Genomic DNA, 56,823 nt, shown 5'->3' with positions numbered 1-56,823 from the left:
GCCCACCGGCACCCACATGGCACTGCGCAGCCCGGTGAGCACCCCGTCCTGGAGGGTGAGCAGCGACCAGGCGACCACGGCCACGATGAAGCCCAGGCCGTTGAGCGTGCCGTGCAGGAAGCGGTAGGACGGGCCCCAGAAATCCAGGGTCAGCAGGAAGACGACGGCGGCCAGCGCGACCACCACCGAACTGCCCGCGTACGTACGCAGCACCAGCCGGCCCGTCCGCCGCCCGGCGACCGGGATGAAGCGGGCCAGTGCGCCGGTCAGCGTCACCGCGGTCAGCCCCGCCAGCAGCTTCATCGCGGCGATCGCCGCCGAGCCCTGGCCGACCGCCGACTCGGTGTAGTAGCGCGCCGCGACCAGCCAGAACCCGAGGCCCAGCAGCCCGGAGATGCCCGTGTTGAGCATCAGCGCGTAGGCGTTGCGGAAGAGCGGCGTGCCCTCACCACGCCCGGGGAACCGCAGCTTGCGCCCGCCCGGTGCCCGCTCGCCCTGCGTACGTTCCTCGGTCCGGGTGGTCGTGTCAGACACTGGCTCGGGTTCCCTTTCCTGAGGCCCGGCACTGTGCCACCGGGCCCCACTGACGGCCTTTCATCGGCGCTGCGCGCGCGGGGTCAGTCCCCCGGAGCGCAGCGCCTGATCACCTGGCGCGATCTGCGGAGCAGGGCGTACCCCTTGGTGAGCGCGCGGTCCTTGGCGAACGTCCGGCCCAGGGCCTCGCCGGCGACGATCCGCCGGAACTCCGCCAGTTCCGTGCTGCGCCGTACGGTCAGCCGGCGCAGCGCGTACGGGCCCTGCCGGTAGCCCGCCAGGCCGTTGCCGACGGCCAGCGACTGCCGGAAGCCCGCGGCGCGCACCGTCCGCCGCACCCGCCGGCTGGAGTAGCCGTAGGGGTAGGCGAAGGACACCGGGGCCGCGCCCAGCTGCTCGGCGACGATGCCCTTGCAGCGCAGCACCTCGGCCCAGAGCGTGTCGTCGGGGAGCTGGTCCAGCTGGGGATGGGTGTGGCTGTGGCCGCCGATCTCCACCCCGGCGGCGGCCAGTTCCCGTACCTGGTCCCAGCCGAGCATGGTGTCCAGCGCGCCGCCGGTGTCGTACGGTCCGGGCAGCCAGCCGGTGGACACGAAGAGCGTGGCCGGGAAGCCGTACTTGGCCAGGACGGGCAGGGCGTAGCGGTGCACGCCTTCGTAGCCGTCGTCGAAGGTGAGCAGTACCGGGCGGTCGGGCAGCGGGGTGCCGTTCCGCCACGCGGCCGCGAGCTCCGCCGTGGTCAGCGGGTGGTACCCCGTGTCGTGCAGGACCGCCATCTGCTCGGCGAACGCGCCGGGCGCGACGGACAGGCCGTACGTCGCGGGGGCCGGTTTGTGGGCCACCGCGTGGTACATGAGGATCGGCACGGGCGCCGGCGGGAAAGCGGCGCTCAGCGGGGCGGTCACGCGACCGCCCCCTCGCCGCCGCGCAGGACGTCCTCGCCGGGCAGGCCGCCGTCGCCGCGCAGCGGCTTCTCGGCCCGCACGGCCAGGCGTACGGGCTCCACCGGAGGACGCTCGGCCACGGTCACGGGCTCGACCGCCATGGGCTCGACCGCCACGGGCTCGACCGCCATGGGCCTCACCGGAGGGCGGCCCGTCGCGTCGGCGTCCGGCCCGTGCGACGGCGCACCGGCCGGGCCCGGTACCGCGGCGATCACGAAGGAGCCGCCCGAGCGGCGGGTGCGTGCCGTGCCGACCAGGTAGCCGCCGGCCGCCGCCGCCACGCCCGCCACGATCGCGCCCGCCCGGGCGGCCCCGCCGGGCCTGCGCAGCAGCGCGTCCCGCATGCCGCGCGCCACCCCGGCGGGCAGTACGCGGGTGGTGTAGCGGCGCTCCGTGGCCAGTCCCTCCTGGGCGCCGACGCTGCGCGCCACCAGGGCCTTGGACAGTCCCTCGGCGTAGGCGCGGGTACGGAAGTACGCGAAGCGCTCGCGTCCGGCGGGCACCCGGTGGTGGATCACCGAACGGTCGTCGATGAGCAGGACGGCGTCCGGGCAGGCGCGGGTGAGCCGGATGCACATCTCGGTCTCCTCGCAGCCCAGCGGCCGCTTGTCGCCGTCCCGGCCGATGCCGGTGGCGAATCCGCCGGCGATCTCGAAGGCCTCCCGGCGGAAGGAGGCGTTGCCGCCGAGGACGTTGCGCACCCGCGTCCGGCCCGGCGGCAGGCCGAGGTAGGTGCAGCCGACGACCCAGTCGAACTCCCGGGGGAACCAGTCGGGGCGGCGGCCGGAGGCCCAGACCGGTTCGGTGCGGCCGCCGATGGCCATCACCTTCGGGTCGGCGTAGCCCTCGGCGAAGTGCAGCAGCCATTCCCGCTCGGCGACCGCGTCGTCGTCGAGGAAGGCGATGACCTCGCCGGTGGACTCCGCGACGCCGGTGTTGCGGCCCGCCGAGAGGCCTCTCGGTCCGGCGTTCGGCAGCACGCTGATGTCGGTGGCCCCGGCGAACTGCGTACGCAGCCGGGTGAGCAGGGCCGGGTTGTGATCGACGACGAGCAGGATCTCGTGTGCCGGGTGGAGCTGGTCACGCACCGAGGCCGCCGCGGCGAGAATGTCGCCCCAGCGGTCCTCGGTGTACACGCAGATCACCACGGAGATGCGGATGCTCAAGACACCTCTCCCGTGATCATCGCGGGGCGCACCGCACGCTTACGGGTGCCGCGTTCGCGCAGGATGACCTTCAGGACGCGGATGCCGTCGCGGACCGCGCGCAGGTTGCTGACGCCGTGGATGCGGTTGTACTCGTGGCTGGGTATCTCCTGGACGCGTAACCCGGCCTTGACGACGCGGATGTTCATCAGCGTCTCGACCTCGAAGCCCGCGCAGTCCAGCGCGATCTCGTCCAGGCAGTGCCGCCAGAAGGCGTTGTAGCCGTAGCACAGGTCGGTGTAGCGGGCGCCGAACTTGGCGTTGACCAGGGTGGTCAGCACGCGGTTGCCGAGCTTGCGGATCGGGGTCATGTCGTCGGTGCCGCCGCCGTTGGCGAAGCGGGAGCCCTTGGCGAAGTCGGCGCCGCCGACCAGCGCCGAGACGTAGGAGACGATCTCGCCGCCGTCGGCCGAGCCGTCCGCGTCGATCATGACGATGATCTCGCCGGTGCACGCCGCGAAGCCGCTGATGAGGGCATCCCCCTTGCCCTTGCCGCGCTGCTTCACGACCGTGACGTCCGGCCGCAGTTCCCGTGCCACCTGCACGGTGTCATCGGTGGAATTCCCGTCCACCAGAACCACTTCATGGATCCAGTCCGGAAGTGTCTTGAAGACGTACGGGAGATTTTCCGCCTCGTTCATCGCCGGTATCACGACGCTGACCGGCGGAGCAATCGCCAGGTGCGAGGAAACGGGTCGGTACTCCGCTTGCGCGGGTATCCGCGCGACGGCTTTCGGATTCGTTTCCGCAGGGCGAAGGAATGAACTCATGAGTCTGTTTTCCCTCTCGTCCGGTGGACCGCCCACCCCCGGGCGGCCCGGATGTGTATCCGGTTCGAAAAGGGGGTTCACACCCTGTTCGGGACGGCAAGGGACACCGGATGAACAGAGCGAGCTGGCATGCGTGTTTCCGCGACTCGTGCCCCGACGCCGGCATACGGGTCGGGCACGGCACCCCCTACCGCGCCCCGCCCCGGGCCTCGTCGCGGCTACCGAGCCCTCCCCTGAAGCCGCTGGCTGACGATCCGGTGCGAGTGGATTGTTCGACGGTATTGATGAATGACATCCTATGGCAAGAGCTGCACCTACCAATCCCCTTTTGTCTTTTCGTTCGAAATCGAGCGGGTCGCTCCATGATTTCCGGTACGGATCCGGCCCATCTGTTTGAGCAGCCGGTCGGCCGGTTCGAACAATTCCGGCCGAGCCAGCACGGTGTTCCGCAACGCTTTCACCGGGGCCCGCCGCGCGAGATGTCCCAGTGCCACCGGATGGCGCCGGGTCACCCATCCCTCGGACACCTGGATCTCCCGTGTCCGGAAGGAATCCTTGTACTCCTTCTCGCCACGGCCGAGGTCCAGATAGCCCATGGAATCCGCGGCGGCCCCCTCGGCCATCCGCAGATGCAGGACCAGCCCCGGCGAGAACTTCGCGAACGCCGGGTCGTAGGCGGGGAACCAGCACGCCAGCACCCGCTCCGAGCGCAGTCCGAAGTGCGCGGCGACCGGCCGCTCGCCGGCGTACAGGACCGACAGCACGCCCGCGAAGGAGTCGGTGCGGGTGTGGAACAACTGCTCCACCAGGTGCGTGATCCACGGCCGGGCGAAGCGGTCGCTGCGTCCCGTTCTTCGGTACTGCGCGGACTTCCAGTCGATGAGCGTCTGCAGGACGGCTGGATTCCGCTCATCGTGGACGTACCGCACCTCGCCCACGTCCCGTCCGAGCTTCCGCTCCTTCGCCAGGGTCGTGCGGGTGAACTTCGGCGACTGCTTCCGCAGCCGGGCCAGATAGGCCTCGAACCCCTGGTCCACATCGATCACCGGGGACGGGAACGACTGCAACGGGTGCTTCTCGAACGGCTTCTGGCCCTCCACCAGATGGTCGAACTCCAGCACCGCGAGCCCGCAGGCGTGCAGCAGCTCACGCGGCTCCCACTGGAAGCCGGGCCGGTGCACCAGACCCTGGGCGTCCGACACCCCCAGGCCGATCGCGCGCCCGACGCCCAGCGCGGTCCGCTGGAAGGGCAGGAACGCGGCCGGCTCGCCGTCCTCCCTGATCACCGCGATCCGTACGCCGCGGCGGCAACGGCCCACCGCGAGCGCGAACTCCGGTGCCAGGAAGGGATTGGCCAGCTGCGGCGTGCCCAGGAGATGTGCCTGGGACTGCACGGCCGTCCATGCCGCCCGGTCGGCGCCGCTCAGCTCGCCGGGGCGGTACACGCTGATGTCCACGTTCAGTCCGTCCGTGCATCTGGCGCGGACGCCCCGCGGCGCCGCACGCTCGCCAGCAGGAAGATGGTGCCGCTGATCGCCGCGACGGCCACGACCCCGCCGCGCGCCGACCAGATGTGCAGCGACAGCATGGTCTGGGCGACCAGCAGGTCGACGGCGCAGGCCCCGGCGCCCGCGACCACCGTGCGGCTGAGCGGGTCCAGGCGTCCCAGGGCGGCGGCGATGGCGGCCGCGGGCGCGGCGAGCAGGAAGAAGAGCACGAAGGGCGCGCGCAGCGGCGAGTCGAGGCCGGCGAGCGCCAGTACGGCGCCCACGCCGCCCACCGCGACGGCGGCGCCCGCGAGCAGGGGCGTCGATTCCGCCCGTGCCGGTCTGCTGCCGGTGGATCTGTTGCTGTTGATGGTCTTGGTCTGCATTGGCAGCTTTGCCCCCCATAAAGCGGCCTGATGCTCATAAGCACCTGATGCCGGGCTTCAATGTGGCGTGCCTGCCGGGTGCGCGTCAAGCGGCAGAGATGGCGTGAACGAGCCACGTCCGACGCACAGTTCGCGGTGGACGCGGCTCGTTCACGACCTGCGGTACCTAAGCTCGGAACGAATCCTTCCGGTCGTGTGCGGTATGTGGATGCGGTGGCGCCGGTACGCCCCGGCGCTCCGGGGTCACAGGGTTACGGAACGATCTTCAGGAGCTTGTTCGGCGAGCCGCTGCCCGGGCTGGTCACGACGCCGGACGTGGCGCCGCTGACGAGGGCGCTCGACACGGCGGCCGGGGAGGCGGACGGGTGTCCGGCGAGGTAGACGGCGGCGGCGCCGGCCACGTGCGGGGTGGCCATCGAGGTGCCGGAGATGGTGTTGGTGGCGGTGTCGGAGGTCCGCCAGGCGCTGGTGATGCTGCTGCCAGGCGCGAACAGGTCCAGCCGGGAACCGTAGTTGGAGTAGCTGGCGCGGGCGTCGGTGCTGGTCGTGGCCCCGACGGTGATCGCCTCGGGGACGCGGGCGGGCGAGGAGGTGCCGGCGTCCAGGTTGCTGTTGCCGGCCGCGACGGCGTACGTCACGCCGCTCGCGATGGAGTTCTTCACGGCGTTGTCCAGTGCCGTGCTCGCGCCGCCGCCCAGCGACATGTTCGCCACCGAGGGGCCGCTGTGGTTCCTGGTGACCCAGTCGATGCCGGCGATGACCCCGGCGGTGGTGCCGGAACCGGAGTTGTTGAGCACCCGTACGGCGACGACCTTGGCCTTCTTGGCGACGCCGTAGCTGGTGCCGGCCGCGGTGGCCGCCACGTGGGTGCCGTGGCCGTTGCCGTCCTGGGCGACGTTGTCGTTGTCGACGGCGTCGTAGCCGTTCACCGCGCGGCCGCCGAAGTCCTGGTGGCTGACGCGGACACCGGTGTCGATGACGTAGACGGTGGTACCGCTGCCGGCGCTGTCGGGGTACGTGTAGCGCTTGTCAAGGGGGAGGTTCGTCTGGTCGATGCGGTCCAGCCCCCACGACGGCGGATTGGACTGGGTGGCGGTGGCGTGCACCGTGGTGTCCTGGAACACCTGGTCCACGGCCGGGTCGGCGGCGAGGCGTCTCGCCTCCGCCGCGGACAGGTGCGCCGCGTAGCCGTTGAGCGCGGCGGTGTACGTGTGCGCCACGGTGCCGCCGTGGGCGGATATCAGGCGTCTGCCGTCGGCGGACGCGGCCTTGACGCCCGCGCTCTTCTTGAGCGTGACGATGTAGCTGCCCTTGACGGCGTTCTCCGCGCCGGCGCCGACGACCGTGCCCTCGGCGGGCGCGGCATGGGCCGGGAGCGCGACGGCGCCGAGGGTGACGGCGGCCGAAGCGGCGGTGACCGCGGTGGCGATCCGGAGCCTGGCCGGGATCCGGCCGAAAATCCCTGTGGTGGTACGCATCACTGCCATACGAGGGGGTCCTCCTCATCAGGTGCGCGTGGTGCGTGCGCATGGGGGGTGGCGCACGGATTCGTGCGCTGCGGGTGGCTCCTGAGGGTGCGTTGGACCACCCGGACGAAAGATTCCCCGAGAGGTACTCAAGGATTCAAGAGGACGTGGCTTGATGTCATATGCACGACATAGTGCGGCAATCCGCCGGAAGGCATGGCCAGTAATGCTCTACGCGAGTAGCAAAGTTGGCATGAACACTTCCGCCTACGCGTCGGTACTGCTACCACAGTTGCGGCAGAGATCCTGCTATTGGAGGTTCCATGAGAGTTTCCAGACGAGCGGGCGTGGTGTCCGCTTTCGTTGCCGCAGCGTCCCTCGCGCTCCTCGGTGCCGCTCCCGCTTCCTCCGCCCAACTCGCCGCCGACACCCACTACGTGGCGCTCGGTGACTCCTACTCCTCCGGCCTCGGAGCCGGCAGCTACGACAGTGGCAGCGGCTCCTGCAAGCGCAGCAGCAAGGCGTACCCCGCTCTCTGGGCCGCCGCGAACTCACCCGCTTCGTTCACTTTCGCGGCCTGCTCGGGGGCCCGTACGGGTGATGTTCTCAACAATCAGCTGACCGCTCTGAACTCCGCCACGAGCCTGGTGTCGATCACCATCGGCGGTAACGACGCCGGCTTCGCCGACACCATGACGACCTGTGTGCTCCAGTCCGAGAGCACCTGCCTGTCCCGGGTCCAGCAGGCCCGGACGTACATCAACAACACCCTGCCCGGACAGCTGGACCAGGTCTACGGCGCCATCTCCGGCAAGGCCTCCGCCGCCAAGGTGGTCGTCCTGGGCTACCCCCGCTTCTACAAGCTGAACGGCAGCTGCATCGCCGGCCTCTCGGAGAAGGAGCGGGCCGCCATAAACGCCGCCGCCGACGACATCAACGGCGTCACCGCCAAGCGGGCCGCCGACCACGGCTTCGCCTTCGGCGACGCCAACACCACCTTCGCCGGCCACGAGATCTGCTCGGGCAGCTCCTGGCTGCACAGCGTCACCGTCCCCGTCGAGAACTCCTACCACCCGACCGCCACCGGCCAGTCCAGCGGCTACCTGCCGGTCTTCCGCTCCGCCGCGTAACGCCCGCCCGACGCACCGGACCCCCCGCCGTGCGGTGGCGCACTCCCGCTCCACGACGGAGACTCCGCGCCGTACGAGGAGGAGCTCTCGTCGGGAGAGGGAGAGCTCTCGCTGTACGTAGGGGAGGGCCCGGTGCCCGACGGGGTCGGCTCCCGGCCCGTGTCCGTGGGGTCCGGCTCCTCGTCCGGGGGCTGGAGGGAGGTCCCGCCGCCCGGGGCCTCCCCTTCGCACGTCACGGAGAAGGCGGCGCGGTTCGAGGCGACCGCCTTCGGGCTCCGTATTTCGAGGCCGACCCGGCCCGCCCGTGTGCCGTACGGGTCGTGCGCCGTCTCCGTGTGTCCGACCGTCACCCGCTGCGCCCCGCTCCCGGGGAGGCGGACCGTCCGCCACGGCCGCTCGGAGCCGCCGCCGTCGGTGCGCCAGCGGTAGCTGACCTCGGCCGGGCCGCGGCTGACCGTGATGACCCCGGAGAACGCCGGTGCCGCGGCGGCCGGCGGCGGGCAGCTGCCCACGTAGCTGCCGCGCACGGTCGAGACGACGGCCGTGACGGTGACCGCGGGCGGGGACCTGCGCGCCCCGTCGCCCTCCCGCTCGTCGGAGCCCGCCGTGCCCCGGTCCCCGCCCCCGGCGTCCCGGCCGGTGTCCCGCTCGGCCCCGTGCTCGTCCGAAGGCCCCGGCCGCACACTGCCCGACGCCGTGGGAGCGGCCGGGCCCGGGCCGCCGTTCCCGCTCAGCAGCGCCCACGCGGCCCCGCCGGCCGCCAGCGCGACGGCCAGGGCGGTCGCGGCCAGGGCGAGAGGCGAGCGCCGCCGGGGGCGTGAGTGACGTGTGGGGTGCGGGCCGTAGGTGCCCGAAGGAGGGGGCGGAGCGGGGCTCCCGCTCCCGGTCCCGCCCGTGGCGTCGTCCCGGGTGGCGCCGGCCGTGGCGATTGTCGGGGAGTACGGGGGAGCCGGCGGTGCGGCCGTCACCGTCGTCGGCAGGCCGCCGCCCGCGACCGACGCCAGCAGTTCCCCGGCCCCGGCCGCCGACAGCCGTTCGTCCGGGTCCTTGCGCAGCAGCCCCGCCAGTACGGGGGCCAGCGGTCCCGCCAGGCGCGGCGGCGGCAGTTCCTCGTCGACCACCGAGCGCAGCGTGCTCAGCGGGGTGTCCCGGTGGAACGGTGAGCGGCCCTCCACCGCGGCGTACAGCGTCACGCCCAGGGACCACAGGTCCGACTCCGGGCCCGGCGTCCGTCCGAGCGCCCGCTCGGGCGCGGTGAATTCGGGCGACCCGATCAGCTCGCCGGTGAGGGTCAGCGCGGCGGTCCCCTCGACCGTCGCGATCCCGAAGTCGGTGAGCACCACCCGGCCGTCGTCGGCGAGCAGGACGTTGCCCGGCTTGACGTCGCGGTGCAGCACGCCCGCCGCGTGCGCCACCCGCAGCGCGGCCAGCACCTCGGCGCCGATCGCGGCGGCCCGCCGGGGCGGCAGCGGCCCGGCGGCCTCCAGGGTCTCGGCGAGCGAGAGGCCGCGGACCAGCTCCATCACGATCCACGGGCGGCCGCCCTCGGTGACCACGTCGAAGACGGTCACGACGTTGCGGTGCGCGATCCGGGCGGCGGCCCGGGCCTCCCGCTCCAGCCGGGCGTACAGCAACCGCTCCTCGCGTGCGGGCAGTTCGCGGGGCGCCCGTACCTCCTTGACCGCCACCTCGCGGTCCAGCAGTTCGTCCCGGGCCCGCCAGACCGCGCCCATGCCGCCCCGGCCCAGTTCGGCCAGCAGGCGGTAGCGGTCCGCCAGCATCCGTCCGTCTCCCGTACCTGCGTCCATGGCACGAGCCCCCTCGACTCCGCAAATGGAGCGATGTGGGGAAAACGTACCTCTCTCCCGGGGCCGTCGCGCCCCCTCGGCGGTAATCCGCGGGCGGCCGGGGCGAGTCGGCACGGCAAGGGCGGTGACGTTCCGTCATGGGGGGCGCACGCTCGGGGCCGGGACGTGCTCCTGTACGCCCGCCGTCCCGGGCTGAAGTAGGTGCGGTGCGCCGACGTTCCGTATGGTGTTCGTCAACGCCCTTGCGGGGCAGGTGAATACTGATACCGGGCTGCGCGAAGGTCGTGCGGGAGAGATAGGGTTACCCTGCCCGGGCCGGGTGCCCTCGTACGGGTGGGGAGTGTCATGGAACAGATTGCAGTACGCAGCAGGCCGCGAGTGCCTGCCATCACATGCGGCGGCGCGTCCAGCGCCCGCCTGGACCGCCATCTCGCGGTGCTCGGCGGGCCGGCGATACCGCAGCGTGAGACCGAAGGTGCGACCTCGCTGATGCAGGAGATCACCAAGCGTGACCACGCGCGGACGCGGAAGAGCCGCGGCGCGCGGGTGTCGCTGTTCGCCCCGCTGCGCCGGCTGCGCCGGTCGCTCTTCGGCGGTCACAGCTGAGCCGAGCCGTGCCGAGCGGTGCTCCGGTGCGCCTCCTGCGCGCCCCGTCAGCTCCCCGCCGCTGATCCGGCCCCGTCCGCGGGCCGCCGCACGGCCCGGCCACCGCAGCACGGCGTCCCACGCGTACGCGTCCGCCCCGTTCCCGGCGAGTCCGGTGAGCGGGGCGGGCGCGTTCCGCGTTCCCGGCGGGCCGGAAGCGGTGCGGGGTACCGGCGGCGCCGCTTCACTCGTAACGGTGATGTCACACCGTGCTGTTGACGTGACGATCATTCCGCGCCAGGGTGCAGTCGCTTGTCCCGTACAACCATCCTGCCGCGGGAGGCGCCGGTGTGTGATCTGCACGACGACCACGAGCACAAGCACGAGACGGGGGCGGCGGCCCCCGGCGGACTCAGCAGACGCAGGATCGTCCAGCTGCTGGGCGCGGCGGGGGTGAGCACCGCCGCCATGAGCGCGGCGGCCGACCCCGCGATGGCCGCGGCGTCCGACGCCACGGCGGCCGACCCGGACGGTTACCGGGCGCCGAAGGGGCTGGCGAAGGACACCCCGGCCAAGGCCGCCGCGCTGGCCTGGATCGACCGGCAGCGCGAGAAGATCACCGGGCTGGACGACGAGATCTGGGAGAACGCCGAGCTGTCGCTGCGCGAGTGGAAGTCCTCGCTCGCCGAGGCGGACTTCCTCAAGGCTGCGGGATTCGACGTGGAGTTCGGCACGGCCGGCTTCCCGACCGCCTTCACCGCCACCTCCCGGCATGGCAAGGGCGGCCCGGTGATCGGGTTCAGCGGCGAGTACGACGCGCTGCCGGGCCTGTCGCAGAAGCGGGGCGTGGGCCACCACGACCCGCTGGAGTACGTGCACGATCCCTTCGCGCCCGGCTACGGCCCCGGGCACGGCTGCGGCCACTGCGCCCTCGGTACCGCGGCAGCGGCCGCCGCTGCGGCCGTCGCCAAGGCCGCCGAGGCGCACGGCCTCGACGTGACGGTGAAGTTCTTCGGCTCCACCGCCGAGGAGCAGCTGATCGGCAAGACGTACGCGGTGAGCAAGGGCGTGTACGACGGGCTGGACGCCTTCCTGGACTGGCACCCGTCCACGTCCAACGCGACCGGCTGGGGCTCGTCCACCGCGATGACCGCGGTCACCTTCACCTTCCTCGGCGTCGCGGGCCACGGCGGCACCCCGCTGGGCAACAAGAGCGCGCTGGACGCCGCGGTGATGATGGCGACGATGTCGGAGTTCCTGCGGGAGGAGAACCTCGCGCCGTCCGGCCGGCTGCACTGGGTGATCAACAACGGCGGGGACATCCCGAACGTCACCCCGGAGATCGCCGAGATCTCGTACTACGTGCGCGAGGGCAGCCCGGAGCGGGTGCGGGTGCTGCTCGACAAGGTGATCGAGGTGTCCGAGGCGGCGGCCAAGGCCAGCCGGACCACCGTCCAGCACAAGATCACGTCGGCCTGCTGGAACCAGCTGCCGTCCCGGGCCTTCGCCGAGCTGATGCACGACAACATGCGGAAGATCGGCCCGCCCGAGTTCAGCGACGAGGCCCAGCGGCTCGCCAAGGACCTGCAGAAGTCGCTCGGCCTGCCGGAGAAGGGGCTGCACGACAAGATCGGCGAACTGACCCCGCCCAACCCGGTCTTCATGGGCGGCGGCTCCACCGACGTCGCCGACATCAGCTGGAACATGCCCACCGTCTCCATGGGCGCGGCCCTCGCGCCCATCGGCACGAAGATGCACACCTGGTCGACGGCCGCCTGCGCCGCCGCGGCGCCCGGCCACGCGGCCCTGCTCGCGGCCGCGAAGTACCTGGCCGCGACTGCGGTGGACCTGATCACCCAGCCCGCGCGGCTGAAGGCGGTCAAGGACGAGTTCGCCGAGCGGACCAAGGGGGTGCGCTGGAGGACCGCCCTGCCGGACGGCTACGAACCGCCCATGTACGAACCGCCCGCCTGGTTCCTGGAGCGGACCGGCCAGTCCTGGCCGCCGCCGAACATCACCTGGCCGCCCCAGCGCGTGGTCAGCCAGGAGAAGTTCAGCTCGCTGGGGCCGGAGCTGGCGCCGCAGAAGTGACCCTGCGGCCCGCGGGCCACGTCAGAGCAGCGCGAACTGGCCGTCCGGGCCCTCCTCCTGGTGGTCCAGGACGGAGGCCGGGCGGCGGGCCGCGGCGGGGACCGGGAGGACCCCCGCCGCGGTCAGCTCCCCGGCGCCGATCAGCGGGGCCGCGCCGAGCGCCGCCGTCAGCCGTTGCTGTTCGGGCCGGAGGCCGCCGGCCAGGGCCAGTACGGTGATCAGCTCCAGCAGGTCGGTGGTCCACTCCTGGGGCCAGGCGGCGGGGCGTACCGCCTCCAGCGTGCCCGGCTCGACGGCTCCGGTGCGCCGCTCGTACCACGCCTCCAGTACGCGGACGCCGCCCGCGTGCGCTTCCCAGGCCGCGGCAGGTACGGGCGAGACGCGTCCCTCGCCGATCAGCAGCGCCTCCTCCTCCGCGTCGTACGTGATCTCCGTGGGCAGCCCCCGGGCGGGCAGCGCGGCCCGGACGTACGGGCGGCGGCCGCCGGGCAGCCGGGGACGCTCACCGGTGCCCGCGCCCCGGGTGTGCAGCCGTATCAGCTCGTGCCCCAGCGCCACCGCACGTGCCCACAGGTCCGGGTCGGCAGTGAGGGGGACGGCGAGGCCGCCGGCGTCGTGCCGCGCGGTGGCGGCCAGGTAGGCGAAGACGTCCTCGGCGGTGACGGGCCGGCCGAGGCGGTCGCCGAGGTGGCCGAGGAGGCCGGGCGAGAGGTTCGGTTCGGTGCCGGCGGGGCGGCGGTAGAGGGGACGGACGCGGCCCTGGCGGCCGACGGGCAGCACGGCCGAGACGGCGAGCGCGGGGCCGGGGTCCTGCGGGACGCGGGGCTGCTCGACGGCGAAGAGCTGGTGCGCGTCGGCGACCCGCCACAGTTCAGGACGGGCCGCGTCGATCAGCCGGTGGTCGGGCAGCAGCCACTGCTGGTCGTACGCGCCGTGCCGGACCCGCACCGGCTCCGGGCAGGGAGCGTCGCCGCGGGTCAGCCGGGCCAGCCGGCCGGTGGCCGTGGCCTGGCCGGGCAGCTGGCCGACCGCGGTGTGCAGGGTGCGGGCCCTGGACGGGCGGAAGAGCCGTTCGCGGTCCGCGGTGCCGTCGGCCCGCAGCAGCGCGTCCCAGCGCGCCCGCAGCGACCCGGTGTCCGGCGCCATGATCCAGGCCCGGCCGAGCCGCGGCGCGGCGACGGACCACGGCATCAGGTCGGACAGCAGGGGCACGTCCTGCTTCGCCGTCACGCGGCAACCCTCCCGGACGGTTCGGATGACCCGGGCATCGTAACCACGTGCCCGGCACCACGCGCCGGGCCGCCCGGAGCGGCCCTCAGTCCGCGTCCAGCGTGACCGTGAACGAGAAGCGGTCGCCCCGGTAGTGGATGCGCGCGACGTCCATCACCCTGCCCGCCTCGTCGTAGGTGATGCCCGTGTAGTGCAGGATCGGGCTGAGCAGCGGGACGTCCAGCAGCCGCGCCGTCTCCGGATCGGCGAGCCGCGCCTCGACGGTGTCGGTGATCCGGCTGATCGTCACGCCCACCGAGTCCCGGAGCACCTTCGTCATCGGGTGGCGCTCCAGCTCGGCCGGGTCGATGCGGGCCGCGAGGTCGGGGCGTACGTGGTTGACGGCATGGTTGGTGGGCTCGCCGGTCCGCTCGTCGCTGCGCAGCCGCCGGTAGACGGCGGCCCGGGCCAGGCCGGGGAAGTGCTCGGCGAGCTCCGGCGGCACCGGGCCCGTGCCGTGCTCCAGCACCTTCGTGACCATGCCCGACTGCTGCGCCACGATCGCGTCGACCGAGCCCAGCAGCCGGACCGGGGCGCCGCGCCGGGCGTCCGGCTCGATGAACGTGCCGCGCCGCCGGTGCCGGCTGATCAGTCCTTCGGCCTCCAGCTCCTTGAGGGCCTGCCGCATGGTCAGCACGCTCACCCCGTAATGCGCGGCGAGCGCGTCCTCGGTGGGCAGCCGCAGCGGCGCGTCGGGGTGGCGGCCCAGTATGGAGGCCCGCAACGACTGCGAGACCTGGTACCACAGCGGCAGCTTGCGGTTCAGGGCGAGCGAGTCGGGCGCGAAGGTCGTCACGGCGTTTTCCCCACAGCGGCTATGAAGAGAAGTGGCGTTCCAGACCCTGCCACACGCCGTCGTACCCGGTCTGCAGGTGGTCGGCGGTCCGGGCCTGCTCCGTGAGCAGCACCGGCCAGCGCGTCTCGAACATGAACGCCAGCCCGTCGTCGACCTTCTGGGGCGTCAGCTCGGCGCTGCTCGCCTTGTCGAACGTCGCGCGGTCCGGGCCGTGCGCGGACATCATGTTGTGCAGCGAGCCGCCGCCGGGAACGAAGCCCTCGGCTTTCGCGTCGTACGCTCCCTCGATGAGGCCCATGTACTCGCTCATCACGTTGCGGTGGAAGTAGGGCGGCCGGAAGGTGTCCTCGCCCACGAGCCAGCGCGGCGCGAAGACGACGAAGTCCACACCCGCGAGGCCCGGGGTGTCGCTCGGCGAGGTCAGGACCGTGAAGATCGACGGGTCCGGGTGGTCGTACGAGATCGACCCGATGACGTTGAAGCGGCGCAGGTCGTAGACGTACGGGACGTGGTTGCCGTGCCAGGCGACGACGTCGAGCGGGGAGTGGTCGTAGGTCGCGGACCAGAGGTTGCCGCAGTACTTGTTGATCACCTCGCAGGGCTCGTCGCTGTCCTCGTACGCGGCGACGGGCGCGCGGAAGTCCCGCGGGTTGGCCAGCCCGTTGGCGCCGATCGGGCCGAGGTCGGGGAGCTGGAAGGGGCGGCCGTAGTTCTCGCAGACGTAGCCGCGGGCCGTGGCATCCAGCGGCTCGACGCGGAAGCGCACGCCCCGCGGAATGAGCGCGATGTGCCCCGGTTCGGCGGCGAGCAGGCCGAACTCCGTGCGCAGCAGCAGGCCGCCGTGCTCCGGGACGATCAGCAGCTCGCCGTCGGCGCTGCTGAACACCTTCCGCTCCATGGGGGCGTTGGCGTGGTACAGGTGCACCGCCATGCCGGTGCGCTGCGCCGCGTCGCCGTTGCCGCCGAGCGTCCAGAGTCCGGCGACGAAGTCGGTGCCCGGCGGGGGCTCGGGGAGGGGGTTCCAGCGGAGCCGGTTGGGGTCGGGCTCGGTGGCGGTGAACGGGGCGCCCCGTACGCCGCCGTTGTCCGTCCGCACGAAGGGCGGATGGGCGGCCGAGGGGCGGATGCGGTAGAGCCAGGAGCGGCGGTTGTGGGCGCGCGGCTCGGTGAACGCGCTGCCGCTCAGCTGCTCGGCGTACAGGCCGAGCGGGGCGCGCTGGGGGGAGTTGCGGCCGACGGGCAGTGCGCCGGGCACGGCCTCGGAGGAGTGCTCGTTGCCGAAGCCGGGGGAGTGGTCCAGCCCCTGCGCCGTCTTCCTCGCCTGCTCGCCGCCCGTGCCTGTCATCGCGTGCTCCCGCCGCTCAGCAAATCCCGGAGAACCTCAGCAATCCTGTGCAAGACCTTAGGATTGGCGGCCGGGGCCGTCAACGGGACGCCCGGGGACGCGCCGTGCGGTCCCGGGAATCCGGCCGGAGGGCAGGATGGGTACGTGGACACCCCGTCACTCCGCCGCGCCCCGGTCCAGCGCCGCAGCGCCGAGCGCCTGACCCGCATCCTCGACGCCTGCGCCGAAGTCCTCGACGAGCAGGGGTACGAGGACCTGAGCACCCGCGCGGTGGCGGCCCGCGCCGAGGTGCCCATCGGCTCGGTCTACCGCTTCTTCCCCAACAAGCGCGCGATGGCCGAGGCGCTGGCGCTGCGCAACCTCGACGGGTACGCGGACCGGGTCACCGCCGGGCTCACGGCGGCCGGTGACCGGCTGGACTGGCGGTACGCCATGGACGTGGTGGTCGACGAGTACCTCGCCATGAAGCGGTCGGTGCCCGGCTTCGCGCTGGTGGAGTTCACCGTGCCCGCGCCGCGCGCCACCCGGGAGGCGAACCACCTCGTGGCGGACCGGCTGCTGGCGCTGCTGGCCGTACCGCTCGGCCTGGACCCGGCGGACGCGCGGCTGCGGACCGCGTTCCTGGTGGGCGTGGAGGCGGCGGACGCGCTGGTGCAGCTGGCGTTCCGGGTCGCCCCCGAGGGGGACCGGGAGATCGTCGCGGAGACCAAGGAACTGCTGCGGGCGTATCTGGGCCGGGTGCTGGACTGAGTGCGCATCCCGGAGCGATCCGGACGCGCCCCTTATTGACCTGGGGTTTTGCTCGTATTGCTCGCGCGTCAAGACCTTGTTAACAAAAGTTGGCCGCCCCTAACGTCGCCTCGACCGCCACCCCCTGGCAGGTGTTCAAGGGCGAACGTGAGGTACCCCCAATGCTGACCATCCTCGGATTTGTCATGATTGCCACCTTCTTGGTGTTGATCATGATGAAGAAGATGTCGCCGATGGCGGCGCTCGTGCTCATCCCGGCGCTGTTCTGCGTCCTGGTCGGGCAGGGCGCGAACCTCGGTGACTACGTCATCGACGGCATCGGCGATCTGGCGCCGACCGCCGCGATGCTGATGTTCGCGATCATCTACTTCGGAGTGATGATCGACGTCGGCCTCTTCGACCCGATCGTCCGCGGCATCCTCAAGTTCTGCAAGGCCGACCCGGTCCGCATCGTCGTCGGTACGGCCCTGCTCGCCGCGATCGTCTCGCTCGACGGCGACGGCTCCACCACCTTCATGATCACCGTCTCGGCGCTGTACCCCCTCTACAAGCGCCTGAAGATGAGCCTCGTGGTGATGACCGGCGTCGCCGCCACCGCCAACGGCGTGATGAACACCCTGCCCTGGGGCGGCCCCACCGCCCGCGCCGCCACCGCGCTCAAGCTCGACGCCGGCGACATCTTCATCCCCATGATCCCCGCGCTGGCCACCGGCCTGCTCGCCGTCTTCGCCCTCGCCTACGTCCTGGGCCGCCGCGAGCGCAAGCGGCTGGGCACCCTCACCCTCGGCGAGCCCGGCAGCGCCAAGGCCGTGGCGGCGGACGCCGAGGCCACCGAGCGGGAGACCGAGCAGGTCCTGGTCGGCGCGGGCGCCGGCGTCAAGGGCGGCACCACCGCCGGCCGCACGCAGGGCACCGGAGGCGGCGCCGGGACCGCCGGCACCGGCCACGGCCCGGCGCCCGAGGAGGAGTTCCAGGCCCTGGACCCGCACCGGGCCACCCTGCGCCCCAAGCTCTACTGGTTCAACGCCGCCCTCACCATCGCGCTGCTCACCCTGCTGATCATGCAGACGCTGCCCATCCCGGTGCTGTTCCTGCTCGGCGCGGCCATCGCGCTCACCGTGAACTTCCCGCACATGAAGGACCAGAAGGCGCGCATCGCCGCACACGCCGAGAACGTCCTGAACGTCTCCGGCATGGTCTTCGCCGCCGCCGTCTTCACCGGCGTGCTCACCGGCACCGGCATGGTCGAGCACATGGCCCGCTGGCTGGTCGGCAACGTCCCCGACGCGATGGGCCCGCACATGGGCCTGGTCACCGGCGTCCTCAGCATCCCGCTGACGTACTTCATGTCCAACGACGGCTTCTACTTCGGCATCGTCCCGATCCTCGCCGAGGCCGGCGCGGCGCACGGTGTGGGCGCCCTGGAGATCGCCCGCGCCTCCCTCGTCGGCCAGGCGCTGCACATGTCCAGTCCGCTCGTGCCCGCCGTCTACGTCCTGGTCGGCATGGCCAAGGTCGAGTTCGCCGACCACACCAAGTTCACCGTGAAATGGGCCGCGCTCACCTCCCTGGTGGTGCTCGGCGCCGGACTGCTGTACGGAATCATCTGACCCATGAAGACCGTGACGCCCGGCAGGGGCTGGCTGCTGCGCCTCATCCTCACGTTCTCCTTCGCACAGGCGGCGGTGAGCATGGCACGGCCCGCCGTCTCCTACCGGGCGCTCGCGCTGGGCGCCGACGAGACCGCCGTCGGCGTCATCACCGGCGTGTACGCGCTGCTGCCGCTGCTCGTCGCCGTACCGCTCGGCCGCCGTACCGACCACGGCCGCTGCACGCCCCTGCTGGTGGTCGGCGTCGCGCTGATCACCGGCGGCTGCGCGCTGAGCGGCGTGGCCGGCTCGCTGCCCGCGATGGCCGCCTGGAGCGGTGTCATGGGCCTCGGCCACCTCTGCTTCGTGATCGGCGCCCAGTCCATCGTCGCCCGGCGCAGCGCTCCGGACGAACGGGACCGCAACTTCGGACACTTCACCATCGGCGCCTCGCTCGGCCAGCTCCTCGGGCCGATCGGCGCGGGGCTCCTCATCTCCGAGCACGACGGGGCGATGGCCCGTACCAGCGCCACCGCGCTGCTGGTCTCCGCGGCCGCCGCGGCCTGCGCCTGTACTGCCCTGTGGCGCCTGGAGCGGCAGGAACGGCGGGACGGTGCACCCGCGGGCGGGGCGCCGCGCGCCGAGGCCCGCCGCGTACCGGTCCTCGGCATCCTGCGTACCCGAGGCGTCACCGCCGGCATCTTCATCAGCCTCTCGGTGCTCTCCGCCACCGACATCCTCACCGCCTACCTCCCGGTCGTCGGCGAGGCCCACCACATCGCGCCCGCCACCATCGGCCTGCTGCTCAGCCTGCGCGCGGCGGCGACCATCGCCTGCCGCCTGGTGATGACCCCGATGCTGCGGCTGCTCGGCCGTACCACGCTGCTGACCACGACCTGCGCGGCGGCCGCCGTCCTGTGCGCGGCCATCGCCGTGCCGCTGCCGGTCTGGGCGCTGGCCCTCGTACTGGCCGCGCTGGGCTTCTGCCTCGGCGTCGGCCAGCCGCTGTCCATGACCACCGTCGTCCAGGCGGCGCCCGACGACGCGCGGTCCACCGCCCTCGCGCTGCGCCTCACCGGTAACCGTCTCGGCCAGGTCGCGGCACCGGCGGGCGCGGGACTCGCCGCCGGGGTCGCGGGCGCCGCCGCGCCGTTCGTGCTGCTCGGCGTGCTCCTGCTGGGCTCGGCGGCGGTCGCCCTGCGGTCGCCGCGCGAGGCGGGCGGGGTACGGCGCGGGGCCGGCGTGCCCGGCAGGAAACCCGCCAGGACCGCGGAGGCGGGGGCGGGCTGTCGTGAAGAGCGGCGATCCGGGCGCGGGAGCTGAAACCGAGCGTCCCTTCCGTCGGCTGTCACCCGTCCGAGAGGCGGGAGTGGGATACTGCGCCGCCCGTCACCCGTGTCTGCCGAGATGGGATGCCCGACAGGGTGGCGCCCCGCAAACTAGCGGCGATAGTTTGTACGCGCGGCGTATGAGCGCCCGCTTAGCGCACCTGACGACCACCCTCGGGAGGACGCCGAGATGAAGGCACACGACGGCATGTACATCGACGGAGCCTGGCGGGCCGCGGTCGGGGGCGACACCATCGAGGTGCGCAACCCCGCCGACGAGCAGGTGATCGCCACCGTTCCGGCCGGTACCGCGGCCGACATCGACGCCGCCGTACGGGCGGCGCGCGCCGCCCTTCCCGGCTGGCGCGCCACCGCGCCCACCGAGCGCGCCGCCAAGCTCACCGCACTGGTCGAGCAGCTCAAGGCGCGCGCCGGCGAGATCGCCGAGACCATCACCGCCGAGCTGGGCTCGCCGAAGGCCTTCGCCGCCAACGTGCAGACCGGCATGCCGATCGCGGTCACCGCCTCGTACGCCGAACTCGCCGCCGAGTACTCCTTCGAGGAGCGGATCGGCACCTCCACCGTGCTGCACGAGCCGGTCGGCGTGGTCGGCGCCATCACTCCGTGGAACTACCCGCTGCACCAGATCACCAACAAGGTCGCCCCGGCGCTCGCCGCGGGCTGCACCGTCGTCCTCAAGCCCGCCGAGGACACCCCGCTCACCGCCCAGCTCTTCGCCGAGTGCGTGGCCGCGGCGGGCCTCCCGGCCGGCGTCTTCAACCTCGTCACCGGGCTCGGCACGGTCGCCGGTCAGGCGCTCGCCGAGCACGAGGGCGTGGACCTGGTCTCCTTCACCGGTTCCACCGCGGTCGGCAGGAAGATCGGTGCGATCGCCGGCGGCGCCGTCAAGCGGGTCGCCCTGGAGCTGGGCGGCAAGTCCGCCAACGTCATCCTGCCCGGCGCCGACCTCGCCAAGGCCGTGAAGGTCAACGTCGCCGACGTCATCCGCAACTCCGGCCAGTCCTGCAACGCGCTCACCCGCATGCTCGTCCACGAGGACCAGTACGAGGAGGCCGTCCGGCTCGCCGCCGAGATCGTCGCCAAGTACGTGCCGGGCGACCCCGACGACGAGGCCAGCCGCCTCGGCCCGGTCGTCAACGCCAAGCAGCGCGACCGGGTACGCGGCTTCATCACCAAGGGCCAGGAAGAGGGCGCGCGGCTGGTCACCGGCGGCGCCGAGGCCCCCGAGGGCCTGGAGAAGGGCTACTACGTCCGGCCCACCGTCTTCGCCGACGTCACCCCCGGCATGACCATCGCCCAGGAGGAGATCTTCGGCCCGGTCCTCTCGATCCTGAAGTACCGCGACGAGGACGAGGCCGTGGAGATCGCCAACGGCACGGTCTACGGTCTCGCGGGCGCCGTCTGGGCGAAGGACCAGGAGACCGCCGTGGCCTTCGCGCGGAAGCTGGACACCGGCCAGGTCGACATCAACGGCGGCCGCTTCAACCTCCTCGCGCCCTTCGGCGGGTACAAGCAGTCCGGCGTCGGCCGCGAGCTGGGCCCGCACGGCCTGACCGAGTACCTCCAGACCAAGTCGCTCCAGCTCTGAGCGGCCCGGGCGCCGGCCAGGGCCGGCGCCCGCCCCCGCAGTTCCCGCCCGTACTCCGCACTCCCCACCGAGGAGACCGCACCGTGGTCCGCGCTGCCGTACTGCCCGCCGTCAACGCCCCGCTGGAGATCGCCGAGATCCAGCTGCCCGACCCCGGACCCGGCCAGGTCCGCGTCAAGCTCGCCGCGGCCGGGGTCTGCCACTCCGACCTGTCGCTGTCCAACGGCACCCTCAAGCAGCCCGTCCCCGCGGTGCTCGGCCACGAGGGTGCCGGCACCGTCACCGCCGTCGGCGACGGCGTCACCGGCCTCGCGCCCGGCGACCCGGTCGTCCTCAACTGGGCCCCGTCCTGCGGGGACTGCCACTTCTGCGGCCTCGGCGAGGTGTGGCTGTGCGTCAACTCGGCAGCGGCGGCCGCGAAGCCGTACGCCACCCGGGCGGACGGCGGCGAGCTGTACCCGGGCCTGGGCACGGCCGTGTTCGCCGAGGAGACGGTGGTCGCGGCCCATGCCGCGCTGCCGCTCCCGAAGGGCGTACCGCTCACCGAGGCCGCCCTGCTGGGCTGTGCGGTCCTCACCGGCTGGGGCGCGGTCCACCACTCCGCGCAGGTCCGCGCCGGGGAGTCGGTCGTCGTCCTCGGCGTCGGCGGCGTCGGCCTCGCCACGCTCCAGGCCGCGCGGATCGCGGGCGCGGGCCCGATCATCGCCGTGGACGTCTCCCCGGCGAAGGAGGAGCTGGCGCGCGCGGCAGGGGCCACGGACTTCCTCGTCGCCGCGGAGGACACCGCGAAGAGCATCCGCAAGCTCACCGGCGGCATCGGCGCCGACGTGGCCCTGGAGTGCGTCGGCCGCGCCGACACCATCCGTACCGCCTGGTCCTCGACCCGCCGCGGCGGCCGGACCACCGTCGTCGGCGTCGGCGGCCAGGACCAGCAGGTCACCTTCTCGGCCCTGGAGCTCTTCTACTTCGGCCGCACCCTCTCCGGCTGCGTCTACGGGAACAGCGACCCGGCCAAGGACCTGCCGGTCATCGCCGAGCACGTCCGCAGCGGAGCGCTGGACCTCTCAGGCCTGGTCACCGAGCGGATCGGCCTGGAGGGCATCCCGGCCGCCTTCGACGCCATGCTCGCGGGCAAGGGAGGCCGCGCCCTGATCGTCTTCTGAGGAGCTGACGCGATCCGCCGGACCCCCCGGGAGCGCCGCGCCCCGGGGGCCTTCGGGCTGCCCGGAAACCGTCGCTGAGCTGGGCAAAGGCTCTCCCATGCGGCCGTAAAAACTCCTGCTGCGCGGACCGTTGACCCCGTACCAGCCGGTCGGTACGGTCACCCGCAATCACGGCGCCGCCCCCCGTTCCCCCGCACCCTTCGGAGCGTGCACGCATGGACACGGCCCCCTCCGCGTCACCGAGCACCACCTCAGCCCCCACCACCCGGCACCGCCGCAAGGTGGCCACCGCGGCCGCCCTGGCGTCCGCCGTCGAGTGGTACGACTACTTCGTCTTCGGCATCGCCGCGGCCCTCGTACTGGGCCATTCCTTCTTCCCCTCGGGGAGCCAGGTCGCGGGCGTGCTCGCCGCGTTCGCGACCTTCGCCGTCGGCTTCCTCGCCAGACCCATCGGCGGTGTGATCGCCGGCCAGCTCGGCGACAAACGCGGCCGCAAGCCGATGCTCGTCCTGGCCCTGACCCTGATGGGCATCGCCACCACCGGCATCGGCCTGCTCCCCACGTACGACACGATCGGCATCGCCGCACCCATCCTGCTGGTGACGCTGCGCATCGTGCAGGGCATCGCGGTCGGCGCCCAGTGGGGCGGCGCGATGCTGATGGCCACCGAGTACGCGCCCGAGGGCAAGCGCGGGCTGTACGGCTCGCTGGTCCAGCTCGGCGTGCCGATCGGCGTGGTGACCGCCAACACCGTCTTCCTGGTGGCCGGCGCGGCCGTCGGGGACGAGGCGTTCGCCGCCTGGGGCTGGCGGCTGCCGTTCTTCGTCGGCGTCCTGGTGCTCCTCCTCGCCTGGTACATCCACACCCGGGTCGAGGAGACCCCCGAATTCCGGGACGCCGAACGGAAGCTGGCCGCCGCCGAGAAGCAGGCCGACGACCGGCGCTCGCCGCTCCGGTCGATCCTCCGCCACCACCTCGGCACGGTCCTGCTGGCCGGCGGCTCCTTCGCGGTGAACACCGCGACGTTCTACATCCTGATCACCGGCGTGCTGGACTACGCCACCCGCGAGCTGCACCTCCAGCGCACCTCGGTGCTGACCGTCACCCTGCTGGTCAGCCTCACCCAGCTCGCCCTGATCCCGGCCTCGGCCGCGCTCTCGGACCGGGTCGGCCGGCTGCGGATCTACACCCTCGGCGCCGTCGGGCTGCTGGTCTGGGCGATACCGATGTTCCTGCTGATCGACACCGCCTCGCTGGTGTGGCTGGCCGTCGGCACGTTCATCACCAGCTGCTTCCTGAGCGTCATGTACGGGCCGCAGGCCGCCCTGTTCGCCGAGCTGTTCTCGGCGGAGATGCGCTACACCGGGGCCTCGCTCGGGTACCAGATCAGCGCCGTGCTGGGCGGCGGCCTGGCGCCCTTCCTGATGGTCCTGCTGCTGGAGGCGAGCGGCACCTCGCTGGCGGTCTCCGGCTACATCATGCTGCTGTCGGTGGTCGCGCTGGCCTCGATCGCGGTGCTCGCCAAGCGCGCCAAGCAGGCGGCAGCGGGCACCGCGGAGTCCGCCACCCCTGTCACGCGGCCGCGGCCGGCGGAGTAGCGCGGTCGGGGGCCGCCACCGGACCGGGCCCGCCGGCCTTCCGCAACCGTGGGAAGGCCGGCACCGCCATCAGGAACGCCAGCGTGGTCAGCACGAACGGCCAGGTGAAGGTGTGGCCGCCGGACGGTGCGAAGACCGCGGCGGCCGCCGGGGTCAGCACGGTCGCCGCGGTCGCGCCGGTCACCGCGTACGCCAGCGACCAGCGGTCGGTGGCCAGGAAGACGCCGCCCAGCGCCATCGTGACGAGCACCGCGTTGTAGCCCATCCCGCCGTCGGCGATCTGGTGCGCCGGGGCGCCCAGCAGCCGGCTCGCCGCGATGCCGACCCCGCTGCCCAGGCAGGCCAGGGCGCCCAGCCGGCGGTCGGCGACGAAGATCCCGAGCAGGAAGACCGCGCCGACGTACCACTGCGGCATGAAGAAGATCTGCGCGATGTTGGAGAAGAAGGCGTGCCACAGGTCGTGCCAGGTGAGCGTGGTCGGGCCGGCCGCCGCGCGGGTGAGCGTGGCCAGGCCGGGACCGTGGTGCCAGACCCGGACGAAGCCGGGCGCCGCGATGGTCATGGCGCTGGCCGTGAGGCAGTACGGCAGGGTCAGCGCGGGCAGGTTCCAGGTGCCCAGCAGGGTGCCGACGGCGCCGGTGAGCACGGTGACGACGACGCAGCCGCCCGCCGCCAGCAGCACGGTCGAGAGGTGGCCGGCGCCCAGGAACGCGGCGAATCCCACCGCCACGAGGCAGGAGTTGAAGCCCTCCAGGCCTGCGACGACCCGGTCGCGGGCGACGCCCAGTGCCTGTGCCGTCAGGGCGCCCAGCGCGGCGCCGCCCAGTCCGTAGGCGCCGTACTCCCAGCCCGCCGTGCAGAGCGCCACCGTGAAGACGGCCCCGGCCAGGGCGCTGGACAGGAAGTCGACCTGTGCCTGGCCGCGCAGCACGCCCAGCAGGAAGGCGTACGGACGCCGGGCGGGTATCGGCTGGTTCACACGGGCCTCCTGTCGCGACGCGGTGCGTGACGGACAACCCGGATATTACTGATGTGTTACGCGCGCCTCACAGGGAGGTGTGCGGTACGGAGAGGGGGCCGGTCAGGACGCCGGCTGGAACTGCAGCGCCAGCCCGTCGACCAGCGCCCGCAGCCCGGTCTCGAAGGCGCCCTCGTCCACCTGCTGCTGATGCTCGGCGAGCAGGTGGGCCTGGCCGAGGTGGGGGTAGTCGGCCGGGTCGTAGGCGGCCGCGTCGTCGACGAAGCCGCGGGCGAAGGAGCCGAGCGCCGAGCCCGCGACGAAGTACCGCACCATCGCGCAGACCTTGGTGGCCTGCGCGGGCGGCCAGCCGGCCTCGACCATGCCGCCGAACGCCGCGTCGGCCATCTTCAGGCCCGCCGGGCGGCGGCCCGGGCCCTGGGCGAGGAACGGCACGAAGTTCGGGTGTGCGGCGAGCGCCGCGCGGTAGGACCGGGCCCACTCCAGCAGCCCGCGCTGCCAGTCCCGGTCGGGGCCGAACGCGGAGACGTCGACCTTGGCGATCACCATGTCCGCCGCGGCGTCCAGGATCTCGTCCTTGGTCGTGAAGTGGTTGTAGAGCGAGGGGCCGCTCACGCCCAGTTCGGCGGCGAGCCGCCGGGTGGAGAGCGCCTGCAGCCCTTCCTCGTCGATGAGCGCGAGGGCCGCCGTGACGATGCGTTCGCGGCTCAGCAGGGGCTTGCGGGGTCGGGCCATGACGCACATAGTAGAGGCTGCCGCCGAAAAACTAGCAGTGGTAATTAAGGTGGCGGGCGTCCGCGCGGGCACCGCCGCCGTCGCCCTCACTGCCACCGTTCAGAGGAAGACGCATCATGAACCTCGAACTCACCGAGGAGCAGGCCGCCGTCCGGCAGCTCGCCAAGGACTTCGTCGACCGCGAGGTCGCCCCGCACGCGACGGAGTGGGACCGCGCCGAACAGGTCGACCGCGCCCTCGTGAAGACCATGGGTGAACTCGGCTTCCTGGGCCTGACCATCCCCGAGGAGTACGGCGGCTCCGGGGGTGACCACTTCGCGTACGCCCTGGTCACCGAGGAGCTGGGCCGGGGCGACTCCTCCGTGCGCGGCATCGTCTCCGTCTCCCTCGGCCTGGTCGGCAAGTCCATCGCGGCCTGGGGGAGCGAGGAGCAGAAGCAGCAGTGGCTGCCCCGGCTCACCTCCGGCGACGCGATCGGCTGCTTCGGCCTCACCGAGCCCGGCACCGGCTCCGACGCGGGCAACCTCACCACCCGGGCCGTCCGCGACGGCCAGGACTGGGTGATCAACGGCACGAAGATGTTCATCACCAACGGCACCTGGGCCGACGTGGTGCTGCTCTTCGCCCGCACCGGCGAGGCGCCCGGCCACAAGGGCGTCAGCGCCTTCCTCGTCCCGACCGACACCCCGGGCCTGTCCCGCCGCGAGATCCACGGCAAGCTGGGCCTGCGCGGCCAGGCCACCGCCGAGCTCATCCTGGAGGACGTGCGGGTGCCGGCCTCCGCGATGATCGCCCCCGAGGGCAAGGGCTTCTCCGTCGCGATGTCCGCGCTGGCCAAGGGCCGGATGTCGGTCGCGGCCGGCTGTGTGGGCATCGCCCAGGCCGCGCTGGACGCGGCGGTGGAGTACGCCGGCGAGCGCGACCAGTTCGGGAAGAGCATCGCCCACCACCAGCTCGTCCAGGAGCTGCTCGCCGACATCGCGCTGGACGTGGACGCGGCCCGGCTGCTGACCTGGCGGGTCGCGGACCTCGTCGACCGCGGGAAGCCGTTCGTCACCGAGGCGTCCAAGGCCAAGCTCTTCGCCTCCGAAGCCGCGGTGCGCTGCGCCAACAACGCCCTCCAGGTCTTCGGCGGATACGGCTACATCGACGAGTACCCGGTCGGCAAGCTGGTCCGCGACGCCCGCGTGATGACGCTCTACGAAGGCACCAGCCAGATCCAGAAGCTGCTGATCGGGCGTGCGCTGACGGGCGTCTCGGCGTTCTGACCGGAGCCCCGCCTCCTGCAGGACACGGCCCCGGGCCCCCTAAGCGCTTGCTCAGTCGTAGCGGTATGGTGTTCGATCTGATGGCCCGCCGCGGACGGACCGTGGCGGACCGCGGGATCGGAGTGCGCGATGGGTGCCGAGGCGGAGCGGACGGACCAGGTCGCCGGCGAATGGGCCGGAGTGGCTCCGGACGCGGCCCAGCGGCTGGTCGGGGCCGCCGTCGAGGCGTTCGCCGAGCGTGGCTACCACGCCACGACCACCCGTGACATCGCCGGGCGGGCCGGCATGAGCCCGGCCGCACTCTACATCCACTACAAGACCAAGGAAGAGCTGCTCTACCGCATCAGCGTCACAGGGCACGAACGGGCGCTGAAGATCATGGCGGCCGCGGCGGAGGCCGAGGGCACCGCCGCCGACCGGCTCTGCCACGCGGTCCGGGCCTTCGCCAGCTGGCACGCCGAGCGGCACACCACGGCCCGCATCATCCAGTACGAGCTGAAGGCTCTCGGCGAGGAGCACTACGCCGAGATCGCCGGCCTGCGGCGGCAGACCGACCGGCTGCTGCGGGAGATCATCCAGGACGGCACGGACGCCGGGGAGTTCTCCGTGCGGGACGTGCCCGGCACGACGCTGGCGGTGCTGTCGCTCTGCGTGGACGTCGCCCGCTGGTTCACCGCGGACGGGAAGCGCACGCCGGACCAGGTCGGCGAGCTCTACGCCGACCTGGTCCTGGGCATGGTGGGCGCGCGCCGCCCGTAGCGCCTCTAGAGGTAGAAGCGGCTGACCGACTCCGCGACGCAGACCGGCTTGTCGCCGCCCTCGCGCTCCACGGTCACCGCGGTGGTGAGCTGCACGCCGCCCGCCACCTCGGTCACCTCGGCGATCTTCGCGGTGGCACGCACCCGCGAGCCGACCGGCACGGGGGAGGGGAAACGCACCTTGTTCGTGCCGTAGTTGATGCCCATCTTGACGTTGTCGACGCGCATCAGCTGCGGTACCAGCGCGGGCAGCAGCGACAGCGTGAGGTAGCCGTGCGCGATCGTGGTGCCGAACGGACCGGCCTCGGCCTTCTCCGGGTCGACATGGATCCACTGGTGGTCACCGGTGGCGTCGGCGAACAGGTCGATCCGCTTCTGGTCGACCTCCAGCCAGTCACTCGGGCCGAGTTCCTCGCCGACCGCTCCACGCAGCTCGTCCAGCGACCGAAACACTCGAGGGTCTGCCATGTCCGTATGCCTCCTCATCGACTAAGCGCTTGCTCAGCTTGCTGTGCGCAGGCTCCGCTGTCAACGGACCGGCCGGTTACGCTGGCGGGCGTGCCCCAGCTACCCCGTAAAGTCCATGAGCTCACCGTCGGCCAGCTCGCCGCGCGCAGCGGCGCCGCCGTCTCCGCCCTGCACTTCTACGAGTCCAAGGGCCTGATCAGCAGCACCCGTACCGCGGGCAACCAGCGCCGGTTCACCCGTGACACGCTGCGCCGCGTCGCCTTCGTACGGGCCGCGCAGCGCGTCGGCATCCCGCTCGCCGTGATCCGCGACGCGCTCTCCGAACTGCCGGAGGAGCGCACGCCCAACCGGGAGGACTGGGCGCGGCTCTCCGAGGCCTGGCGCGCCGAGCTGGACGAGCGCATCGGTCAGCTCCTGGACCTGCGCGACAAGCTGACCGACTGCATCGGCTGCGGCTGCCTCTCCCTGGAGAAGTGCGCGCTCTCCAACCCGTACGACGAACTCGGCGAACAGGGGCCGGGAGCGCGGCGGCTGCGCGTGGACCGTGGCGCGGGGAGAGCCGCACCGGAGCCGTGCGGGGGCACCACCCGCGAGACATGAGCCGGGGGCCGCGGCGCGTGCCGCGGCCCCCGGAAACGGGCGTGCGTCACGCCTTGCCGTGCGCCGTCGCGGTGCACTCGTTGTCCACCGCGTTCCAGTAGCACAGTTGCAGGGTGATGTCGCGGCCCTCTGCGATGTTGATGTGCTTCTCGGTGTGATCGTTCTTGCCGCCGCGTGCGCTGAGCGTGTACGTCTTGCCCGAGTTGAGGGTCAGCGTGCCCTCGATCGCGTAGCCGTCCGCCTTGTAGTCGGAGACGGAGAGGGTGTCGGAGCCGTCGTACCAGTACACCCCGCCGCCGGAGATCCGGATGGAGGCGGGGGTGCCCGCGGAAGCGGTGGCGGTGCTCATGCCGACCATGGTCAGCGCGGCCGTTCCGGCGACGGCGAGGTGAGCGGCTGTCCTGCTGAACTTCATGAAGACCTTTCGGTGCTGTGCCGGCGTTCGTCGATCGCTCAAGGCCGCCCCACGAGGGGGCGGCCGGAGACCATGCTTTCGTCCCGTGATCGGCACCTGTCAAGCGACTTCGAGGAAAACGGTGTTGAGCCGGTGGGGGCGTACTCAGCCCGTGAAGAGCTGCTTCATCTTGAGTGCCAGTTCGTACAGCCCGTAGGCGAAGGGCAGTCCGACCCACAGCCAGACGAAGGCGAGCAGGGCGCGGCGGCGGGCGGTCACAGGGCGGCTCCTTCTTCCCGGTCCGCCCGGCCGGACGGCGGCGCCGGTTCGTGGTGGCGCGGATGCACCGGCCGGATCAGCTCGTTGGCGACGAAGCCGGTCACGAGCAGACCGATCATGATGAAGAACGACGTGGTGTAGAGGTCGGGTCCGTCGCGCCCGGCGGCGTGCTGGGAGTCCGCGATGGCGTTGACGATCAGCGGGCCGAGGACGCCCGCCGTGGACCAGGCGGTGAGCAGCCGGCCGTGGATGGCGCCGACCTGGTACGTGCCGAAGAGGTCCTTCAGGTACGCCGGGGCCGTGGCGAAGCCGCCGCCGTAGAAGGACAGGATGACCGCGGCGCAGGCCACGAAGAGCGGCTTGGACGCGTCACCGGTCAGCGCCAGGACGAGGTAGAGTAGCGCGCCCACGCCGAGGTAGAGGCGGTAGACGTTCTTCCGGCCGACCAGGTCGGAGGTGGTGGACCAGGCGAACCGGCCGAGCATGTTGGCGAGCGAGAGCATGCCGACGAACCCGGCCGCCGCGGCCGCGCTCACCGGTGTCGAGGTGCCCGCGAAGAAGTCCGCGATCATGGGTGCGGCCTTCTCCAGGATGCCGATGCCTGCCGTGACGTTCATGCAGAGGATGACCCACAGGCACCAGAACTGCGGGGTGCGCAGCGCGTTGCGGGCGGAGACCTGCGCGGTGGTGACCAGGGCACGCGGCGCGGCCCCGGTGGGCGCGGCGCCCGGGGGCCGCCAGCCGTCCGGGGGTACGCGGATCAGCAGTACGCCCAGCGACATGAAGACCGCGTACACCAGGCCCATGACGAGGAAGGTCCGGGCGATGCCGGCGGAGTCGGTGCCCAGGGCGTCCAGCAGCCCGCTGGACCAGGGGGAGGCGATCAGCGCGCCGCCGCCGAAGCCCATGATGGCGATGCCGGTGGCCATGCCGGGGCGGTCCGGGAACCACTTGATCAGTGTGGAGACGGGGGAGATGTAGCCGATGCCCAGGCCGATGCCGCCGATGAAGCCGTAGCCGAGGACGACCAGCCAGTACTGGCGGGTGGCGGCGCCGAGGGCGGCGACGAGGAAGCCGGAGCAGAAGCAGAGGGTGGAGACGAGCATGGCCCAGCGCGGCCCGCGCCGTTCGACGAGGGTGCCGCCGAAGGCGGCCGACAGGCCGAGCATCACGATGGCGAGCTGGAAGGGGAGCGCGGAGGCGGTGCCGGAGAGCCCGAGCGAGGTCTCCAGGGGCGGTTTGAACACGCTCCAGGCGTAGGCCTGGCCGATGGCGAGGTGGATGGCGAGCGCGGCCGGCGGTACGAGCCAGCGGCTCCAGCCCGGCGGGGCGACGGTGGCGGAACGGGCGAGCGCGAGCATGCCGTGAACGTAGTGCTGCCGGGTGAGCCAAGGGAAGATCTTCGTCAAAGACTCAACTACATTCGCCGCCGGCATGACGGGAAGTCGTCACCTGCGGGTCCCCCGTTCCCGGTGCGGCCGTGCCGGATCGGCCCTTCGGGTCCCCCGTCCCGAAAGCCGGCCGCCGGTGTTTCCCGCGTGGTGATGCGTGGTGGTGCGTGGTGACGCGTGCGGGTGTGCGGCCCTGTCCGCGGCGGATGCGCCGCTCAGGCCGCAGCGAACGCCCGCTCGGTACGTGCCCGGCGGGCCGCGGAGAGCGTCGCCGCCGTGAGTACCGCGGCCGGAGTGACCACGCCGCACTCCTGGCAGACCGGTCCGGTCACCGGGTGTTCGGCGTCGGTGTGCCAGACGAAGCGGTGGCCGCCGCACACCGGGCAGTCCTCGCGCGGCCTGCCCGACTCCATGGCCGCGATCACCCGGCTCAGCACGTCCGCCAGCCGCGCTGTGGGGTGCCGGTCCGGTGATTCGCACGGCACGATGTCGCACCCTCCCCAGGTGCGCAGGTGCCATTCGTGCAGGGCACCCGGCTGCCGGATGCCGTCGTGCTTCTCGCGCCGCCTGCGTGCGGCGAAATCGGCTTCGTAAGCGAGCCAGAGGTTACGTGCTTCCTCCAGTTCCGCCAGGGCGGCCATGAGCCGGCCCGGGTCGGGGTTGCGGTCCTGCGTCCCGATGCCTGCGCGGGTGCACAGGTGGTGCCATGTCGCCCGGTGCCCGTAGGGGGCGAACCGTTCGAGGCACTTACGCAGCGCCGTCCGCCGCTGGGGCGTGACGAGACGCGGGTTGCGGACCTGTTCGGCGAGAGCTCTGAAACCGGCCAATTCATCCCACCTCCGTGGGGAGGACCCGACTGGACATGGAATGGACGTAGCGGACCGCCGTCCGGATCCATCGAACTGATGTGTGCATTCGGGTTGTTGGTCATGTGCCGTACGGGGCAGGTGTGTTGAGAGAAAGTTGACTGTTGTTCATCTTCCGTCGCGCTTTTACCGCCGGTAACCTCCAGCGCACCCGCCTCCCAAGGAGCAGGCATGCGACGACGTACCGGAAGGCGCACCGCTGTCACCGTGGCAGCCGTGTTCGCCCTGGGTGCCAGCGCCCTGGCCCCCCTCCCCGCCGCGGCGGCCGCCGCGGACCCCGCCCCCGCCGACCACTGCCAGGGGCAGTGCGCCGACATCCTGCCGCCCGGCGAGAACGGCAACGCCACCCTCGCCGAGATCCTCGGCAACAAGCTCTTCGGCACCCGCCCCGCGCACGCCTCCGACCAGCTCGGCCCCTACGACGCGCTGAACGGCGGCCACCGGTCGCTCACCGACGACACCCTGAAGGACTTCTTCAACGACGCCTCCTTCGGCGTCCCCGAGGACCAGGTCGGCAAGGTCACCCGGCCGCGCGACGACGTCACGATCACCCGCGACAAGAAGACGGGTGTGCCGCACATCAAGGGCACCACCCGCTACGGCACCGAATACGGCGCCGGGTACGCCGCCGCCCAGGACCGGCTGTGGCTGATGGACCTCTTCCGGCACATCGGCCGCGGCGAGCTGACCTCCTTCGCCGGCGGCGCGCTCGCCAACCAGGGCCTGGAGCAGGAGTTCTGGCCGAAGGCCCCGTACACCGAACAGGACCTGAAGGACCAGGTCGAGGCCATCCGGAAGAACAACGGCGCGCGCGGCGAGCAGGCCATGGCGGACGCGCAGGCGTACGTCGACGGCATCAACGCCTACCGCGAGAAGTCCAAGAAGGGCCGCTACTTCCCCGGCGAGTACGTGCTGACCGGGCACGTCGACGCGGTCACCAATGCCGGGGAGATCAAGCCCTTCCAGCTCACCGACCTGATCGCCCTCGCGTCCGTCGTCGGCGGGCTGTTCGGCAACGGGGGCGGCGGCGAGGTGCCGCAGGCCCTCGCGCTGCTGCAGGCGCAGCAGAAGTACGGCGTCGAGAAGGGCACCGCGGTCTGGGAGTCCTTCCGTGAGCGCAACGACCCCGAGGCCGCGCTGACGCTCCACGACGGCCAGTCCTTCCCGTACGCGGTCAAGCCGGAGAACGCCAAGGGCACCGCGTTGCCCGACCGCGGCTCGGTCACGCCCGAACCCCTGGTGTACGACCGCAAGGGCGCGGCCACCGCCAAGAGCGACCCGCCGCAGGCCGACGTGCAGACCCCGAAGAAGCTCGAGCCCCTCGAAGGCGTCTTCCAGGACGGCGTGCTCCCCAAGGGCAGCTTCGACGCCACCCGGCACCGCGGCATGTCCAACGCCCTGCTGGTCTCCGGCAAGCACACCGCCAGTGGGAACCCGGTCGCCGTCTTCGGGCCGCAGACCGGCTACTTCGCCCCGCAGCTGCTCATGCTCCAGGAGATCCAGGGCCCGGGCATCAGCGCCCGCGGTGCCTCCTTCGCGGGCGTCGGCATGTACGTCCAGCTCGGCCGCGGCCAGGACTACGCCTGGAGCGCCACCTCCGCGAGCCAGGACATCACCGACACCTACGCCGTCGAGCTGTGCAACGCGGACGGCTCCGCACCCACCAAGGACTCCACCGGCTACCGCAAGGACGGCCGCTGCGTCCCGATGGAGAAGCTGGAGCGCACCAACTCCTGGAAGCCGACCGTCGCCGACCCCACGGCCGCCGGCTCGTACCGTATGCAGGTCCACCGCACCGACTACGGCATCGTGACGCACCGCGCGACCGTCGACGGCAAGCCCGTCGCCTACACCGCGCAGCGCTCCACCTACCGCCACGAGGCCGACTCCATCATCGGCTTCCAGATGTTCAACGACCCCTCGTACGTCAAGGACGCGAAGTCCTTCCAGAAGGCCGCACAGCACATCGGGTACGCCTTCAACTGGTTCTACGCCGACTCCCAGGACATCGCGTACTACAACAGCGGCCTGAACCCCGTCCGCAACCCGGACGTCGACCCGTCCCTCCCGGTCCGCGCCGAGAAGGCGTACGAGTGGCAGGACTGGGACCCCGAGGCCAACACCTCCGCGTACACCCCGCCCGAGGAGCACCCGCAGTCGGTCGGCCAGGACTACTACATCTCCTGGAACAACAAGCAGGCCAGGGACTACGACTCGGCCGGTTTCGGCAACGGGTCCGTGCACCGCGGCAACCTGCTCGACGACCGGGTGAAGGAGCTGGTCGCGGACGGCGGTGTCACCCGTGCCTCGCTGACCCGCGCGATGAGCGAGGCCGCCGTCACCGACCTGCGCGGCGAGGACGTCCTGCCGGAGCTGCTGAAGGTGCTGCGCTCGGCGCCGGTCGACGACCCCGAGGTCAGGACCGCCGTCCAGCAGCTGGACGCCTGGCGCAAGGACGGCGCGCAGCGCCGCGAGACCACCCCGGGGTCGAAGACGTACGCCCACTCCGACGCCGTACGGATCATGGACGCCTGGTGGCCCCTGATGATCGAGAAGGTGTTCGAGCCCGGCCTGGGTGACGGGCTCTACGACGCGCTGAAGGCCAACCTCACCGTCGACGAGTCACCCTCGGCCGGACACGGACCGACCGGCAGCCACGCCGGCTCCGCCTTCCAGTACGGCTGGTGGTCCTACGCCGACAAGGACCTGCGGGCCGTGCTCGGTGAGAAGGTGCGCGGCGGGCTCGCCGAGCAGTACTGCGGCAAGGGCGACCCGGGCGCCTGCCACGACACCCTCGTCAGCACGCTGCGCGAGGCGGCCGCGAAGACCGCCGAACAGGTCTACCCGGGCGACGACTCCTGCAAGGCCGGCGACCAGTGGTGCTCCGACGCGATCATCCAGCGCGCCGTCGGCGGTCTCACGCACGACCCCGTCAGCTGGCAGAACCGGCCCACCTACCAGCAGGTGGTGGAGTTCCCGAGCCACCGCTAGGGGGCCAGGGAGAGCGGCGCGGTGCGCGGGGCTGTGGGGGCTCCGCGCACCGCGCCCGCGCGTGCCGGTCAGCCCCGGCCGATCCGGCCGGCCTCCAGGATCACCCGGGCCAGCTCCGGGTGGCAGATGTCGCTGTGCGCGCCGGCCGGCGGCTCGCCCCGCCGGACCACGGCGGCGGCGTCCACGCTCACGCAGCCCGTCTCCGGCACCGCCTCGCCCAGCCGGATCCGCCGCGCCCCGTCCACGGCCTGGATGCCGTGGAACCCGATCGCGCCCCAGCGGTCGAACAGCCCGAGGAAGCTCGCCGAATCCCCGGCCAGCTTCGACGCCAGCGGGTAGAACGTGCCCAGCGCGTCGTCGTGTGCGGAGTGGCAGGACACCAGCGGGCCGTCGATCCGTTTCTGCACGCCGTGCAGCGCCCCGGAGCGGTTCCGGTCGTGCGGCAGCCGCGCGGCGAACGCGTACTGCGAGAAGGCCCCTTGCAGCAGCGTCACCGACGTCACGTTCCGCACGCCCGCCGGCAGCCCGCGCACCCCGTACGAGACCAGCCGGGCGCCGAAGGAGTGGCCGGCCAGATGCACCCGCAGCGCGGGAGCCTCGCCCGCCAGCCGGCCGAGCACCGGCCCCAGCCCCAGCTGTCCCACCGTGCCGGAGCGCCGCTTCATGGCGTAGTAGCCGCCCTGCCGGAGCAGCTCGCCCGCACCGTTCCACAGCCGGGTCAGCCCGCCGCCCAGCAGCGGCTGCCGCTCGGCCTCCACGTTCTCGCCCGGCCGCACCTCGGCGCCCGCCGACCGCAGTGCCGCCGTGAACACCTCGCAGACCTCCAGCGCGTCGTCGGTCAGCATGCCCGGCAGCGGCAGCCCGTCCCCGTGGTCCTCGGCGAACCGCAGGTCGGGGCTGTCCTCCGGTACCGAGATCAGCTCCCGTACGAGCCGCGCGAACTCGTCGAACGCCGAGCGGGCGTCGGGCCGCTCCGTCAGCAGCTGCGCGAGCCGCTCCAGTACCAGGTCCCGCCCCGGGAAGACCTCCGCCAGCTGCCGGCGCAAGGAGTCCGGCAGCAGCGGCCGGTCCGCGGCCGCCGCCGCGTGCGCGGCGGGCCGGGCCTGCGGCGAGGGTTCGAAGTCCGGGATCGGCTCGTCGGGGAAGCGCACGGCGGGCCAGATCACGCCCACGTACCCCACCCGGGCCCGCCCGTCCACCAGCAGTTCCGGGAAGGGGGCGAAGAACCGGGTGTAGAGCCTCGTGGCCTTCGGCCTGTCGTTGTTCCACCCGTGCGCGAACACCACGAGATCGGTCAGCCGCTCCCGCACCACACCCGCCAGCAGCGCGTCCCGCTGCGGTCGCGCCACGTCCCCGTCGGCATCAAACGTCAGTTCCCAGTACGGCTCTACCCCGGCATCCGCCATGACGACCCCTTTCGCTGCCGCTCCTGCAGCGCATCGTCCTGCGTGTCGGCCGTCACCGCCATAGGCCGGACGGCGGCCCCGGGGTCAGGCCAGTTCGCGCTCCCGGGTCTCCGGCAGCACCAGGACGCACAGCAGGGAGACCACGGCCATCGCGGAGACGTACCAGCCGACGGACGACGAACCGAGCGCGGACTGCAGGCGGGTGGCGACCAGCGGGGAGACCGCGCCGCCGAGCACCCCGCCGAGGTTGTACGCGAGCGAGGCGCCTGAGTAGCGCACCTTGGTGGAGAACAGCTCGGGGAGGTACGCGCCCATCGGCCCGTAGACCACGCCCATGCAGAACAGCGCACCGCCCAGGGCGACCGCCATCAGCACCGGCGACTCGGTGTCCAGCAGCGGGAAGAGGACCAGGCCCCAGACCACGGCGAGGCCGCAGCCCGCCAGGACCAGCCTGCGGCGGCCGGCGCCGTCGGAGCGGGTGGCGGCGAGCCAGGTGCCGAGCGCGAGGAAGAGACAGGCCACCAGGGACAGGCCCAGCATGGTGTTGCGGGAGACGCCGAGCGTGCCGGTGGCGTAGGAGAGGCAGTACGTGGTGGCCGTGTAGAACAGCCCGTACGCGACGATCATGCCGCCCGCGCCGAGCAGCAGCTCCCGCCAGTGTCCGCGTACCACGTCCAGCGTGGGGACCTTGCTGGCCTCCTGCGCGTCCATCACCTTCGCGAAGACCGGCGTCTCACTGATCTTCAGCCGGACGAACAGCCCCACGCCGACCAGCAGGAACGACAGCAGGAACGGAATCCGCCAGCCCCAGGACCGGAAGGCCGCGTCGTCCAGCGAGGCCGACAGCAGCCAGAAGATGCCGGTCGCGGCGAAAAACCCGACCGACGGGCCCAGTTGCGGGAAGGCGGCGTACAGGCCGCGGCGCTTCTTCGGGGCGTGCTCGACCGCGAGGAGCGCCGCGCCGCCCCACTCGCCGCCCAGCCCGATGCCCTGCAGGAAGCGCAGCAGGATCAGCAGCAGCGGCGCCCAGATGCCCAGCGTGGCGTAGCCGGGCAGCAGCCCGACGAACGCCGTGGACAGGCCCATCAGCAGCAGCGAGACGACCAGGACGGACTTGCGGCCCACCCGGTCGCCGAAGTGCCCGAAGACGACCGAGCCGAGCGGCCGCGCCGCGAACGCCACCGCGTAGGTGGAGAAGGAGGCCAGGGTGGCGTTGACCGGGTCCAGGGTCGGGAAGAACGCCTGGTTCAGGACGAGCGCGGCCGCGGTCCCGTAGATGTAGAAGTCGTAGAACTCGATGGCCGTCCCGATGAACGAGGCCACGGCCACCCGCCGCAGACTCTCCGGGCTGCCGCCGCGCCCGTCGGCGCCGGCCGTGGACTCTTCCGCTGTCGCTTCGCTCTGCACGAGCCGCATGCTCACGGCCGCTGTACTAGGCAGTCAATAGGTGGGACGTATGGTCTCGCGTACTGAGACGACTGCCTTCCGGTGCGGCCGCCCGGCGCCGCGCCTCAGCGGTACCGCAGGTAACGCGCCCGCAACGCACGGAACGTCGCGAGCTCCGCCTGCCAGGCACCGGTGACCTCGTCCGTACCGGTACCCGCGTCGATCATCGTGCGGACCTTGTCGGACCCGGCGAGCCGGTCGATCCCGTGGTCCGGGCGCCACGCGAAGCCCTGCCACACCTTCTTCGCCGTCACCAGCAGCGCGATGCCGGTCCGTACCGGGTCGAACGCCTCCCGGTCCTGCACGTGCAGCTGCACCCCGCCGATCGTCTTCCCCTGGAACTTGGAGAACGTCGGCGCGAAGTACGCCTCGCGGAAGCGGACACCGGGCAGCCGCTCGGCATCGGCCGCCTCGGCCCACTTCCGGTCGATGCCCTCGGCGCCGAGGAGCTCGAAGGGGCGGGTGGTGCCGCGGCCCTCGGAGAGGTTGGTGCCCTCGAAGAGGCAGGTACCGGAGTACACCAGCGCGGTGTCCGGAGTGGGCATGTTGGGGCTCGGCGGCACCCACGGCAGCCCGGTCGCGTCGAAGAAGTCCGCGCGCCGCCAGCCCTTCATCAGCACGGTGTCCAGCCGCACCGCCGTGCCGGCGGCCGCGGGCACGAACCGGTCGTTGAACAGCAGCGCCAGCTCCGCCACCGTCATGCCGTGCGCCTGCGCGACCGGCTCCCGGCCGACGAACGAGGCGAACTTCTTGTCCAGCACCGGGCCGGTGGCGGACCGGCCCGTCACCGGGTTCGGCCGGTCCAGCACCACGAAGCGCTTGCCCGCCACGGCCGCCGCCACCATGCAGTCGTACAGCGTCCAGATGTACGTGTAGAAGCGCGCGCCGACGTCCTGGATGTCGAAGACGACCGTGTCGACCCCGGACTCGGCGAAGATGTCCGCCAGCGCCTGCCCGCTCTTCCGGTACGTGTCGTACACCGGCAGTCCGGTCGCCGGGTCGGTGGACTTCCCCTCCGAACCGCCCGCCTGCGCCGTGCCGCGGAAGCCGTGCTCGGGCCCGAACACGGCGGTCAGCCGCACCCGCTCGTCCCCGTGCATCACGTCCACGATGTGCGCCACGTCCGAGGTGACACCGGTCGGGTTGGTGACCACGCCGACCTTCTGCCCCGACAGCAGCGCGTAGCCGTCGGCGGCGAGCCGGTCGAAACCGGTCCGCACCCGGCCGCGCGGGTGGCGCTGCGCCGCCGTGGGGGAGTGGGCGGCGGCCGGTACGGCGCCCGCGGCCGAGGCGGCCCCCACCGCGCCGGTGACGGCCAGCAGGCTTCTTCTGGACAGGGACATGCGCACACCTCCGGAATCGGAACTCGCGTGCCCCGCACGCTAATGCGCCGGGACGCGCGCCGCCGGGGGATTGCCCCGTACGGCTCCCTCCCGGGGGCTTCCGCAGTGACATACCGACTGGTTAGTCTGCCTGCTGACCAAGGTGCCGGCCGAGGCGAGGGAGACACGAGTGGCAGCCGTGCGGGACAAGGCCGTGGTGGTGACCGGGGCGGGCGGTGGCATCGGTGCCGCGCTCGCGGCCCGCTTCATCGCCGAGGGGGCCCGGGTCGTCATCAACGACCTGGACAAGGAGAAGGCCGAGCGCACCGCCGCCGCCCTGGGCGCGACCGCCGTCCCCGGCGACGCCTCGGCGATCGTCCCCGCAGCGCGCGAAGCCCTCGGCGGCCGCATCGACATCTTCTGCGCCAACGCGGGCGTGGGCACCGGCGGCGGCCCCGAGGCGCCCGACGAGGACTGGCAGCTGGCCTGGGACGTCAACGTCATGGCCCACGTACGGGCGGCCCGCGCGCTGATACCCGAGTGGCTGGAGCGCGGCAGCGGCCGGTTCGTCGCCACCGTCTCGGCCGCCGGCCTGCTCACCATGATCGGCTCCGCGCCGTACAGCGTCTCCAAGCACGCCGCGTACGCCTTCGCCGAATGGCTCTCGGCCACCTACCGGCACCGCGGCATCGACGTGCACGCCATCTGCCCGCAGGGCGTACGCACCGACATGCTCGCGGGCACCGGCTCCGCCGGAGACCTCGTCCTCACACCCGGGGCCATCGAGCCCGCGGCCGTCGCCGACGCGCTCTTCGAGGCCATGGCCGAGAACCGCTTCCTGGTCCTGCCGCACCCGGAGGTCGCCGGCTACTACGCGGCCCGCGCCGCCGACCCCGGCCGCTGGCTGGGCGGCATGAACCACCTCCAGCGCAAGCTCGAAGCCGCCGAGGACGCCGGCGCCTGAGCGCACCGACCAGCCATCCGACCCCCGGGACGAGAAGAGAGAAGGGCCGTTACGCCGATGACGTCGTACCAGGACATGCCGTGGCTGTCGCAGCTGAACGAGGCCCAGCGCGCCCCCGTGCATCCGCACCCCTCCACGCTGCACGCCTTCCAGGACGCGGTACGCCGGGTCCCCGACCGGACCGCACTGGCGTACTTCGACGGCCGCCTCTCCTACGCCGAGACCGACGCGCTCTCCGACGGCGTCGCCGCGTACCTGTGCGACCACGGCTTCCGGCCCGGGGACCGGGCCGCGATCATGCTGCAGAACACCCCGCACTTCGTCCTCGCGCTGCTCGGCGTCTGGAAGGCGGGCGGCGTCGTCGTCCCGGTCAACCCCATGTACAAGTCCGGCGAGATGACCCACGTGCTCACCGACGCCGAGGTCACCGCCGTGATCTGCGCCGACCACACCTGGGACGGCTTCCTGCGCGACACCGCAGCGGCCGCCCCCTCCGTGACGATCGCGCTGACCGCCTGCGAACGGGACCTGCAGACCAGGGACGACGCCCGCGTCCTGCGCGGCGAACGCCTCGGCCCGCGCGAGGGCGCCGACGACCTGCTCGCCGCCGCCCGCGAGCACAGCGGCCGCGGCCCCGCCGCCGGCGTGCCCGAGCTCACCGCCGACGACATCGCCCTGATCAGCTACACCTCGGGCACCAGCGGCACGCCCAAGGGCGCCACCAACACCCACGGCAACATCTCCTACAACGCCGAACGCCAGCGCACCGGCCTCGGACTCCCCGACGGCGCCACGTACTTCGCCCTCGCGCCGCTCTTCCACATCACCGGCATGGTCTGCGAGCTGGCCTCCTGCGTCACCGGCGGCGGCACCCTGGCACTGGCCTACCGCTTCGAGGCCGGCGTCGTCCTGGACGCCTTCCTGGAGCACCGCCCGGCCTTCACCGTCGGCCCCTCCACCGCCTTCATGGCCCTGATGGCCCACCCGGACGCCTCCCGCGACCACTTCTCGTCCTTCGCCACCCTCTCCTCCGGCGGCGCGCCGCTGCCGCCCGCGCTGGTCGAGAAGTTCCGTACGGCGTTCGGCCCGTACATCCGCAACGGCTACGGCCTCACCGAGTGCACCGCGCCCTGCGCCAGCGTGCCGCCGCACCTGGAGGCGCCGGTCGATGCGGCCTCCGGCACCCTCGCGGTCGGCGTCCCCGGCCCCGACACGGTCGTCCGGATCATCGACGACGAGGGCCGGGACGTGCCCTTCGGCGAACAGGGCGAGATAGCGGTCCGCGGCCCCCAGGTCGTCCCCGGCTACTGGCGCCGCCCCGACGCCACCGCCGAGGCGATTCCGGACGGCGAGCTGCGCACCGGCGACATCGGCTTCATGGACACCGACGGCTGGCTGTACGTCGTCGACCGCAAGAAGGACATGATCAACGCGTCCGGCTTCAAGGTCTGGCCGCGCGAGGTCGAGGACGTGCTCTACAGCCACCCCGCCGTACGCGAGGCCGCCGTCGTCGGCGTGCCGGACGCCTACCGCGGCGAGAGCGTCAAGGCCTACGTCAGCTTCCGCCCCGGCCAGTCCCCGGACCCCGCCGAGCTGGCCGCCTACTGCAAGGAACGGCTGGCCGCGTACAAATATCCCCGGGAGGTCGAGGTCCTGCCGGAACTGCCGAAGACCACGAGTGGGAAGATCCTCCGACGGGAGCTGCGCGACCGCGGCTAGCCTCCACAGCACGTGAACAGTACGGAGAAGGACAGGTGAGGGCGATGGCCGGCACGACGGACGGGAGCACGAAGCCCGTGGCACAGCGGCTGCTGGCCACCGCCACCCGGCTCTTCGCCGAGCAGGGGTACGACCGGACCTCGGTCCAGGAGATCGTCGAGGCGGCCGGCGTCACCAAGGGCGCGCTGTACCACTACTTCGGCTCCAAGGACGATCTGCTGCACGAGGTCTACGGCCGGGTGCTCCGCCTCCAGCAGGAGCGCCTGGACCACTTCGCGGACGCCGACGCGCCGGTCGAGCAGCGGCTGCGGGACGCCGCGGCGGACGTCGTCGTCACCACCATCGAGAACCTCGACGACACGAAGATCTTCTTCCGCTCCATGCACCAGCTCTCGCCGGAGAAGGACAAGCAGGTACGCGCGGAGCGGCGCCGCTACCACGAGCGTTTCCGCGCGCTGATCGAAGAGGGCCAGCAGGCGGGCGTCTTCACCGCCGACGTCCCCGCCGACCTGGTGGTCGACTACCACTTCGGCTCGGTCCACCACCTCGGCACCTGGTACCGCGAGGGCGGCCCCCTCACCCCCCAGCAGGTGGCCGACCACCTGGCGGACCTGCTGCTGCGGGCACTGCGGCCGTAAGACAACGCGAAGCGCCCCCACGTCCGCCGTGGGGGCGCTTCCGTTGGGGTTACAGGTACTTCTTCAGCTCCCGGCGGGCCAGGGAGCGCTGGTGGACCTCGTCGGGGCCGTCCGCGAGGCGGAGGGTGCGGGCGCCGGACCACAGTTCGGCGAGCGGGAAGTCCTGGCTGACACCGCCCGCGCCGTGCAGCTGGACGGCCTGGTCGATGATGTCCACGACCGTGCGCGGCGTCGCGATCTTGATGGACTGGATCTCGGTGTGCGCGCCCTTGTTGCCGACCGTGTCCATCAGCCACGCCGTCTTCAGGACGAGGAGGCGGAGCTGTTCGACGGCGACCCGCGCGTCCGCGATCCAGTTGTGCACGACGCCCTGCTGGGCGAGCGGCTTCCCGAAGGCGGTACGGGACACCGCGCGCTTGCACATCAGCTCGATGGCCCGCTCCGCCATGCCGATCAGCCGCATGCAGTGGTGGATCCGGCCGGGGCCGAGCCGCGCCTGGGCGATGCCGAAGCCGCCGCCCTCCTCGCCGATGAGGTTCGCGGCGGGGACGCGGACGTTCTCGAAGAGCACCTCGGCGTGGCCGCCGTGGGAGTGGTCCTCGTACCCGTAGACCTGCATCGCGCGCTTGACCGTCAGGCCCGGCGTGTCGCGCGGGACGAGGACCATCGACTGCTGGCGGCGGATGTCCTCGCCGTCCGGGTCGGTCTTGCCCATCACGATGAAGATCTGGCACAGCGGGTTCATCGCGCCGGAGATGTACCACTTGCGGCCGTTGATGACGTAGTCATCGCCGTCCCGCTCGATGCGCGTCTCGATGTTGGTGGCGTCGGACGAGGCCACCTCCGGCTCGGTCATCGCGAACGCGGACCGGATCTCGCCCGCCAGCAGCGGCTCCAGCCACTGCTTCTTCTGCGCCTCGTTGCCGAACTGCGCGAGTACTTCCATGTTGCCGGTGTCCGGCGCGGCACAGTTCAGCGCGGTCGACGCGAGCTGCGGGGAGCGGCCGGTGATCTCGGCGAGGGGTGCGTACTGGAGGTTGGTGAGCCCGGCGCCGTATTCCGCGTCGGGGAGGAACAGATTCCACAGCCCCCGCTTGCGGGCCTCCGCCTTCAGCTCCTCCACGATCGCCGGGGTGTCCCACGGCGAGGCGAGCGCGGCCCGCTGCTCGCGCGCGACCTGCTCGGCCGGGTAGACGTGCTCATCCATGAAAGCGAGCAGCTTCTCGCGCAGCTCCTGCGTGCGGGCGTCGAATGCGAAGTCCATGAGCGTGCTCAGCCTTCCTTCACGGGGGACAGGGTGGAAAGAGTGCGGCGGCCGTTCTCGATGAAGCGCGGCACGACCTCGCCGATCCGGTCGAAGCCGGCGCCGACGGTCTGCCCGAGCGTGTAGCGGTAGTGGATGCCTTCGAGGATCACCGCGAGCTTGAAGTACGCGAACGCCGTGTACCAGGCGACCTGCGAGACATCGCGCCCGGACCCGGCCGCGTACCGCTCGATCAGTTCGCCCGGCTCGGGGTGGCCCGGGGCGCTGCGCGTCGTGGTGACGGGCGAGTCGGGGGACTCCTCCTGCTCGCTGTACATGGCCAGCAGGCCCAGGTCGGTGAGCGGGTCGCCGAGCGTGGACATCTCCCAGTCCAGTACCGCGGCGATCCGGTCGTCCGCGCCGACCAGGACGTTGTCCAGGCGGTAGTCGCCGTGCACGATCGCGGGCGCGGGGGAGTCGGGCAGCTTCCTGCCCAGTGCCTCGTGGAGTTCGTCGATGCCGGGCAGGTCGCGGTTCCTGGAGGCGGCGAGCTGCTTGCCCCAGCGGCGCAGCTGCCGCTCCAGGAAGCCGTCGGGCCGTCCGAAGTCGCCCAGGCCCACCGACTCCGGGTCGACGGCGTGCAGGTCGACGAGGGTGTCGACGAGGCGGAGGACGATGTCACGGGTGCGCTCGGGGCCGAGCGGCCGCAGCTGTTCGGCGGTGCGGTACGGAGTGCCGTCCACGAGCTCCATCACGTAGAACGGCGCCCCGATGACCTCCTCGTCCTGGCAGAGCGCCAGCGTCTCCGGCACCGGTACCCGGGTATCGTGCAGCGCGCTGATGACACGGTGCTCGCGGGCCATGTCGTGCGCGGTGGCCAGGACATGGCCGAGCGGCGGGCGGCGGACGACCCAGCGGCCGGTGCCGTCGGTGACGCGGTACGTGAGGTTGGACCGGCCGCCCTGGACCAGCTCGGCGGTCAGCGGGCCCGCGACCAGACCGGGGCGCTCCCGGTCCAGGTGGGCGCGGAGCCGCTCCAGATCGAGGCCGGGCGGATTGTCCTTGCTCATCGTGCGCCTCCGTGTCCGGGGTGGAGTGTGACCGTCCACGATCATGCCGACTAGTCGGTATGGAGTCCAGAGGGCGGAGCGAACCCGTTGGGGGCGGGGGTGTTCCGCGTGTCACACGCCGGGGCCCGCGCGGGGCGGCGGAGGGGGTCAGGGGGATTCCGAGGTCTGCGCACCGCTGCTTGCGCCGAGCGTCCGCCTACAGCGTGATCGCCGCACCGAGGCCCACCAGGAGCAGCGTGCAGGCGGTCGCCAGGAGGGCCGTGCGAGTGCGCATGGTCTGTGGGGGGCCAGCCGTCACGGGGGCGGCCAGGGCGCGCATGCGGAGGTGCGCGGCGGTGAGGAAGGCCAGCCCGCCGAGGACGAGCAGCGCGACGAGGACGACCTCCGTCGCGGTGGGCTCGCCGGTGAGCAGCACCTGCCGCCAGGCCAGTACCACCGCCACCGCACAGGACAGCGTCGTACGCCGCCATGCCATCCGGGTCCGCTCGGGCTGGAGGCCCGGGTCCCGGACTGCGGCCTCCCGCTCCTCCGTACCGCCCATCGTCAGCGCGTCCAGCCCAGCAGCACGACCGCCGCGATGGCCACCGCCAGCAGCCCGACGCCCGCACCCAGCAGCGCCGGGAAGCGGGAGGCGGGCAGGTCCTCGCCGCGCCGCATGGCCCGCTCGCAGCGCACCCAGTGGTTGACCGAGCGCACGGCGCACAGCGCGCCGCCCGCGAGCAGCGCCACCGTGAAGACCGTCCGCACCGTCTGGTGCAGCGACGGCAGGAACTGGTCGACCGCGAAACCGCCGCCGATCAGCGCGAACGCCGTACGCAGCCAGGCCAGGAACGTGCGCTCGTTGGCGAGCGAGAAGCGGTAGTCGGGGGTGGTCCCCTCGCCGCGGAGCCGGCCGGGCGCGAACCACAGGCGCAGGTCGGCGGCGAGCGCCCGCACGCGCTCCGTGAAGATCATGACGCGTACCCTATCCGGCTGCCGGCCGCCCGGCGGCCTCCCAGTCGCGCAGCCGCCGGAAGGCCTCCAGGCCGTCCGGCACCCACTCCCACTCCGGCAGCCGGGCCGTCAGCTCCTCCTCGGTGAGGAACGCGTGCCAGGCGACCTCTTCGGGCTGCGGGTCGACGGGCAGTGTGCAGCGCACCTCGTAGACCGCCGACCACCAGCTGTGCTCCGGCGTCCCGTAGAGGAACGTGAACAGCGGGACGGGGCGGGGGAGTCCGCGCACGCCGAGCTCCTCCTCCGCCTCGCGCAGCGCCGCGTCGTCGTAGGACTCGCCCGCGCCGACCACCCCGCCGACGAACATGTCGTAGTGGGAGGGGAAGACCAGCTTCCGTGCGGTGCGGCGGTGCACGAAGATCCGGTCCTGCGCGTCCCGGACCAGGATGAAGGTGCAGCGGTGCCGCAGCCGGCGCGCGTACACCTCACCGCGCGGGGCCTGCCCCACGACCTGGTCGTTCTCGTCGACGACATCGAGGATCTCGTCGGCATCGAGGATCTCGTCGGCGTCGGGCGGCTGCTGCGGGCCCGGCCCTTCCGGCTGCTGATCGGTCATGGGGCCATGCAATCAGACGGCCCGCCGGGCCGGCCCGTGGGCGGCACCGGCGGGCCGTCACTGCCCCCTCACATACTTCACCGTCGGCCCGGTGGTCCAGCCGCCGTCCACCGCCAGCTCGGCGCCGGTCACGTACGACGCCGCGTCGGAGAGCAGGTGGACCACCGCGCTCGCGATCTCGTGCGGCTCGCCGACCCGGCCCATGGGGATGTTGGGGTAGTTGCCCTCGCCCTTCTGGATGCCGACGCCGGCCGTCATCGGGGTGTAGGTCATGCCGGGGTGCACGGAGTTGACGCGGATGCGGTCCGTGCCCAGCTCCACGGCGGCGACCTTCGAGAGGCCGCGTACGCCCCACTTGGACGCGCCGTAGCCGCCGGTCATGGCCAGGCCCATCAGGCCGGCCGCCGAGGAGATGTTGACGACGGAGCCCGCGCCGCGCTCCCGCATCAGCGGAATGACGGTCTTCATGCCGATGAAGACGCCGGTGAGATTGACGTCGATCACCTTGCGGAAGAACTCGACCGGGATGGTCTCCAGCGGCTGGCCGGTGGCTATGCCCGCGTTGTTGACCAGCCCGTCGAGGCCGCCGAACTCCGCGACGGCGAAGTCGGCCACCCGCTGCCAGTCCGCCTCGGACGTCACGTCGTGGGGCAGGAAACGGGCCCGGTCGCCCAGTGCCGCCGCGGTCGCCTGCCCGTCCTCCGTCAGGACGTCGGTGAGGACGACGTGCGCGCCCGCTTCGACGGCCTGCTTCGCCGCTTCGGCGCCCAGCCCGCGCGCGCCGCCCGTGATGAGGACGGTCCTGCCGGACAGATCGGTCATCGTGCACTCCTGTGTCGGGAAGCGGGACGCTCCTGTTCCGGGGCGTCCGGGGTGTCCGGGGCGTCCGGGGCGTCCGGGGCGGGGGCGCGCAGCAGCGCCACCGTGGTCGTGACGAGGTCGGTGAGGAAGACGGACTCCGTGGTGAGCGGGCGTGCGCCGTCGAGGTACTGCCGCGCCCGGTCGGACAGCGCCGCGCCGACCAGCGTCAGCGCCAGGTCCGTACGCTCCAGCCGGATCGCCTCGGGCAGTCCGGCGGCGGCCAGGGACGCCTCGATCCGCTCGATCAGCTGCCAGTACGCGGTGCCGGCCAGGGTGGGGTGCGGCGTCCGGGTGCGGATGCCGCTCTCGTGGCTGAGCTGCGCGGAGATCCGCAGGCAGCGCAGTCCCCGTACGTCGCCGAGCTGGGTGGCCTCCGCCGTGACCAGCGCCCGGACCAGGTCGTCCAGCGCCGGGTCCGGCAGGCCGGCGAGGAGGGGCGTGAGCGCCGCCTCCGTGCGTGCCAGCCGGCCGGCCATCACCGCGTCCAGCAGGCCCGCGCGGGAACCGAAGTGGTACTGGACAGCGGAGGGGTTGCCCTGTCCGGCCAGCCGCACGATGTCGCGGGTCCGGGCGCCGTCGACGCCCTGCGCCGCGAAGATCTCCTCCGCGGCGCGGATCAGCTTCTCCCGGGTCTCGGTCCCGGTCGTTCTCGCCATGGGGCCATGTTGATACTCGCCATTATTAAAAGCGCGGGACTGTCACGGAGAGCGGGGCGTGGGAGAGGGGAGTGGCGGGCAGGGCGGAAGGCGGTCGCGGGCGTGGGTGCGCCGCGGTCTTCGGGAACCTGGCGAACAAGCCGTGCTGGTGGGGACGTTGACGGGGTCCGGTGTCCCCGGAAGGGGGTTGACGGAGACTCCTGAGGCCGCTTTGCTGTCTGTGATCACCTCGTGTCGATCCGTTCATCGAACCTGCACACGCACGCCCCCGCGGGGGCTCCGGAGGGAAAGAGCGCCGTGGAGAGACCAGTGGAGAGACCCCTGGGATGACTCCACCGCCCCCACCCCCACCTCTGGGGCGCGCCCGCCGCAAGGACCCCGCCGTGGTCCACCCCGCGCTCGACGACACCGCGCTGGCAGCGGCCCTCGACGCTCTCGCCCAGGGCCGCTGGATCGTCGCCCGCTCCCTCCTCCTCAGGACCGGGACGGACTGGGACCTCCGCGGCCACCGCCTGATGGCGCTCGGTGCCGCCCGGTCCGGCACCGTCTGGGCCCGCGAGTGGCAGCTCGCCGAGCCCGACAGCCCCGACGCCGCCGCCTTCGCCGCGACCGCCGCCGTCCACCGCGTACTGCGCGGCAAGGAGACCGCCGAGAACGCCCGCACGAGCTGCCTGACCGCCGCCCGTGCGGCCCCCGCCGACCCCACCCCCTGGCTCGCCATGCTGCTGCTGGCCCGCGCCACCGGCACCCCCGACGAACGCGAGCACGCCTTCGACCAGGTACGCGCCCGGCACCCCGGCCACCACCACGCCCACCACCTCATGGCCGCCTGCCTCGCCGAACACCAGCAAGGCGACTCCGACGACCCGCTGCACCAGGTCTACGACTTCGCCGCCTGGGCCGCCGAACAGGCCCCGGCGGACTCCCCGCTGGCCGTCCTGCCCGTCGTCGCGCACGCCGAGCGCTACCGCGTCCTGGCCGCCGCTGGGCTGGAGCCCGCCGACCCCGTGGCGTCGGGCCACTGGGTCACCCGCCGCGCCCGCCAGGCCATGAAGGCCGCCTTCGACTGGTGGCTGGAGTGGGAGGGGGACGCCGACCACCCGCGCGGCAAGGTCGACCTGAACTTCCTCGCGCACGCCAAGTACTGCGAAGGGCGCCTGGCCGAGGCGGCGGCCCTCTTCCACCGCATCGGCCCGTACGTCACCGCCGAGCCGTGGGGCTACCCCGCCCGTGACCCGGTGCGTGCCTTCAGGGCCGCCCGCGACATCGCCCTGCGCGTCACCTGATCCCGCCCGCCCCGCCTCCGGAAGGACCGCTCCGCCATGCCCACCGGCAGTACGCACGAGATCAGTACCTTCAAGGGACAGGAACGCGCCCTGCGCGCCGACCGCATCGGCACCCCCGGGCTGCTGCTGTCCGTCCTGGCCGCCAGCGCCCCGCTGATGGTCGTGGCCGGCGTCATGGCGACCACGTACCAGGTCATGGGCATCGTCGGGCAGCCGCTGCTGTTCGTCATTCTCGGCGTGGTGATGGCGCTGTTCAGCGTCGGTTACGCGGAGATGAGCCGGCACGTGCACAACGCCGGTGCCTTCTACGCGTACATCGCCAGGGGGCTGGGCGGCACCGCGGGCGCCGGCGCCTCCTTCGTGGCGCTCGCCGCCTACTGCGCCCTCCAGGTCGGCATCTACGGCATCTTCGGCTTCGAGTTCGCCGCCCTGCTCGGCACGTTCTTCGGCGTCACCGTCGTGTGGTGGGTCCCCGCCGTGCTGGCCGTCCTGCTCACCGGCGCCCTCGGCGCCCTGAAGATCGACCTCAACGCCAAGGTGCTCGGTGTCCTGCTGCTCGTCGAGGTCGCGCTCATCGTCGTCTTCGACCTCGCGTTCGCCGCGCAGCCCGGCCCGCAGGGGCTGTCCCTGCACGCCTTCGACCCCACGACGCTCGGCGGCGCGGGCCTCGGCACGGCCCTGTGCTTCGCCGTCGCCGGCTTCCTCGGCTTCGAACAGGCCCCGGTGTACGCGGAGGAGACCAGCCGGCCGGGGACCGTCGTGGCCCGGGTGATGTTCCTCGCCGTCGGCTTCTCCGCGGTCTTCTTCGCCCTCAGCTCCTGGCTCATCGGCGTCGCCACCGGGCCCGACCACGTCGTGGCCACCGCCGGCAAGGAAGGCCCCGGACTGATCTTCGCGCTCGCCGAGCCCCGGCTGGGCGGCCTTTTCACCGACGTCCTGCACGTCTTCTTCGTGACCGGCATCTTCGCCTCGATGCTCAGCTTCCACAACGTCGTCGCCCGGTACGCCTTCGCCATGGGGCGCGAGGGCCTGCTGCCCGCGCCCCTGGGCCGCACCTCGAAGACCAGCGGCGCCCCCGCCCTCGGCTCGCTCCTCCAGACCGTCGTCTCGCTGATCGTCGTCGTCGCGTTCGCCGTCACCGACAGTGCGCCCACGGGCGACCCCACCACCCCCGTACTGCGGCTCTTCACCTGGGGCGGCAACCTCGGCGCCCTCGGGGTCATCGCGCTGATGGCCACCGCGTGCGCCGCCGTCATCGCCTTCTTCGTACGCCGCGGCGCCGGCCGCGCCCAGGCCGGGCGGCTCGTCGCCGCCACCCTCGCCGGGCTGGCCCTGCTGGTCGTCCTGGTCTACGCGGTCAAGGACTTCGGGGTCCTGGTCGGCGCCGGCGCCGGCTCCCCGCTCAACTGGCTGCTGCCCGCCGTCATCGGGCTCGCCGCGGTCGCGGGGCTCGTGCACGGGCGCGTGCTGCGCGCCGTCCGCCCCGCCGTGCACGCCAGGATCGGCCTGGGCAACCAGGCGTTCCAGCTGGAGAAGGCGGCCGCGGCGCCGCGCCCCGCCACCGCCGTACGGGAGGAGAACTGACCATGGCCACAGCAGCAGCTCCCGCCGAGGCCCGGCACCCCCTCGACCCGCTGACCGCGCACGAGATCACCACGGCGCGCGAGGTGCTGCTCGCGTCCGGCCGGGCGAGCGAGACGACCCGCTTCCCCCTCGTGCTCCTCGACGAGCCGGACCGGCACGCCGTCACCGCACACCGCCCCGGCGACCCCGTCGTACGCCGGCTCCGCGTCACCCTCCTGGAGCCCGCCACCGGAGCGGCGGCCGAAGCCCTGGTGGACATCACGGCCCGCGCCCTCGTGGCGTACCGCCCGCTCGACCCGGTGGCCGACGGCCAGCCGCCGCTGCTCTTCGAGGAGTTCGACCGCTGCGACGAGATCGTCAAAGCGGACGCGGGCTGGCGCAAGGCCATGGCCGAACGCGGCATCACCGACCTGGACCTCGTCATCGCCGCCCCGCTCGCCGCAGGGAACTTCGGCACACCGGAGGAGACCGGCCGGCGCATGCTGCGCTCGCTGACCTTCCTGCGCTGCTCGGAGTCGGACAACCCGTTCGCGCACCCGGTCGGCGGCCTCGTCGCCGACGTGGACCTCACCGAAGGCCGTGTCCTCCGCCTCGTCGACACCGGAGCCGTCCCCGTACCCGCCGAATGCGGCCGCTACGAAGCGCAGTTCAACGGCCCGGCCCGCACCGACCTGAGACCCCTGGAGATCACCCAGCCCGACGGCCCCTCCTTCACCCTGGAGGACCACGTCCTGCGCTGGCAGAACTGGCGCCTGCGGCTGGACTTCAACGCCCGTGAGGGCCTGGTCCTGCACGAGATCGCCCACCGGGACGGGGACCGGTACCGGCCCGTCCTGCACCGCGCCTCGCTCGCCGAGATGGCCGTCCCGTACGCCGAGCCGGACCCGGCACGCAACTGGGTGTGCTACCTCGACGTCGGCGAGTACACCCTCGGCCGCAACGCCAACGCGCTCCGGCTGGGCTGCGACTGCCTCGGCGAGATCCGGTACGTCGACGCCGTCGTGGCCGACGACACCGGCCGCCCCGAAGTGCTGCCCAACGCCGTCTGCCTGCACGAGGAGGACCACGGCCTCCTCTGGAAGCACACCAACATGTTCGACGGCTTCACCGCCGACAGCCGCCGCTCCCGCCGCATGGTCCTCTCGTACATCGCGACCCTCGGCAACTACGACTACGGCTTCTACTGGTACCTCTACCAGGACGGCACGATCGAGTTCGAGGTGAAGTCCACCGGCCTCGTGCAGACCTCCGCCACCGGGCCCGGCACCGACTCGCCGTACGCCACCGAGGTCGCGCCCGGCCTCCAGGCCCCGTACCACCAGCACCTCTTCTGCGCCCGGCTGGACCCGGCCGTCGACGGCCACGCCAACACCGTCGAGGAGGTCGACGTCGTGCCGCTGCCCATGGGGCCGGACAACCCCCACGGCAACGCCTTCACGGTCCGCGCCACGCCGGTCACCGACTCCGGCGAGGGCGGGCGGCTCGCCGACCCGGCCGCCGGCCGCCGCTGGCGGATCACCAATCCCGGTTCCCGTAACCGCATGGGCCGGCCCGTCGCGTACACCCTCCAGCCCCAGCCCGGCCCCACCCTGCTCGCGCAGCCGGGCTCCGCGGTCGCGGCACGCGTCGCGTACGCCACGAAACACCTGTGGGTCACCGCGGGGCGGCCCGGACGGCGCTACCCGGACGGCGACTACCCCAACCAGCACCCCGGCGGCGCGGGCGTCACCGCCTGGAGCGCGCCGGGCGAATCCCTCTCGGACACCGCCCTCACCCTCTGGCACACCTTCGGCCCGACCCACCTGCCGCGCCTGGAGGACTGGCCGGTCATGCCCGTCGACCGCTGCGGCTTCACGCTGAGACCGACCGGCTTCTTCGACCGCAACCCGGCACTGGACCTGCCCGAGGAGGGCGGGGGAGCGGGACACTGCCACGCCTGAGGCGGCGGGCCGGGGCGGACCTCAGCCCGGCAGGCCCTCGCTCACGCGGCGGGAGACCTTGATGGCGTAGAGGTCGAGGATGCCGGGCGGCTCGGCGATGCCCGGGCCGCCCGCCCTGATCCACGCCGCGATGTCCGCCAGCGCGTCGTCGTCGTTGACCAGACCCAGCCAGACGGGGCGGCCGCCCGCCGCGCGCCCCTCGGGCGACGGCTGGACCACGACCACGTTCGCCTGGTCGCAGACGTCCAGGCACTCCGAAGCGCGCACCGGGGCCGCGCCGTCCAGCGCGGCCCGCAGCCGCGGGATCTGGTTCGCGTGGTCGACACCGGGCACCTTGCCCGCGTCGCCGCAGCAGCAGCCACGGCAGACCGTGACACGGCAGGAGGCGGTCTGGGCGGCGGGGCGGCGGGAACGCTTGCTGATCACCGGTCCATCGTACGGGGCGCCGTCCCCGGCCCGGCCGGCCCCGCGAGGTGGTGCTCAACTCCTCGTATCCGAGGGCGTATTGGGGTAGGACCGGTGGCATGACTGACACCGGTACCGATATGCACACCGCTGCGGGCCCCGTCGCCGCGATCCCCGGCCCCAAGGGGCTGCCGCTCCTCGGGTCGATGTTCGAGCTGCAACAGGACTCCTTGGGGGCGTTCCTGCGGGCCCGCCGCGACCACGGTGACGTGGTGCGGGTGTCGGCGGGACCGCCCGGCCTGCGCACCGTGATCCACGGCGTCTTCTCCGCGGAGGGCGTGCAGCAGGTGCTCGCCACGGAGTCGGCGAACTTCCGCAAGGACAACCCCTTCTACGAAGAGGTCCGGGCCGCCTTCGGGAACGGCCTGCTGACCAGCCAGGACGCCGACTACCTGCGGCAGCGGCGGCTGGTGCAGCCGCTCTTCACCAAGCGCAGGGTCGACGGTTACGCCGACGCGATCGCCCAGGAGGCCGCCGCGGTCGCCCAGCGCTGGGGCGGGCGGGAGAGCGTCGACCTGATCGGCGAGATGAGCCGGCTGGCCCTGCGTACGGTCGCGCGCATCCTCTTCGGCGCCGACGTGGAGGCCGCCGTCGAGGTCATCCACCGCTCCTTCCCGGTGATCAATTCCTACGCCCTGAGCCGCGCCTACGCACCGCTGAACGTGCCGCGCGAGTGGCCGACCCCCGGCAACCGCCGCGCCATGGCCGCGATCGCCGAGGTGTACGCGGTCTGCGACCGGATCATCGCCGAGCGCCGCGCGGCCCCCGACGGGCCCGTGGGTGACGACCTGCTCACCCTCCTCGCACAGGCCGGCAGCGACGAGGGCGACAGCCTCGACGCCACCGAGATCCGCGACCAGGTGCTGGTCTTCCTGCTCGCCGGCCACGAGACCACCGCGACCTCCATGGCCTTCACCCTGCACCTGCTCTCACGCCACCCGGAGGAGCAGGCGCGCGCCCGGCAGGAGGCCGTCGAGGTGCTGGGCGACCGTGCGCCCACCGCCGCCGACCTGGAGCGGCTGCCCTACCTGACGCGAGTGCTCAAGGAAGGCATGCGCCTCTACCCGGCCGCTCCGGTGGTCGGCCGCCGGGCCGTCGCGGACACCGAGATCGGCGGATACCGCATCCGGGCGGGCTCGGACGTGGTGGTCGCCCCCTGGGTCACGCACCGCAACCCGGACCTGTGGGAGGACCCGGAGCGCTTCGACCCCGAGCGGTTCACGCCGGAGCGGTCGGCCGGGCGGCACCGGTACGCCTGGTTCCCGTTCGGCGGCGGCCCGCGGGCCTGCATCGGCCAGCACTTCTCGATGCTGGAATCCGTGCTGGCGCTGGCGACACTGCTCCGCGGCTACGGGCTGGAGGCGGCGGACGACGCCGAGGTGCCGGTCGGCGCGGGCATCACGCTGCAGGCCAAGGGCCCGGCGCGGGTCCGGCTGCGGCCGCGCACGTAACGCCACGGCGACCGCCGCCCCGCCGGAGCGCACGGAAACTGCTCCCGCTAACGCAGCCAAAAAAGCGTGTGCGTTTCCGTCGCGCTCGGCGTACGGTCTTCCTCGGTCCCATTGCCGCCGATCGGAGAAGGCCGTTGCTCGTCTGAGGTCCTGAGACACCGCGCTGGTCCCAGCGCACCGTGCCCCGACCTCGGCGTGCCCTCGTGCCCACGACGGCCGACCGACCGCCCCGCGTACGCAGACAGGTACGCGGCATGCGTACGGCAGCCCCGTCACGCGTCCTCCGGCGGCAGGCCGCACACGGTTCCCCGCGCCCGCGGTGTCTCCCGCGCTGTTCCCCACCAGCCCGCGCCCGCATCCAGGAGACCCGTATGTCCTCCCCGCACGACCGCTCCGGCCACGCCGCCTCCATCGTCTGCACCGGCCTGACCTTCGCCTGGCCCGACGGCACGCCCGTCCTCGACGACTTCCAGCTCACCGTCGGCCCCGGCCGCACCGGCCTCGTCGGCCTCAACGGCGCAGGGAAATCCACCCTGCTGAAGCTCATCGCCGGTGAGCTCACCCCCACCGCCGGCAGCGCGAAGACCACCGGCGACATCGGCTACCTCCCGCAGCACCTCGCCCTGGACACCACCCTTCCCGTCGACGAGGTACTGGGCATCGCCCGCACCCGGGCCGCGCTGCACGCCATCGAGGCCGGCGACGCGAGCGAGGCCCACTTCACCGCCGTCGGGGACGACTGGGACGTCGAGGAGCGCGCCCGCGCCACCCTCGACCAGCTCGGCCTGCACGGCATCGACCTGGACCGCACCCTCGGCGAGGTCTCCGGCGGCGAGTCCGTGCTGCTGCGGCTGGCCGCCCTGCTGCTGCGCCGCCCGGACGTGCTGCTGCTCGACGAGCCCACCAACAACCTCGACCGCCGGGCCCGCGCCCGGCTGTACGAGGCGGTCGAGCGCTGGTCCGGCGTGCTGGTCGTGGTCAGCCACGACCGGGAACTGCTCGACCTGGTCGACCGGATCGCCGACCTCCGGGCCGGCGAGGTCCACTGGTACGGCGGCAACTACAGCGCGTACGAAGAAGCCCTCGCCGCCGAGCAGGAGGCCGCCGAGCGCATGGTGCGGGTCGCCGAGGCCGACGTACAGCGGCAGCGGCGCGAACTGACCGACGCCCACGTCAAACTGGCCCGCCGGGTCCGCTACGGCAACAAGATGTCCGCCAACAAGCGCGAACCCAAGATGATCATGAATGAGCGCAAGCGCCAGGCCCAGGTCTCGGCCGGCAAGCACCGCATCATGCACACCGAGAAGCTCAAGGAGGCCAGGGAACGGCTCAGCGAGGCGGCCGAGGCGGTCCGTGACGACGACACCATCCGCGTCGACCTGCCGCACACCGCCGTGCCCCCGGGCCGCGGCGTACTCACCCTCCGAAGCCTCACGACCCGCTGCGGCACCCGCGTCAACCTGGAGCTGCGCGGCCCCGAACGGCTCGCGCTCGTCGGCCCGAACGGCTCCGGCAAGACGACCCTGGTCCGCACGGTCACCGGCGAGCTCGCCCCGGCGGCGGGCGAGGCGGCGGTCCACGTACCGCACCGCTTCCTGCCCCAGCGCCTGGACGTCCTCGACGACCGGCTGACCGTCGCGGAGAACGTCGCCCGCTTCGCCCCGCAGGCCACCGCCAACCACATCCGGGCCCGGCTGGCCCGCTTCCTCTTCAAGGGCGCCCGCGCCGACCAGCCGGCCGGCACCCTCTCCGGCGGCGAACGCTTCCGCGCGACCCTCGCCGCCCTCATGCTCGCCGAGCCCGCACCGCAGCTCCTGCTGCTGGACGAACCCACCAACAACCTCGACCTGGCGTCCGTGCGCCAGCTGGTCGCCGCACTCGACGCCTACGAAGGAGCCCTGATCGTGGTCAGTCACGACGCACGATTCCTGGCCGAGGCGGGCATCACCCGCACACTGGACCTCGGGGCCCCGCCCGCCTGAGCCGGGCGCCCGGCTTTCAGAAGTGGCGCAGCAGCTCCGGGAAGGCGGCGAGCCGGAGCACCTTCCCGTCCGCCGGATCCAGCTCGCTGTGCTCCAGCACCCACGTGTGGTCGTTCGGGATGAACACCGCGTTCATCCCGGCGGCACGCGCGGGAAGGATGTCCGACTTGGGGGAGTTGCCGATCATCCAGGCCGACTCCGGCGTCAGCGCGTACTCCCGCGCCAGGTTCCGGTACGTACCGACGTCCTTCTCCGCGACGATGTGCACACCCCGGAAGTGGTGCGCCAGCGCGGAGTTGTCCACCTTCCGCCGCTGCTCCTCCGCGTCCCCCTTGGTCAGCAGCAGCAACTCGTACCGGCCGGCCAGCTCGGCGAGGGTCGCGGCCACCCCGGGGATCAGCTCCACGGTGCCGCCGTCGAACGACGCCGCCCACCCGGCGATCCGGGCCAGCTCCTCCGCGGTGGCGTCCCGGCCGTGCAGCTGCGCCAGACACTCGCCCAGGCTGCGCAGGAACACCTTGCTCCCGTACCCGTGCACCTTCGCATTGGCCGCCTCGACGGCGTCCAGAGCCATGCGCACACCGTCCCGCCCGAGCCGCAGTCCGATCTCAGGGCCGGTCATCCAGTCCAGGAACTCCTCGATGACCCGCTCGAAGATG

The 56,823-nt window shown here is 72.5% G+C and carries 50 protein-coding genes and 1 pseudogene (2 of these 51 only partly in view); 21 read left to right on the top strand and 30 right to left on the bottom strand.

All coding sequences use genetic code 11. The features are described 5' to 3' along the window. The 7 genes and pseudogenes from AAC944_RS08980 to AAC944_RS08950 all read right to left on the bottom strand — a co-directional run. Positions 1-534 carry the 5' portion of a lipopolysaccharide biosynthesis protein gene (locus AAC944_RS08980; protein WP_030622925.1) on the bottom strand. The gene continues 3,384 nt to the left of window position 1, outside the view, so only the first 534 of its 3,918 coding nucleotides appear in the window; it begins with the start codon at positions 532-534; its stop codon lies beyond the left edge, outside the window. A gap of 83 nt (positions 535-617) precedes the next feature. Further along, the gene (locus AAC944_RS08975) at positions 618-1,388 is read right to left on the bottom strand and encodes a polysaccharide deacetylase family protein (protein WP_030622924.1); all 771 of its coding nucleotides are present in this window, start codon (positions 1,386-1,388) and stop codon (positions 618-620) included. A gap of 284 nt (positions 1,389-1,672) precedes the next feature. Then, positions 1,673-2,644 (bottom strand): annotated as a pseudogene (locus AAC944_RS08970) (glycosyltransferase family 2 protein); the annotation flags it as partial. Further along, entirely contained in the window at positions 2,641-3,453 is an 813-nt protein-coding gene (locus AAC944_RS08965; protein WP_030622919.1) for a glycosyltransferase family 2 protein, read from the bottom strand. The gene AAC944_RS08965 and the pseudogene AAC944_RS08970, both read right to left, overlap by 4 nt. Positions 3,454-3,767: 314 nt before the next feature. Beyond that, positions 3,768-4,910: a GNAT family N-acetyltransferase gene (locus AAC944_RS08960; RefSeq protein WP_030622917.1), complete on the bottom strand. Its 1,143-nt coding sequence runs from the start codon at positions 4,908-4,910 to the stop codon at positions 3,768-3,770. A 2-nt stretch (positions 4,911-4,912) separates the two neighbouring features. Next, positions 4,913-5,326 (bottom strand): hypothetical protein, encoded by a 414-nt coding sequence (locus AAC944_RS08955; RefSeq protein WP_030622915.1) that lies wholly within the window; start codon positions 5,324-5,326, stop codon positions 4,913-4,915. Between the two features lie 251 nt (positions 5,327-5,577). Beyond that, entirely contained in the window at positions 5,578-6,813 is a 1,236-nt protein-coding gene (locus tag AAC944_RS08950) for a S8 family peptidase (RefSeq protein ID WP_030622913.1), read from the bottom strand. Between the two features lie 302 nt (positions 6,814-7,115). Between AAC944_RS08950 and AAC944_RS08945 the strand changes: the two genes are divergently transcribed. Then, positions 7,116-7,922, top strand: a complete 807-nt coding sequence (locus tag AAC944_RS08945; protein WP_030622911.1) for an SGNH/GDSL hydrolase family protein — start codon at positions 7,116-7,118, stop codon at positions 7,920-7,922. On the opposite strand, the gene AAC944_RS08940 is transcribed toward AAC944_RS08945, so the two are convergent. Further along, complete coding sequence (locus AAC944_RS08940; RefSeq protein ID WP_368397046.1) at positions 7,892-9,730, bottom strand: serine/threonine-protein kinase; 1,839 nt, start codon at positions 9,728-9,730, stop codon at positions 7,892-7,894. The two genes, AAC944_RS08945 and AAC944_RS08940, sit on opposite strands and share 31 nt — an antisense overlap. 345 nt (positions 9,731-10,075) lie before the next feature. Between AAC944_RS08940 and AAC944_RS08935 the strand changes: the two genes are divergently transcribed. Further along, positions 10,076-10,336: a hypothetical protein gene (locus AAC944_RS08935; protein ID WP_030622908.1), complete on the top strand. Its 261-nt coding sequence runs from the start codon at positions 10,076-10,078 to the stop codon at positions 10,334-10,336. 291 nt (positions 10,337-10,627) lie between these two features. Continuing rightward, positions 10,628-12,406, top strand: coding sequence for an amidohydrolase (locus AAC944_RS08930; RefSeq protein WP_368397044.1), 1,779 nt, complete (start codon positions 10,628-10,630; stop codon positions 12,404-12,406). 21 nt (positions 12,407-12,427) lie between these two features. Here the strand turns inward: AAC944_RS08930 and AAC944_RS08925 are convergent, their stop codons facing one another. The 3 genes from AAC944_RS08925 to hmgA form a co-directional block, all read right to left on the bottom strand. Then, positions 12,428-13,636, bottom strand: a complete 1,209-nt coding sequence (locus AAC944_RS08925) for a type ISP restriction/modification enzyme (protein WP_030622906.1) — start codon at positions 13,634-13,636, stop codon at positions 12,428-12,430. Positions 13,637-13,721: 85 nt separating this feature from the next. Continuing rightward, positions 13,722-14,471 (bottom strand): GntR family transcriptional regulator, encoded by a 750-nt coding sequence (locus AAC944_RS08920; protein WP_030622905.1) that lies wholly within the window; start codon positions 14,469-14,471, stop codon positions 13,722-13,724. A 19-nt stretch (positions 14,472-14,490) separates the two neighbouring features. Further along, positions 14,491-15,816 carry a homogentisate 1,2-dioxygenase gene (gene hmgA / locus AAC944_RS08915; RefSeq protein ID WP_030622904.1) on the bottom strand — a complete coding sequence of 442 codons (1,326 nt, stop codon included), beginning with the start codon at positions 15,814-15,816 and terminating at the stop codon, positions 14,491-14,493. A 144-nt stretch (positions 15,817-15,960) separates the two neighbouring features. On the opposite strand from hmgA, the gene AAC944_RS08910 reads away from it, so the two are divergent. From AAC944_RS08910 to AAC944_RS08885, 6 genes are all read left to right on the top strand, one after another. Next, on the top strand, positions 15,961-16,566 hold the full coding sequence (locus AAC944_RS08910; protein ID WP_030622902.1) for a TetR/AcrR family transcriptional regulator: 606 nt from the start codon (positions 15,961-15,963) through the stop codon (positions 16,564-16,566). A gap of 161 nt (positions 16,567-16,727) precedes the next feature. Then, complete coding sequence (locus tag AAC944_RS08905; protein ID WP_030622900.1) at positions 16,728-18,176, top strand: CitMHS family transporter; 1,449 nt, start codon at positions 16,728-16,730, stop codon at positions 18,174-18,176. A 3-nt stretch (positions 18,177-18,179) separates the two neighbouring features. After that, the gene (locus AAC944_RS08900; RefSeq protein ID WP_078888925.1) at positions 18,180-19,478 is read left to right on the top strand and encodes an MFS transporter; all 1,299 of its coding nucleotides are present in this window, start codon (positions 18,180-18,182) and stop codon (positions 19,476-19,478) included. Positions 19,479-19,673: 195 nt separating this feature from the next. Beyond that, positions 19,674-21,092 (top strand): aldehyde dehydrogenase family protein, encoded by a 1,419-nt coding sequence (locus AAC944_RS08895; RefSeq protein ID WP_030622895.1) that lies wholly within the window; start codon positions 19,674-19,676, stop codon positions 21,090-21,092. Positions 21,093-21,175: 83 nt separating this feature from the next. After that, positions 21,176-22,255: a Zn-dependent alcohol dehydrogenase gene (locus AAC944_RS08890; RefSeq protein WP_030622893.1), complete on the top strand. Its 1,080-nt coding sequence runs from the start codon at positions 21,176-21,178 to the stop codon at positions 22,253-22,255. A gap of 215 nt (positions 22,256-22,470) precedes the next feature. Beyond that, complete coding sequence (locus tag AAC944_RS08885) at positions 22,471-23,853, top strand: MFS transporter (RefSeq protein WP_030622891.1); 1,383 nt, start codon at positions 22,471-22,473, stop codon at positions 23,851-23,853. On the opposite strand, the gene AAC944_RS08880 is transcribed toward AAC944_RS08885, so the two are convergent. After that, positions 23,828-24,832, bottom strand: a complete 1,005-nt coding sequence (locus AAC944_RS08880) for an urea transporter (protein WP_368397039.1) — start codon at positions 24,830-24,832, stop codon at positions 23,828-23,830. The genes AAC944_RS08885 and AAC944_RS08880 overlap by 26 nt on opposite strands. Positions 24,833-24,934: 102 nt before the next feature. After that, on the bottom strand, positions 24,935-25,567 hold the full coding sequence (locus AAC944_RS08875) for a TetR/AcrR family transcriptional regulator (protein WP_030622888.1): 633 nt from the start codon (positions 25,565-25,567) through the stop codon (positions 24,935-24,937). Between the two features lie 116 nt (positions 25,568-25,683). Between AAC944_RS08875 and AAC944_RS08870 the strand changes: the two genes are divergently transcribed. Beyond that, a complete protein-coding gene (locus AAC944_RS08870) occupies positions 25,684-26,835 on the top strand; it encodes an acyl-CoA dehydrogenase family protein (protein ID WP_030622886.1) in 1,152 nt (383 codons plus the stop codon). Between the two features lie 129 nt (positions 26,836-26,964). Continuing rightward, positions 26,965-27,594 carry a TetR/AcrR family transcriptional regulator gene (locus AAC944_RS08865; RefSeq protein WP_030622885.1) on the top strand — a complete coding sequence of 210 codons (630 nt, stop codon included), beginning with the start codon at positions 26,965-26,967 and terminating at the stop codon, positions 27,592-27,594. A 5-nt stretch (positions 27,595-27,599) separates the two neighbouring features. Here the strand turns inward: AAC944_RS08865 and AAC944_RS08860 are convergent, their stop codons facing one another. Further along, a complete protein-coding gene (locus tag AAC944_RS08860; protein WP_030622883.1) occupies positions 27,600-28,061 on the bottom strand; it encodes a MaoC family dehydratase in 462 nt (153 codons plus the stop codon). A 90-nt stretch (positions 28,062-28,151) separates the two neighbouring features. On the opposite strand from AAC944_RS08860, the gene soxR reads away from it, so the two are divergent. After that, the gene (gene soxR / locus AAC944_RS08855; protein WP_030622881.1) at positions 28,152-28,661 is read left to right on the top strand and encodes a redox-sensitive transcriptional activator SoxR; all 510 of its coding nucleotides are present in this window, start codon (positions 28,152-28,154) and stop codon (positions 28,659-28,661) included. Between the two features lie 46 nt (positions 28,662-28,707). Here the strand turns inward: soxR and AAC944_RS08850 are convergent, their stop codons facing one another. The 4 genes from AAC944_RS08850 to AAC944_RS08840 all read right to left on the bottom strand — a co-directional run bounded on the left by AAC944_RS08850 (position 28,708) and on the right by AAC944_RS08840 (position 31,552). Next, a complete protein-coding gene (locus AAC944_RS08850) occupies positions 28,708-29,076 on the bottom strand; it encodes a hypothetical protein (protein WP_030622879.1) in 369 nt (122 codons plus the stop codon). A gap of 144 nt (positions 29,077-29,220) precedes the next feature. Continuing rightward, on the bottom strand, positions 29,221-29,334 hold the full coding sequence (locus tag AAC944_RS36490) for an MFS transporter small subunit (RefSeq protein ID WP_438272786.1): 114 nt from the start codon (positions 29,332-29,334) through the stop codon (positions 29,221-29,223). Next, complete coding sequence (locus AAC944_RS08845) at positions 29,331-30,695, bottom strand: L-lactate MFS transporter (protein ID WP_030622877.1); 1,365 nt, start codon at positions 30,693-30,695, stop codon at positions 29,331-29,333. The genes AAC944_RS36490 and AAC944_RS08845 overlap by 4 nt, the downstream gene beginning before the upstream one ends. Before the next feature lie 245 nt (positions 30,696-30,940). Beyond that, positions 30,941-31,552 (bottom strand): hypothetical protein, encoded by a 612-nt coding sequence (locus tag AAC944_RS08840; RefSeq protein ID WP_030622875.1) that lies wholly within the window; start codon positions 31,550-31,552, stop codon positions 30,941-30,943. 210 nt (positions 31,553-31,762) lie between these two features. Between AAC944_RS08840 and AAC944_RS08835 the strand changes: the two genes are divergently transcribed. Further along, positions 31,763-34,582 (top strand): penicillin acylase family protein, encoded by a 2,820-nt coding sequence (locus AAC944_RS08835; protein WP_030622873.1) that lies wholly within the window; start codon positions 31,763-31,765, stop codon positions 34,580-34,582. Between the two features lie 68 nt (positions 34,583-34,650). On the opposite strand, the gene AAC944_RS08830 is transcribed toward AAC944_RS08835, so the two are convergent. The 3 genes from AAC944_RS08830 to AAC944_RS08820 all read right to left on the bottom strand — a co-directional run bounded on the left by AAC944_RS08830 (position 34,651) and on the right by AAC944_RS08820 (position 38,777). After that, positions 34,651-35,988, bottom strand: coding sequence for a hypothetical protein (locus AAC944_RS08830; protein ID WP_030622869.1), 1,338 nt, complete (start codon positions 35,986-35,988; stop codon positions 34,651-34,653). Positions 35,989-36,072: 84 nt separating this feature from the next. Beyond that, positions 36,073-37,404 (bottom strand): MFS transporter, encoded by a 1,332-nt coding sequence (locus AAC944_RS08825; RefSeq protein ID WP_030622866.1) that lies wholly within the window; start codon positions 37,402-37,404, stop codon positions 36,073-36,075. 95 nt (positions 37,405-37,499) lie between these two features. Further along, the gene (locus AAC944_RS08820; protein ID WP_030622864.1) at positions 37,500-38,777 is read right to left on the bottom strand and encodes an exo-beta-N-acetylmuramidase NamZ family protein; all 1,278 of its coding nucleotides are present in this window, start codon (positions 38,775-38,777) and stop codon (positions 37,500-37,502) included. 169 nt (positions 38,778-38,946) lie between these two features. Between AAC944_RS08820 and AAC944_RS08815 the strand changes: the two genes are divergently transcribed. Genes AAC944_RS08815 through AAC944_RS08805 form a run of 3 tightly spaced genes read left to right on the top strand, consistent with a single transcriptional unit; the run spans position 38,947 to position 42,077 of the window. Further along, the gene (locus AAC944_RS08815; protein WP_030622862.1) at positions 38,947-39,720 is read left to right on the top strand and encodes an SDR family oxidoreductase; all 774 of its coding nucleotides are present in this window, start codon (positions 38,947-38,949) and stop codon (positions 39,718-39,720) included. 57 nt (positions 39,721-39,777) lie between these two features. Continuing rightward, positions 39,778-41,439 carry an AMP-binding protein gene (locus AAC944_RS08810; protein ID WP_030622861.1) on the top strand — a complete coding sequence of 554 codons (1,662 nt, stop codon included), beginning with the start codon at positions 39,778-39,780 and terminating at the stop codon, positions 41,437-41,439. 44 nt (positions 41,440-41,483) lie between these two features. Continuing rightward, complete coding sequence (locus tag AAC944_RS08805; RefSeq protein WP_030622857.1) at positions 41,484-42,077, top strand: TetR/AcrR family transcriptional regulator; 594 nt, start codon at positions 41,484-41,486, stop codon at positions 42,075-42,077. Between the two features lie 49 nt (positions 42,078-42,126). Here the strand turns inward: AAC944_RS08805 and AAC944_RS08800 are convergent, their stop codons facing one another. The 7 genes from AAC944_RS08800 to AAC944_RS08770 all read right to left on the bottom strand — a co-directional run bounded on the left by AAC944_RS08800 (position 42,127) and on the right by AAC944_RS08770 (position 47,456). Beyond that, positions 42,127-43,341: an acyl-CoA dehydrogenase family protein gene (locus AAC944_RS08800; RefSeq protein WP_030622855.1), complete on the bottom strand. Its 1,215-nt coding sequence runs from the start codon at positions 43,339-43,341 to the stop codon at positions 42,127-42,129. 8 nt (positions 43,342-43,349) lie between these two features. Further along, a complete protein-coding gene (locus AAC944_RS08795; protein WP_030622854.1) occupies positions 43,350-44,390 on the bottom strand; it encodes a phosphotransferase family protein in 1,041 nt (346 codons plus the stop codon). 196 nt (positions 44,391-44,586) lie between these two features. Continuing rightward, positions 44,587-44,931, bottom strand: a complete 345-nt coding sequence (locus AAC944_RS08790; RefSeq protein ID WP_030622853.1) for a DUF202 domain-containing protein — start codon at positions 44,929-44,931, stop codon at positions 44,587-44,589. A 2-nt stretch (positions 44,932-44,933) separates the two neighbouring features. Next, on the bottom strand, positions 44,934-45,344 hold the full coding sequence (locus tag AAC944_RS08785) for a YidH family protein (RefSeq protein ID WP_051872328.1): 411 nt from the start codon (positions 45,342-45,344) through the stop codon (positions 44,934-44,936). A gap of 10 nt (positions 45,345-45,354) precedes the next feature. Next, positions 45,355-45,939, bottom strand: coding sequence for an NUDIX hydrolase (locus AAC944_RS08780; RefSeq protein WP_078888924.1), 585 nt, complete (start codon positions 45,937-45,939; stop codon positions 45,355-45,357). 57 nt (positions 45,940-45,996) lie between these two features. Continuing rightward, a complete protein-coding gene (locus AAC944_RS08775; RefSeq protein WP_030622847.1) occupies positions 45,997-46,761 on the bottom strand; it encodes a glucose 1-dehydrogenase in 765 nt (254 codons plus the stop codon). After that, positions 46,758-47,456 carry a TetR/AcrR family transcriptional regulator gene (locus AAC944_RS08770; RefSeq protein WP_051872327.1) on the bottom strand — a complete coding sequence of 233 codons (699 nt, stop codon included), beginning with the start codon at positions 47,454-47,456 and terminating at the stop codon, positions 46,758-46,760. The genes AAC944_RS08775 and AAC944_RS08770 overlap by 4 nt, the downstream gene beginning before the upstream one ends. A gap of 326 nt (positions 47,457-47,782) precedes the next feature. Here AAC944_RS08770 and AAC944_RS08765 point away from each other — a divergent pair, with 326 nt between their 5' ends. The 3 genes from AAC944_RS08765 to AAC944_RS08755 are packed head-to-tail and all read left to right on the top strand — an operon-like array spanning position 47,783 to position 52,266. Next, the gene (locus tag AAC944_RS08765; RefSeq protein ID WP_030622845.1) at positions 47,783-48,742 is read left to right on the top strand and encodes a hypothetical protein; all 960 of its coding nucleotides are present in this window, start codon (positions 47,783-47,785) and stop codon (positions 48,740-48,742) included. Between the two features lie 36 nt (positions 48,743-48,778). Continuing rightward, positions 48,779-50,326, top strand: a complete 1,548-nt coding sequence (locus AAC944_RS08760) for an APC family permease (RefSeq protein ID WP_030622844.1) — start codon at positions 48,779-48,781, stop codon at positions 50,324-50,326. Positions 50,327-50,328: 2 nt separating this feature from the next. Beyond that, a complete protein-coding gene (locus AAC944_RS08755) occupies positions 50,329-52,266 on the top strand; it encodes a primary-amine oxidase (protein ID WP_030622843.1) in 1,938 nt (645 codons plus the stop codon). Positions 52,267-52,287: 21 nt separating this feature from the next. On the opposite strand, the gene AAC944_RS08750 is transcribed toward AAC944_RS08755, so the two are convergent. Beyond that, on the bottom strand, positions 52,288-52,689 hold the full coding sequence (locus AAC944_RS08750) for a hypothetical protein (protein WP_030622842.1): 402 nt from the start codon (positions 52,687-52,689) through the stop codon (positions 52,288-52,290). Positions 52,690-52,790: 101 nt separating this feature from the next. Between AAC944_RS08750 and AAC944_RS08745 the strand changes: the two genes are divergently transcribed. Both AAC944_RS08745 and AAC944_RS08740 read left to right on the top strand, forming a co-directional pair. Further along, positions 52,791-54,182 carry a cytochrome P450 gene (locus AAC944_RS08745; RefSeq protein ID WP_368397036.1) on the top strand — a complete coding sequence of 464 codons (1,392 nt, stop codon included), beginning with the start codon at positions 52,791-52,793 and terminating at the stop codon, positions 54,180-54,182. A 371-nt stretch (positions 54,183-54,553) separates the two neighbouring features. Further along, entirely contained in the window at positions 54,554-56,164 is a 1,611-nt protein-coding gene (locus AAC944_RS08740) for an ABC-F family ATP-binding cassette domain-containing protein (RefSeq protein WP_030622840.1), read from the top strand. Between the two features lie 16 nt (positions 56,165-56,180). On the opposite strand, the gene AAC944_RS08735 is transcribed toward AAC944_RS08740, so the two are convergent. Then, positions 56,181-56,823 carry the 3' portion of an HAD family hydrolase gene (locus AAC944_RS08735; protein ID WP_030622839.1) on the bottom strand. It continues 62 nt past the right edge of the window, so 643 of the gene's 705 nt are visible here — the last part of the coding sequence; the start codon falls outside the window, past its right edge; its stop codon occupies positions 56,181-56,183.

This window comes from Streptomyces sclerotialus, from assembly GCF_040907265.1.
Classification (GTDB): Bacteria; Actinomycetota; Actinomycetes; order Streptomycetales; family Streptomycetaceae; genus Streptomyces; species Streptomyces sclerotialus.
The sequence above is the reverse complement of the archived record's forward strand: the minus strand, read 5'-3'. Positions and strand labels throughout refer to the sequence as shown.

Excerpts from the sequence above, each read along its gene's own strand:
- AAC944_RS08875 (WP_030622888.1), bottom strand. The coding sequence starts at position 25,567 with ATGGCCCGACCCCGCAAGCCCCTGCTGAGCCGCGAACGCATCGTCACG.
- AAC944_RS08865 (WP_030622885.1), top strand. The coding sequence starts at position 26,965 with ATGGGTGCCGAGGCGGAGCGGACGGACCAGGTCGCCGGCGAATGGGCC.
- AAC944_RS08790 (WP_030622853.1), bottom strand. The coding sequence starts at position 44,931 with ATGGGCGGTACGGAGGAGCGGGAGGCCGCAGTCCGGGACCCGGGCCTC.
- AAC944_RS08785 (WP_051872328.1), bottom strand. The coding sequence starts at position 45,344 with ATGATCTTCACGGAGCGCGTGCGGGCGCTCGCCGCCGACCTGCGCCTG.
- AAC944_RS08895 (WP_030622895.1), top strand. The coding sequence starts at position 19,674 with ATGAAGGCACACGACGGCATGTACATCGACGGAGCCTGGCGGGCCGCG.
- AAC944_RS08810 (WP_030622861.1), top strand. The coding sequence starts at position 39,778 with ATGACGTCGTACCAGGACATGCCGTGGCTGTCGCAGCTGAACGAGGCC.
- AAC944_RS08740 (WP_030622840.1), top strand. The coding sequence starts at position 54,554 with ATGTCCTCCCCGCACGACCGCTCCGGCCACGCCGCCTCCATCGTCTGC.
- AAC944_RS08965 (WP_030622919.1), bottom strand. The coding sequence starts at position 3,453 with ATGAGTTCATTCCTTCGCCCTGCGGAAACGAATCCGAAAGCCGTCGCG.
- AAC944_RS08935 (WP_030622908.1), top strand. The coding sequence starts at position 10,076 with ATGGAACAGATTGCAGTACGCAGCAGGCCGCGAGTGCCTGCCATCACA.
- AAC944_RS08800 (WP_030622855.1), bottom strand. The coding sequence starts at position 43,341 with ATGGACTTCGCATTCGACGCCCGCACGCAGGAGCTGCGCGAGAAGCTG.
- AAC944_RS08905 (WP_030622900.1), top strand. The coding sequence starts at position 16,728 with ATGCTGACCATCCTCGGATTTGTCATGATTGCCACCTTCTTGGTGTTG.
- AAC944_RS08805 (WP_030622857.1), top strand. The coding sequence starts at position 41,484 with ATGGCCGGCACGACGGACGGGAGCACGAAGCCCGTGGCACAGCGGCTG.
- AAC944_RS08850 (WP_030622879.1), bottom strand. The coding sequence starts at position 29,076 with ATGAAGTTCAGCAGGACAGCCGCTCACCTCGCCGTCGCCGGAACGGCC.
- AAC944_RS08955 (WP_030622915.1), bottom strand. The coding sequence starts at position 5,326 with ATGCAGACCAAGACCATCAACAGCAACAGATCCACCGGCAGCAGACCG.
- AAC944_RS08950 (WP_030622913.1), bottom strand. The coding sequence starts at position 6,813 with ATGGCAGTGATGCGTACCACCACAGGGATTTTCGGCCGGATCCCGGCC.
- AAC944_RS08845 (WP_030622877.1), bottom strand. The coding sequence starts at position 30,695 with ATGCTCGCGCTCGCCCGTTCCGCCACCGTCGCCCCGCCGGGCTGGAGC.
- AAC944_RS08820 (WP_030622864.1), bottom strand. The coding sequence starts at position 38,777 with ATGTCCCTGTCCAGAAGAAGCCTGCTGGCCGTCACCGGCGCGGTGGGG.
- AAC944_RS08860 (WP_030622883.1), bottom strand. The coding sequence starts at position 28,061 with ATGGCAGACCCTCGAGTGTTTCGGTCGCTGGACGAGCTGCGTGGAGCG.
- hmgA (WP_030622904.1), bottom strand. The coding sequence starts at position 15,816 with ATGACAGGCACGGGCGGCGAGCAGGCGAGGAAGACGGCGCAGGGGCTG.
- AAC944_RS08780 (WP_078888924.1), bottom strand. The coding sequence starts at position 45,939 with ATGACCGATCAGCAGCCGGAAGGGCCGGGCCCGCAGCAGCCGCCCGAC.
- AAC944_RS08835 (WP_030622873.1), top strand. The coding sequence starts at position 31,763 with ATGCGACGACGTACCGGAAGGCGCACCGCTGTCACCGTGGCAGCCGTG.
- AAC944_RS08940 (WP_368397046.1), bottom strand. The coding sequence starts at position 9,730 with ATGGACGCAGGTACGGGAGACGGACGGATGCTGGCGGACCGCTACCGC.
- AAC944_RS08760 (WP_030622844.1), top strand. The coding sequence starts at position 48,779 with ATGCCCACCGGCAGTACGCACGAGATCAGTACCTTCAAGGGACAGGAA.
- AAC944_RS08885 (WP_030622891.1), top strand. The coding sequence starts at position 22,471 with ATGGACACGGCCCCCTCCGCGTCACCGAGCACCACCTCAGCCCCCACC.
- AAC944_RS08870 (WP_030622886.1), top strand. The coding sequence starts at position 25,684 with ATGAACCTCGAACTCACCGAGGAGCAGGCCGCCGTCCGGCAGCTCGCC.
- AAC944_RS08795 (WP_030622854.1), bottom strand. The coding sequence starts at position 44,390 with ATGAGCAAGGACAATCCGCCCGGCCTCGATCTGGAGCGGCTCCGCGCC.
- AAC944_RS08755 (WP_030622843.1), top strand. The coding sequence starts at position 50,329 with ATGGCCACAGCAGCAGCTCCCGCCGAGGCCCGGCACCCCCTCGACCCG.
- AAC944_RS08975 (WP_030622924.1), bottom strand. The coding sequence starts at position 1,388 with ATGTACCACGCGGTGGCCCACAAACCGGCCCCCGCGACGTACGGCCTG.
- AAC944_RS08830 (WP_030622869.1), bottom strand. The coding sequence starts at position 35,988 with ATGGCGGATGCCGGGGTAGAGCCGTACTGGGAACTGACGTTTGATGCC.
- AAC944_RS08945 (WP_030622911.1), top strand. The coding sequence starts at position 7,116 with ATGAGAGTTTCCAGACGAGCGGGCGTGGTGTCCGCTTTCGTTGCCGCA.
- AAC944_RS08765 (WP_030622845.1), top strand. The coding sequence starts at position 47,783 with ATGACTCCACCGCCCCCACCCCCACCTCTGGGGCGCGCCCGCCGCAAG.
- AAC944_RS08775 (WP_030622847.1), bottom strand. The coding sequence starts at position 46,761 with ATGACCGATCTGTCCGGCAGGACCGTCCTCATCACGGGCGGCGCGCGC.
- AAC944_RS08900 (WP_078888925.1), top strand. The coding sequence starts at position 18,180 with ATGAAGACCGTGACGCCCGGCAGGGGCTGGCTGCTGCGCCTCATCCTC.
- AAC944_RS08825 (WP_030622866.1), bottom strand. The coding sequence starts at position 37,404 with ATGCGGCTCGTGCAGAGCGAAGCGACAGCGGAAGAGTCCACGGCCGGC.
- AAC944_RS08745 (WP_368397036.1), top strand. The coding sequence starts at position 52,791 with ATGACTGACACCGGTACCGATATGCACACCGCTGCGGGCCCCGTCGCC.
- AAC944_RS08770 (WP_051872327.1), bottom strand. The coding sequence starts at position 47,456 with ATGGCGAGAACGACCGGGACCGAGACCCGGGAGAAGCTGATCCGCGCC.